This is a genomic window from Streptomyces sp. (genome assembly GCF_031178505.1).
Classification (GTDB): Bacteria; Actinomycetota; Actinomycetes; order Streptomycetales; family Streptomycetaceae; genus Streptomyces; species Streptomyces gulbargensis.
On the sequence record NZ_JAPSIW010000007.1, the window covers coordinates 1 to 41,738 of the forward strand.

Here is a 41,738-nt window from a genome sequence, read left to right on the forward strand (position 1 = left end):
GTCCCCGCTCGGGTCGAGCGAGCGCGTCAGGGCCGCCTTGACGTTGGTGCTGAAGGTGATGCCGTCGGGGGTGCCGCCGCTGGGCGGCAGGCCGATCCCCTCCCGCACTTTGCGGACCTCGCTCACGCCCTGGTCGACGGTTTCGGGGGAGTCGGAGGCCGCAATGGCGTTCCACTGCTTCTCGGCGATCACGTCGTCCAGGAGGTCGAGGTCTTCCCAGTAGGAGACGGCCGCTGACGTCGCGCCCAGCGCCGAGTGCTCGAAGCCCGTACCGATGCCGTCGGTGGTCGAGGTGGCCTTCAGCAAGGGGATGCGGGCGGCAGTGGCAGGCGTGAACTCCTCGACCGAGGCCGTCGGTGACGGCGAGCTGCTGGCGGAGGGCCCCGCAGGCGACTTCGCCTCCGGCTTGCCCGGCTCCTCCTCTCCTCCGCTGAGTGTCGTGATGGCGAGGGTGCCGACGAGGGCCAGGGCCGCAACGGCCGAGACTCCCACCGCGGCGAGCCGCAGCCGGGCCCTGCGGGCCTTGCTGTCGTAGGAGCCCATCAGTTGCCCTGTGTCATCGAGTAGAAGCCCATCACCAGACCGCTCGTGACGCCGATACCGACCGCCGCGATGACCGACCACACAATGGCCGACTTTCCGCGTGAGGCGAGCTGGGCCCGCTCCGTGTTGTGGCCGATGGCGACGCACGCCCAGCCGGCGAGACCACCCAGCACCGCCAGGGACAGACCGCCGCCCGCGGTCCAGCCCAGGATCTTGCCAGTCGGGGTTTGCAAGGTGCCGGGCAGTTCCGGCTTGAAGCCGGGCACGACCGGCTCGGCGGCCAGAGTGGAGACGTCGTGGATGGCCTGGAGCATCATGCTCATGTCGTGTGTACCCCTTCAGGAGCAGGTTGGTCGGGTCGAGCAGTGTCAAGAGGGAGCCCGGCGGCGGGCAGGGCCGCCGGGTGGGGAGCCGGGGGAAGCGGATCGCCCCAGGTGCGGTGAGCCGAGTCGAGTACCGCCTGCATCAGGGCGGCCGCCGTCTCCCCCGTCCGGCGACCCAGCTTCATGGGCTCCGCAAGGCCGTGCGTACGGATGAGTGGATCGAAGGGCACAGTGATCACGGCCGACACCTGAGATTGGAGCATGGTCGCCGCAGCCTTGACCGACGGCGGCAACCGGCCCTCGCCCGGTGAAATCAGGGCGACAACTGAGCGGTGAAGCGGGAGGCCTTCCGCCGATGCCGCCTTGACGGCTGTCTGGAGGGCAGCCACCCCGGGGCCGGTAGCCAGCGCACACAGCACGGGCACCGCGAACGGCAACGCGCACCAGGCGGCCGTCCGGCCGGCGTGACGGCCCTCCGTCCGTGCGCTGACGATGTCGTGCGCTATCGGATGAGTGGTGTCAGCTACCACAGCCTGCCAGCCGCCCCCTGCGGCGAGCTGGTACCAGGCGCCCGGGTCCGACGGCAGCCGCAGCTGTCCGTGGTGCCAATCCCGGTGGTCGGTCAGCACGTCCCACCCTCCTCCAGGTCCTGGCATCGTTGAGGCGGCAGCCCTCGCCTGGGCCTGAGTGAACGGCTCGTCAGGAGACAGCGAGGCAAGCCCGGCACCCGGCTCCACTGGCCAGGTAGGCCATGGAGAAGCCAGGCGAGGCGCCAGGTCGAGCACCACACTGCTGCCTGCTGTGGTCAATGACCGGGCCAGCAGCCCCGCGGTCGTCGAGCGACCGCAGCCTCCGCTGGCGCCCAACACCGGTATGACCAAACGTGCTTGGCCGGGCAACGTCACGGCCGGTTGGGATTTCTTAGCCAACGCTCCCCCGCATTGCAACTGTAATCACCATGGCGGTCACTCCATGTGAACACGCGTCCGAAAGTCTATGTCGCGCGGAGGACACCCCAGTGGTGCCCCTGGGTCGGGTGATGTGTCAATTCCTTTATGCTGCACGCCAGTTATGGCCGTTCGTCACCTTTAACGACAGTTTGAGCGCTTCTGTTGCGCCTCGTGTGGGTGATGTGGCCGCGATCCGCGTTACCTGCTTTGGGGGCGGAAACGGCGTGTGGCAATGTGACGTTCAGCCGTCAGGGGGCGGTGCTGATAGGGGTGAGGCGCGACCGGCCCCTCACGCGGGCTCACGCATGGAGATCGCCGGGACACGGCGTACAGCAGGGGGAGGCGGCCGTGAAGGCCAAGCGGGGGATCGCTCTAGCGGCAGCAGCCTTCGTCCTCAGCCCGTTGGCGCTGGGGCTCGGTGTCGTCGTCCTCATCGCCATCGACGACGACAGTGGGGGCGGCGCGGACTTCTCCCTCGCCGCCGGATCGCTGCGCGTAGGCAAGGGCTTCGTTCCCGCCGAGTACGCCGCTCTCATCGAGCAGGCCGCTGCTGACTGCGATGCCGGATTGCCGGCGGCAGTGCTGGCAGCTCAGATCATGCAGGAGAGCGGATTCAACCCCAAGGCCCAGTCAAAAGACCCCGCCACGGGCAAGCCGATCGCCGATGGCATCGCTCAAATCATCCCCAGCACTTGGGCGAAGGATGGTGTCGACGGAAACGGCGACGGCAAGAGGGACGTCTGGGACCCCGAGGACGCCATTCTGACGCAGGGGCAGATCATGTGCAAACTGCTCAAGTCCGCCAAGAAACACCCGGAGTACAACGGGTCGCCCATCGAGCTCGCACTGGCTGGCTACAACGCGGGATGGGGCCGGGTCCAGCAGTACAAAGGCGTCCCGCCTCAATCATTTGCCAAGGGGCAGACCTACAACTACGTCAAGGCCATCATGGCCAACGTTGAAAAGCTCACCGCGCCGGACACCTCGGGCACTCCGGTCACCTCGGGCGGCTGGGGCCGACCAGTGAAGGGAAAGGTGGGCACGCCGTACCACCAGCAAGGCGGCGCCTGGTCCAGCGGCTACCACACGGGCATCGACTTCGTGGTCCCCACCGGGACCTCCGTCCATTCCATCGGTCCGGGCAAGGTCGTCGCGGCTGGGTCCGGGGGAGCGTACGGGAACCAGATTGTCATCCGTCACCCCGACGGCATGTACAGCCAGTACGCCCACCTCAGCAAGGTCCGAGTCTCCATAGGGGACGTAGTCAGCGGCGGACAGGCCATCGGGCTTTCCGGTTCCACCGGCAACTCATTCGGCCCGCACCTGCACTTCGAGATCCGCACCGGACCGGACTACGGCACCGACGTCAGTCCCCTGCCATACCTTCGCAAGAAGGGGATCGACATCTGATCCCGTCCGAGCCAGACAGCGCCACACCGCCAGCAAGGAACCACACCACCGTGCACCAGCACTTCCGCCCCTGGGGGACCGTGAGTCCCGAATTCTGGGCCCTCACAGAATCGGCCCGGCCCGAGGCCGGGCCGGCGGCGGACCCGGCCACCCCGCAGCAGACGAGTGCCGCAACCAATCCTCCAGACGTGACTCAGAAAGCAGAATCTGTGCAGCACAGCCCCGCTGCCGAGCCCGCCTCGCAGGACAGTGCCCCCGCCAGGCCGGCCGAAGCGGACACCGAGGGGCAGACGCCGCCCGGCTTGCACGACCGCATCGCCTCGGTCACCTCCGCCCTCCACAACCCGGATGACCGCCACGCTCTCGGCCTCGCGGGCGTCGAAGCGGAGAAGCTGGACCAGGAACTCACACAGCAGTACGGCCAGCACCACCCGTTCACGGTCAACATCCGAGAGCTCCGCGGGTGGATCGCCCACCTGGCCGGAGACTCGGGAACCGCCGCCCGCTGGTACCTGCACACCACAGGCCTTCAGATCAGCGTGCACGGCCCCACCCACGAGCAGACCCAAGGATCGGCTCGCCGCGCCGTGCACACCTGGCAGCAGGTCACTGATCCCGTCGCGATCGTCCAGATCGGCATTGATCTGGCCAACGTTGTGGCTGCTGTCCTCGGCCCGGACAGTGACGCTGCCCGCTTCGTACAGGCCCGCGTAGCCAGTAGCCAGGCGCCTGAACAGTAGAGACTCCCCACATCACGAGAGCCCCTGGCCGGAGCCGGGGGCTCTCGTGCTCCCTGTCCGAATCTGTCCGCCTTCCGTTTCAGGCCTTGCTCCTCGTCGGGATTCCCCGCCAGTATGTCGGGGAACCCCGACAAGATTGGAGAGGGCTGTGACGTCGTACCGCTCTAGCTGCACCAGCGACCAACTGAGGATCGCCAAGGAGCCTCAGCAGCCCGGGGCGAACCTCATGGAGCCGACGAGGGTTGTCGGCCCGACCGTCTACTGGCCCGACGGCACCACTTCCTACGTCCTGAGTTTCACGCGCGGCCATGAGTCGTGGACCGTAGCGGACGAAGCCGAGACGGCCGTGAGCGCCCTGGAGGCGATTCGCGGGGGCGGCGAGATCGAGCGGAGTCTTCTTCAGGCCTACCTGCGTGGTGTACGGCAGCTGGAGATGCGTATGACCGCTCTGAAGGAGGAACTGCTCCTATACGCACGGGAGTCTGGCGAGAACGGCAGATCGCGCCTCACCTTCCGAGAGCTGGGAGACGAGTTGAGGCAGCACCACAGCACGGTCGCCGAGCGGCACCAGCGCATCCTCGACGGCGACACCGCTGCCTGGCGGCACTGGGTCACCGGGGGCACCGGCCGCGCAACTCTATACAGCAACGGCGGAATCCTCCCGCGCGAGGACAAGCCGCTGCGTGAGCACGGGAAGGAAGGAACGGCATGAACACCGCCGGACGAGACTTGGCTCTGATCACGACGGCCGGGGCCGAGTGAGTCGTCCGCCCGCGCCTGGGCCCAAGGCCTGGACGCCTCCCTACACCGGAATCATCGGTGTCGGTGCCGCAGCCGTCACGGCCTGGCTCGCAACACGTAAAGAGGCCGCACGTGAGGCAAGCCCTCCATGCTCTCACCACCCGGCTCCCCCTCCACTCGGCGAAGAAGGGACACAGACGATGAGCGACCTGCTCTGGGGCCTCCTCAAGGACACCGCACGAGTACAGGGCATGATCGACGAATTGCGCGTCACCGACGCGGCCGGCACCACCACGCCTGAGAAGGAACGCGAGTACCGGCTTCATCGCGCCGCCCTCGCACAGCGCCACCTCAAGGCCGCCGCGGACACCGGTAGTGATCCCGTGCAGGCGCAGGAAGACGCCGTGCGCACAGCGCAGCTGTTGTGGCAGCACGACGTGCAGCACGACAGCTACCTCGGTCCGATCCCGCCGGGCAGCCCGGTATGGGACGCCAGAGGCCTGGATGAGTACGTGAGACAGGAAGCTGCCGTAGCCGGACTCGCTACCAGCTGACCAGAAACGAAGGACGCCCCCGCTCAGCGGGGGCGTCCTTCGTCGCGTCAGGCGCTACACCTCTCGACCGTTCTACGTCCCGTCACCGGGACGAAGAAATTCCCGGGCACCGCGCAGGGGTGTGCGCAAGGACTGCCGGGTCGTCTGACTGTCGAGGCGTACGTCGAGGGGTCCGGGAATCGTGCTCTCGGCTCGCAGTCCTCTGGGGAGACGGGAAGCGTCGAGTCCATCGCGCCGCGCGATCAGGACGCCGAGTTCGTGGCGGCTCAGGGCATCGGCTCCTGCGGCGTGTTGGATGCCCGCAGCGTCGCTCAACGCCAGTTCCAGCAGGACGCCGGCCAGGTCCGAGACGTGGGCCGGGCACCGGATGTCGTCGGTCCACAGGGCTCCGTCGCGGGTGCCGGCGGCGAGTTGGTGGACCAGGCGCTCGTGCTCAGAACGACCATGGCCGATGATCAGCGACGTGCGGACGACGGCGGCCTTCGGGTGCACCGCGAGGACTCCGGTCTCCGCTGCGGCCTTGGCTGCGCCGTACGGGGTGACGGGGTCCGGGGGACAGGACTCGTTGTAGTGGACGCGGCCTTGGCCGGAGAACACTGCGTCGGTGGACATGTGCAGCATGCGGATTCCGCGTTTCGACGCGACTATCGCGAGCTGTATCGGGCCTTCTGCTGTGACTGCCCATTCGGCCCCGCCGCTTGAAGCGTTGATAATGACGCGCGGGTTCACCTCTGCCATGACGGCGTCCAGACTTCCCGCGTCGCGCAGATCGAGGTGGTGCCAGGCGCTTGGGGAGGCGGTGGTCGGCTTGGTCGCGTACGTGGCGACTGTCGTGTGCCCCGCTGCTCTCGCCTGCCGGACCAGCTCGGACCCCAGGAAGCCAGACCCGCCAACGATCAGAATTGTCATGTGCGTAACCGTAGCCCCGTGGGACGGACGATGACGGCGGTCACCCTGGTGTTCGGGTGACCGCCGTCATCATCCGTCCGGGTCGGGGAGGAGCTACGTACGTGGCTTCCAGAGGTAGCGGATGTCGGGCTCGCGCTCGTCGTTGCGCTGTCCGTCGGTGCGCTCGGCCTCGGTGAAGCCATGCCGCTCGTAGAAGCGCCGGGCTGGGCCGTTGACCTGGAACGTCCACAGCGACAGGCCGCCCGGCTGTCGCTGCTTGGCCAGGGACATGAACCGGTCACCGAGGCCCTGCCCGTACCACTCTGGTGCGAGGTAGAGCTGCTTCAGCTCCTCGCCCTTGAGCACCATCAGCCCCACCACTCTGTCCCCAGTGACGGCGACCCAGGTCTCGTAGTGCGGCACGAGTACGCGGTCGAACCAGTCCCGGACGTCGGCCTCGTCGTGTGCGCAGCGCACGGTCGGTAGCGCCGCGGCGTAGGAGCGCAGCCACACGTCGGCCGCGGCGCGTGCGTCGGCGGAGCGGGCCCTGCGGAGGATCACGTCGTCGCTGCTCATGGCGTGGCCCGGTTCTACTTCCCCGGACGCCCGAGCTGGCGAACGGTCCATCCCGCTGCGTGCCAGGGCTGGGGGTCGAGGGCGGTACGACAGTCGACGAGCAGGGGGTTGGCCGGGCGGTCCACCAAGGTGTGGGGGAGGGCATGCCGGTACTCGGGCCATTCGGTGGCCAGGACGACGAGGTCCGCGCCGTCGAGGGAGGCGGCCAGGTCGTCGGTGTAGTCCAGCTCCGGGTTGCGGACCATGGCCGTGGTGACGGCCTGCGGGTCGTGGACGGTGACGACGCCGCCGGCCTGCTGGAGCGCCTGGGAGAGGGCGAGGGCGGGCGACTCGCGCACGTCGTTGGTGCCGGGCTTAAACGCGGCGCCCCACACGGTGATTCGGGCGCCGTTGATGGGCCGGTCGCCCAGGGCGCGGGTGATGAGTCCGAGCGCGACGTCGGTGCGGTGCTCGTTGATCTCCTCGGCGGCTCGCAGGAGAGCCGCTGCCTGTGCGGCGCCGAGCTGCCGGGCGGAAGCGGTGAAGGCGCGGACGTCCTTGGGAAGGCAGCCGCCGCCGTAGCCGATGCCGGGCTGCATGCCGCCGGAGCCGATGCGGGGGTCGATGCCGAGGATGTCCACGATCTGCGAGACGTCGCCGCCTGCGGCCTCGCACATGTCGGCGACGGCGTTGATGTAGCTGATCTTCAGGCCGAGGAAGGTGTTCGCAGCGCCCTTGGCCAGCTCCGCGGTCTGCGGGTCGGTGACGAAGATCGGCACCCCCGCGTCGATGATCCCGGCGTATACCGCGCGGATCGCCTTCTCACCCTCCAGAGTGGTGACGCCGGCGATGAGCCGGTCCGGGCGAAGGGTGTCCTCGACGGCGTGTCCTTCGCGCAGGAACTCCGGGTTCCATACGACGTCGACCTCATCGCCCGCGGGCGCCAGGCGCTGCGCGAGAGCGGTGACCTTGGCGGTGGTGCCGACGGTGACGGTGGACTTCCCGACGATCGTGGACGCACGGTCGAGGTGGGGAGCGAGCTGACGGACGGCGCCGAAAACCTGTGCGGTGTCGTAGGAGCGGCCGTCAGCGTCGATCGGGGTGCCGACGCCGATGAAGTGCAGCTCGGCGAAGCCGGCGGCCTCGCGGATGTCGGTGGTGAAGCGCAGACGTCCGCTCTGGGTGTGGCGGGCGAGCAGTTCCGGCAGGCCCATCTCGTAGATGGGACATTCGCCGGCGTTGAGACGATCGACCTTGGCCTGGTCGACGTCCACGCCGATGACCTCGTGGCCGAGTTCGGCCATCGCCGCAGCGTGCGGGATGCCGAGGTGACCGCAGCCGATCACGGAAACACGCATTGCAGGTCGTCCTTGTCTAATCGGGGGCACACCGACTTCGGTGTGCTGCCAGACGCTATCGGTTGGCGAGCAGGGCCCAAGTCGGGTAGCACGTAGGTTCGTTGAGGTGTTCGATCGGGTGACCTGGCTTCGGTTGAGGCGTCGGCCTCGGAGTGGGCCGAGGGGTCAGCTCAAGGCGCCCAGCGCGTTGGACAGGGCGGCGGTCAGGAAAGCGATGTCCTCGTCCGTCGACGTCAGCGGCGGAGCGACGACGAACCCCTCGCTCCTGGGCTCCCCGGCGCCGGTGAACGGGTAGAAGAACACCCCCCTTTCCTCCGCGGCCTCCATCACCGGCCAGAGCTGCCCGGGGGTGACTTCCACCCCGTAGAGGAAACCCCGCCCACGGACGTCTCGCACCGGCCCGTTGCCGTTCAGCGATGCCAGAGCCTGGCCGAGCCGTTCGCCGCGCGCTGCGAAGGCGGTGAAATCCATCTCCTCCAGCTCGTCCAGGACGCCCAGGCACGCAGCGGCCATCAGGGGGTGGGCGGCCATGGTGCCCATCGCGGGGAGCGGGTCAGCGTCCTCGTGCCGGAGCCACCTGGCCATCTCGGGGGCCACCAGGACCGCGCCGACGCTCGTGTATCCGGCGCCCAGTCCCTTGGAGAGGATCACCATGTCGGGCTCACAACCGTCCCAGTGGTGGCTGGCGAGCGGTGTTCCAGTGCGCCACATCCCGGTCAGCACCTCGTCGTGGATCACGAGGACGTCCCGCTCCCGGCATATCTCCGAAACCCGCCGAAGGTAGCCGTCGGGCGGCACGAAGGCGCCGCCCGTGGTCCCGTTGATGGGCTCGATCAGTACCGCGGCGACGTTCTCGGCACCGCGGCGGTCGATCTCCCTTCCGATCTCGTCGGCGCACGAGGCATCGCACTCGCGGTCCTTGTGGGCGTGCGTCGGCGGGTAGGGAGCGGGGAAGCCGGGGTCGAGGTTGAGCGCGTCCTCCGGGCGAGGACGGCGGGCGTGGTTGCCGGCCAGAGCGAGGGTCAGCGCTGACATCCCGTGGTAACTCAACGTGGAGGTCAGGATGTCCCCGCGCTGTTTCCCGTCGCGAACCCGGGTGATGTTCCGCGCCAGGCCCACGGCCACCTCGACGCCGAGTGTCCCGCAGGTGGTCAGCGCTACGAAATCGTCGGGGCGGTCCACGGCGCGGCACAGGCGCTCCATCAGTTCCATCTGAACGTGGGGCTGGACGACGGCGGCACCGCCGAAGGAGTAGCGGAAGAACTGCTTCTCGATGCGGGCGTGGACCTTGGTACTGCTCTGGCCCACATTGGTGCACAGCAGTCCGCTCGACCCGTCGAAGATCCGTTTTCCTCCCTCACGGAGCAGCCAGGGGCCGTGTGTCCCCACGACCTCGAAGTCCGGCAGGGGCCTGGAGGAGGTCAGCAGCCGCTCACGGTTCTGCGCGTACGAGTCCACTTCGGTCAATCCCTTCTCGGGTGTGCTGACGGAGTGGGGCCGCGCACGAGCGTCGCGCGCGGCCCCGGGGGGCGTGCTGATCAGGCGGCAGCCTGGGCGACGGAGACGCACACGCCGAGCTGGCGGCACAGCTCGACGAGCGTGGGGATGGCCGCGGCCTTCACGATCACGTCGCCGTCCTGCGGCCCCTCCAGCGGGTAGGGCATGTACTTGCCGAACTCCTCCAGGCCCTCGGTGTCGATGTAGAACACCTTCATGCCGCGATCGCGGGCCCGCTTCTGGACTGAACGCCGGTCGGCGTGCAGGCCGACGACCAGGAGCGCCTTCGCCTCGGGCTGGAACGGCACGGGCGGGATCTTCTGGTCGTAGCGGCGCACGAAGCACTCTTCGAGTCCGGCCCGCGCGGCGAGCAGGTCGAAGTTGTGCTGGATCACCGGGCCGACGAAGTGCCCGGCATCGTGCAAAGCCTTGAGGGCGTGATGGGCGGCCGTCGGCTCGGCGAGGAAGCTGACGCGGAACATCGTGACCAGTTCCTCCGCCTTCGCCGTGGCGTCGAGCAGCATCTCCCGAACGAGGGTGTCCTTCTGCGGGCTCAGGACGAACGGGTGGGTCTGCTTCATGACGTTGTCGGTCCGCTCGGTGACCCGATACGCCTGGTGCAGGAAGTGCAGCGGCGGCACGCCGGCTTCGACGCTCGTGCCGCACCCGATCTCGACCTGGAACGGCAGGAAGTTCTTCAGCTCGCTCAGGTCGTCGGCGTAGGTCGGGTTGCCCCGCTCGTCCTTGATGCGGATGCCACCCATCAGGACGTTCCACGGCATCTGTCGCACGTTGCGGGTCACTGTGAAGTCCTCGGAGAGGAACACAACGTCGAGCGAGTAGAACCCGGCCGGCGTCTCTCGTGATGCTCGCTCGTCCTGCGGGTGCGTGTCGTACGGGGTGACGGTGACCCGCAGGTCGCCCTTCGACCACATGGCGTCGTCCACCTGCCGCCAACCGCCCTCGATGAGCCAGTACCGCACGTTGCTGCGGTACTCGTCGATCTCGGCTTTCGGGCCGAGCACCGACGTGTACAGGTACAGGTCCGCGAGCACGAGTCGCGGCACCGGGAACGTGTAGTCGAGGTCGTACCGGTAGCGGTAGTGCACGATGCGGCGGCGGCCCTGCTCGTCCTCGGACCAGCCGGACTGGACGGCGTTCGCCGGGTCCTGCGTGCGGCGCCAAATGCCTTCCTCGATCGCCCGGGGCCGTTCGTGCCCGGCGCCGGCGAAGTGCTTCTCCCAGGTGGCCACCTGAGCGTCATCGAGCTGTTCGATCACGGGATAGGGAAGGAACATCTCTTCCTCCTAGTGTGAACCGCGTTGGAGTGGCGCGTGCTTCCCGGACAGGCGCGGCTGCCATTCGTTGCAGCACGGAAAGGCTGCTGCGGACGCCGGGGGTGGTGACTCCGCGGCACCCGCTCCACTCGGGGGAGGGTGGTGCAGGTGCCGCGGTAGCTGCTCGGCGGTCCGCGGCGTGGCATTGCGGGACTGCCGAGCAGCCGTCTGTAGGCCCGGCGCGGGGAAGGGTTCCTGCCGTGGGAGAGTCAGCAGAGTCGGGTTTTGCTCCCCCGCGCCGGGGGTTGTGCCTGCCGGGGTGGCGGGCCGCATCGGCAGCCGTGCCCCGACAGAAGTCAGGCGACAGCGTCCGCGGTCGCTGCGCGGTACACGAGCACGTCTACCGTCTCTACGGCGTCAGGCAGGGCGCGTTCCTGAGTCCGGAGTCGGTAACCGGTGTCCCACATGGTCATGGCCATCTCGCGAAGGCCGCCGTTGACGGCTTCCGCACTGTCTTGAGCTGGCCACCAGCGCACGAGCCCGCAGCGGTCGGCTTCTGGCGGCCACAGGGCAGTCGCGACGTCCCGCACCATGAGCCGGGTACCGCGAGCCGCCTTGGTCTGCTTCAGCCATCCCTCCATCAGCTCCAGAGGGCTCTTCTCTGGCCACGTGTATGTGCGCGGTGCCGGGATGTATGCCCACGCGTCGCTAGGGCGGCGCGGCGGATTCTTGCCCACTTCCATGCGGTAGACGAGCAGGTTGGCGTGCAGGTCCTTCTCCGGGTCGATGGGGCGGCCCGCCCACTCCACGACGTAGTCCAGCGATCGTAGGCCGGCCGTCACGGTCTTCAGCCGGGCAGCCCAATCCGATCCGACCTTCCGGTCCGGGAACCACTCGACCAGGACGCACAGATCGGCGCCTCGCGGCCAAGCGCACTCCGGCGCATAGAGGGCGCGGCACCATCCGTCGCCCGGGGCGATGTCCCGGTCGTAGAGGTCGTAACCGTCCTTGCGGCCCACCACGACGCGGTTCTCACCGACCTTGAGCTGGTCCAGGTCGTAGTTGACCACCGAGGGCGCCGTGCGACTCGGATTGTTCCGGTCGTAGACGGGTTGTTGCTTCCAGGCGCTGCGCACGCTGTCCTCTCAGATTCAGGGTGTTCACGGTTCTCGTCTGCCGGAGCCAGTGGATTCACACGTCCACGGGCCCGGGGGCGAGGACAGCTCGGACGGTCTTGCCGCGGCCTTCGTGCGGCAGGAATCGGGTGACCTTGGCGCCGAGGGAAGCGACCTGCCACAGGCCACGTCCCCTCTCCCCGCGCACCGCGGCGTCGAAGTCGGGGAACGCCGGGTCCAGGTCGGCGACGTCGATGACCAGCGAGCCGGTCTCGTCGGTGGCGATGCTGAGGGTGAGCTGCACTTCGGAAGAGGGCACGCTGCTGGGAATCCCGTGCCTCACACCGTTGTCCACGAGCCGGGCGACGGCTTCCACGGCCGCCAGGACGTTGCCGTGCCAACACAGGACGGTGACGATGCGCCGTGTCCACACGCGCGACAGGTACAGGGCACGGGTGTCGCCGGGGAGGTGCGTGGTGAAGCTCCGCACGAGGGGGGAACCAGGCGGAGCCCCGGCGCAAGGCGGCAGTGCCAGGAGCGGTGTCTCGGCGGTCACCCGGTCCTCTCCGGGGGAAGGGCGTCGCGGAGCCGGTGAGGTCATGGCGTGCCGCCCTCCTTCAACGAGTCCGGACCCTTGACGGCTTCCAGCTCGGTCAGCAGGTCGTGTAACTCGTTCACGGCCCAGCCCATCCTGCGCAGGTGAAGCACGGACTTGAGGTAGTCGCCGGGCAGCTCCTCCTCACGCACCTCACGGGCGCGTGCGATGAGCCGCGTGGCTCGCCCGTCCTGCTTCTCCACCTCGCTGGTGACGGCATAGCTGACGAGCTGCATCAGGTACCCGCGCAGACGCTGCGCGAGTTCGTCGACGAGGTCTTCGGGCGGGGGGACTGTGTCGAGGGCGTCGGCCACGTCGTCCAGCCACGCGTCACCGTCGTAGGGGCGCCAGGCGCGCACCGCAGCCAGGGCCGCCTCCACCTTGGCGCGGTCCGGCAGACGGGCGGGTTCCACGGGGTGCACCCAGCGCGGTCCGTCGGTGCTGGCGTCGCGACGGGGGAGGGTCACGGAGGTCACTGGTCGTCTCCCTTCGCTGGGAGGAGACACCAGACGGTGGCGCCGTCGTCGCTGACACCCCAGATGCCATCGAGGGCTACGACTACGTACTCCACGAGCTGGAGACCGCGGCCGTGCTCAGCGTCGTTGCCCGCCTCGCGAACGGTCGGCTTCCCCGACGCGCCGCTCTCGACCGCCAGGTAGAGGAGGTCTTCCTGGAGCTGCATCCTGAAGGCGACCTGAGTTCCGCCGCTGTGCTGGATGGCGTTGGTGACCAGCTCCGAGACGATGAGGGCCGCAGAATCGCACATGCTGGACAGGCCGCAGTGGTTCAGGCGGGCCCGGGTGAGTCTCCGCATGCCCTGAACGCGGCGAGCGTCCCGATCAGGTATCGGCTCTCCGGGGCCGCGCCGGGCGATCCCGAAGTTCGCTTCCATCGCATCCGCTTTGCGAACCCGCACCAACGCGTGGAACGGGCCCTGCTTGTGGCCGGCTAAGACGCTTCTGGTGGGAAGGGTCGTGCTCGGCGCCGTAGCCGTCCCCATTGACTCCTCCTCGTCGCGATTCGAGCACTTAGCGTTGTGGGACGGGGGGAGTTGTGACTATGTCGTCGTTATGACTTCTGACGGACCGTTCGGATGACACGATGACGCCGCTATGACTTCTTCCCGCCTTCTGGCGAGGGGCAGTTCCAAAGGGAAGCCACCGCGGTATCCCATGGAGGGGAACCGATTCCGTGGAGGGGACATGGACCAGGGTCAGCGCACAGTGTTGTTCCTGCTGGCCACCAGACGGGGTATCCGCTCCCATCCGGCATTCAGCGACGAATACACCCGCGTCGCTGACCAGATGAGGGCAGAGGGCCACACCGTTGCCCCCGCACCAGTGGCGCGGCATTACGAGCGCTTCCTGAAGTACGGGGCGGTGAAAACGGCGCCCCACGCTCCCACTGCTCGGGTGCTGGAGCGCATGTTCCAGCGGCCCGTGGGAGACCTGCTTCGCTCAGCCTCCGACATCCAGGAGCTAGAGCAAGACTGCTCGCCTCGGGCCCCATCCCCGCCCGTGCTTGACGAAAGTGATCTGCTGATGACCGCTCGGGACGCCGCCTCGCACGCCAGTGAAGCCGCCTCGCTCCACCTGGACGAGCTGACCCTCGACCAACTGCACGACGACCTTGTCCAGCTTGCACGCCGATATGGCGGCACGGCCCCGGCTGTGGTCTACCAGGAGGCGACCGGCCTACTGAACCAGGCGCAGGTGCTGCTCGAACGCACCCGGTCCCCGGAGCAGCACACCCGCCTCTACTACGCGGCGGCACAGGCCAGCGCGCTGCTCGCAGCGGTCTCCTTCGACCTGGGCGCCCTCACGCCGGCCGTCTCCTTCGCGCGTTCGTCAGCGCAGTACGGCAAGACCATCGGCAACGGCCCTGTGCAGGCGTACGCCTACGGCATGATGGCCTTCATGGCGTTCTGGGACGGGCGCCCCGGCGAGGCCGTACGGCTCGCCAAGACCGCCCAGACGTTCGGTGGCCTGGGAGACACTGCCCGCCGCCGCCTGTACTCCATCGAGGCCCGTGCGCACGGCCACCTGCGCAACACCGATCAGGCTGAGCGGGCCATACGCGAAGCGCTGGAACAGAGCAGTGGCCGCCGCGACGAGCTGCACGACGACATCGGCGGCGAGTTCGCGTTCGACGCCGCTCGCACGGCCATGAGCAACGCGACAACGTGCCTGCTGCTGCGCGATGCCCAGTCGGCGGAGGAGTTCGCCACGAGGGCACTCACCCTGTTGCGCGCGTGCCCGGAAGGCGAGCAGCCCATCATGGTGTCGGGCCCGGCAGCCGTCGACTTGGCGCGTGCCAGGCTGCTCCGCAATGAGGTGGAAGGCGCCCAGGAGGCATTGACGCCGGTCTTCCAGGTGCCGCCGAGTTGGCGCGGGTCAGGGATGATGGAGCGGCTGACGGCAGCCCGGATTGAGTTGACCCGTCCTGACTTCCGCAGCGCGCCCGCGGCGCTCGCTCTGGCTGAGCAGATCGAGGACTTCAGTGCCCTCTCCCCGGCCCGCCGGCTCGGCGCCGCGAACCCGCTCGCGATCGAAGCCTGACGGCTACCGGCCGAGCGCGGCCAGGATCACGGCCTCCTTCTCCGGTGTGATCCCGTGCTCGGCCCAGCGCGGATGTTCCACCGGCATGCCGCCGTCCCGGAGCCACGTCCAGGTGTCGGCGACGGTGTCCGCCAGCGGTCGGCACACCAGCCCGGCCACCTGCGCCCGCGTGGACTCGATCTTCCATACGCCGGCGTGCGTGCGCCACAGCGGCAGCTCGGTCCACTGCTTCACGCCCTGGTCCAGGAGCAACTTGTCCGGGGCCCAGGCCAGTTGAGCATCTCCGCCGGTGACGAGCACGCAGGCCGTGAGGAGGTCGCTCATCGTGTCACGGCCGATCGGCGCCACGCAGTTGTACGCCCCGCCCGTGTCGGCGGTGGCCTGGTGGAGCGCGAACGAGGCCACGTCCCGCACGTCAATGGGCTGGATGGGCTTGTCCGGGGCGCCCGGGGCGAGCATCCTGCCCCCACGGGCGGCGCGGTTGAGCCACCACGGGAGCCGGCCGACGTACTCGCCGGGCCCGAGGATGACGCCTGGCCGGAGGATGACGGCCCGGTCCTCACCGAACGCCGCGGTGGTCGCTCGCTCGGCGCCCGCCTTCTGCCTGCCGTAGTACCAGTCCGGCCCGTCCCAGTCGTCCGGGAGTCGGCCGTAGTCCACGTCGGCGTCCGGCGGCCCGTCCAGGACTTCCGAGTCCTCGGTCAGCGGATCGTTCGGCCAGCCGCGGTAGGCGTTCACCGTGGAGACGTAGACGTACCGGCCGGCGACCGGCTCCAGTGCGCGGGCGCCAGCGAGGACGTCGCGCGGCGCCATCTCGGACGCGGAGGTGTCCACCACGGCGTCCCACGGCCCTTCACTGGCCAACCGCGCCAGGTCGGCGGCGACAGTGCGATCGCCTCGCACCGTTTGGGCTCCCTCTGGTGTGGAGCCCGAACGGCCACGGTTGAAGATCGTCACCTCCCATCCTCGGTCAAGCGCGAGTTGAGCGACCGCCCGGCCCAGAAACCACGTCCCGCCAAGTACAAGAATCCTCATGGCGGCGATCCTGCCGTGTGGTGGTGGTCCTACGGAAGGTGGTCAGTCGTGCGCAACCTCTTCGCGGGCCTTGGCGACTGCGGCGTGGGCTGGGCCGCCGTACATCGGGACCGCGTCCAAGTGGGTCGCCGGGCCCGACGCCGTGGCGTCGGCAGTAGCCGGTGTCGGCCGTGTGGCACACGCCGCACACGGAAGGGCCCGACGGTCGTCACCGTCGGGCCCTTTCTGTCACGCCGAGCTGTTCTGTCTACGCGAGCGCAGCCTCCCGCTCCGCGCTGCTTGCGTCGACTCCCGCTCCGCGCTGGTGCCCGATGCCGGGTACCTCTGGCTCCCGGCGCTCCCGGAATTCACCTCCCCTACTCGCTCCGCCGTCCGCAGGCCCTTGATGGTCCGGCGCGGGCTCAGGAGCCTGCTGTGACGCGGCAGCCACGGCGCGCCGGGCTCTCTCCTCCTCGGCGATCTTCCTCAGCTCCGGGAGGATCTGCTTCACTGCGGTACGGACCGCTCCATCGGCCAGGATGCCCTCCTGCTTTCCGTTCTTGAAGCCCTTCCCGGCCGCCTTCCCCAGCTCCATGTTCGCCCGGTAAGCGGCCCCGTTGCTGACCTGTGGACTGCCGTCCAGCACGCGGAGGTCACCGGCCCGGATCTGCTCCACCAGGGCGTCGCGCAGCTGGTCCTTCTTCGGCTTGTTTGAGGGCGTCAGGGGCGATGGCACAGGCGCCTGCTGGGCGGCGGCCTGCGGAGTCGGAGCGGGTGGCGTCAGCTGCGCGGCGGCCGCGGTGCCTATCGGGTCGGTTGCGGCGGCTGTTGCGGGGACGGTCACTGCGGGCGGCTGCTGAACGGCGACAGGACTGGGCGCCGTCGCCGCCTGCGTCACGGGTGCTGACGGTTCTGTGGACGCGACCTGTCGCTGGACCGCGGGAACGCCCTCCCGCGCCTGTGGCGGCTCCGCTGGCTGCGGCGCCGGCGCGGCGTGCTCCACCTCGGGGAAGGGCTTCCTCGAGCCCGGGGCGCGGACGTACTGCAAGGTACTGTGCAGATCCTTGCGCCACATCTTCCACATCTGCCAGGGATACCCGACGAACGGCACCCACAAGAGCAAGCTGTAACCACGCTCGACGTTCTTCTTGACCTTCCGCTTCGGATACTTGCCGAGGACCAGCTGCTCGACCTTCTTGAGCAGGGTCTCCAGGAACACCGCGTACACCAGCGGCGGGATGACCGCGACGAGCCGACCGCCGAGCGAGGCCGACGGAGCGTGCAGCAGGTTCATCGTCGCGGAGGCCGCGATAAACGCCACCAGGTAGAAGCGGGTCAGCTGGCTGGACCGGGCCGTCAGTGCCTCGAACAGCCGCAGCAGCGACAAACCGAGCGCACCCGCGTCCAGGAGGAGGGCGAAGCCTGTCGCCGCAGACCAGGAGCCCCCGTTGCGGTCGAAGGCGTACGCCTTCTGAGCCGCGAAGGACAACCAGGCCGCGATGCCGGCGATGCAGAAGATGATGACGAACGCGATCGCGAGGCTGATCACGGCCAGACGCCGACGCCAAGCTTTCCGTCGGTGGTCGGCAAGCTGGTCACGTTCTTCTGCCGACATCTTGTCCTGCTCGCGGCTGCGGCGTGAACGCAGTACGAGCGCCAGCGCCGCCAACACGCAGAGCGCGGCAAACCCGATGCCAGCAGGCAGTACGACCGTTTCGATCGTCACTGATACGCCCCCTCTCTCCAGTGCGCAGCCGCGCCCTCGGGACCGCGCGGCCTGCTACTGACGGCCGCCCCCTGGTGACGCATGGACTCTCCGATCATCGACACGGGCACTGGGCCCCATAACCCTAGAACGAGGCACCCACAGTCCCGACAGTCACAGCATCCTCGGGCTCGGCACCCATCCGAGACAGCCCTTGCCGAAGGTGCTGAAACGCCGGTGGACCTGTATCGCGCGATACAGGTCCACCGGCGTGAGGTTGTATCGCGCGATACAGGTTCCAGAGTTGTATCGCGCGATACAGGTCCGTCAGCGGCTACGAAGCAGGGGGGTCGCCGAGTTCGGCCAGGATCGTACGGGCAACCAGGAGCGCCACCTCCGGCTGAGCCCTTGCGGCCTCTCGTACCTTGGCCTCATCGAACGTGCCCGGGTTGGCCTGGAAGCGCAGAACCGGCGTGCTGGTGGCCGTGGTGGGAGGTTCGTCCTCATCAACCTCCTTGGCGGTGGTGAATCCCAGCTGATCCCGAACGGCCTCTAGCGCTTTCGCGCTGGTGTCTCCCGAAGCGGCCGCCGTCGTCCAGACCAGGCGCACGCTGTCCTTTCCGTAATTGTTCAGAACTGGAGACAGAACGTCGATCTGGCGCACTCCGAGGGCCCCAACGCCCTCCAGTCCAGCCAGCGCTTCGAGGAGGGGTTCCTCTTTGACCATACGAAACGCATGCTGGCGGGAGACATTCACTGTCCTCAACCACGCTGACCACGAGCGGCAGGGCTTCCCGGTCGTCGGGTCGATGATGTGACGCCAGGAGCCCTTGTGAGCCAACCGCACAGCGGGGCCCGCGTAGTGGAAGTACGCGGTCAGCGTCCGCTGCTCCATCGCGTCGCGCAGTAGCTGAGCGGCGTGCAGACGCTTCTCGCAGGCGGTGATGATGTCGCCAGGTTCACCGTCCTCCGGTAGCGCCTCCACGAGTGCGGCCTGAATGGCCTCCGGCAGTTCCTCCGATACCGCGGTAGGGATCGCCGGCTCCGCCCGCAAGTTCAGCCCGGTGCTCGTGAGGTTCCGCCCGGCGTCACTTCCTGTCGCCTGCTCAGGCAGTGCTGCCCCGCCGCCTTCGGTCTTCCCCTCTGTTTCGCGGGTGACGTGGGGCGGGAACTCGGTCAGCGGTGGCAGTACCCGACGGCCACGGCCCTTCCCCTCTGCCTCAAGCTGGTCCTCCGCGGCCGGACCGGTAGGAATCGAGGCGCCCTTGGCCATCAGAGCGACACCCTCTCAAGCTCGCGCTGCACGATCAGTCCCGTCCCCAGTGCTTGGTCCCTGGTGATGATCTCGGACTCGACGAGCAGGGGAATGAAGTTGACGAGATCCTTCCAGCGAGGCCGTTCCTTGTCCTGACTCGTCAGCTCTCGGTTCTCGAACGTAGTCGTTGCCGGGCCGGGAATCCGTCCGTAGACCCGCTTGTAGGCAACCAGCATGGGGATCTCGGTGTCCAGGAGCGGGTAGGGCCCCCCTTCCTGCTCCTCGTCCAGTAGCCGCTCGCGGGCGTCGATCCTGTCGTTGCTCACCTCGCAGCGACTGAGTACGAAGTTCATCGACAGGGGCTTGCCCGTGTTGTTGAGCGCAGCACCCATGAGGACGGCCTGTCGAGTCTGGTACGCCTGCTCGGTATCGCCTTCGTCCGGGCACAGCGGCACCAGGAGGATGTTCACCCGACGGACCGCCGCCAGGAAACAGTCGTAGTTGCCGCCGCCGACATCCACCACGATGTCGTCGACATCGCCGCGGGCTTTGACCTCGTCGATGGCCTGGTCGAGGTCGTCGAACGGGTGCCGGATGACTTCGAAGGGCCACGGGAAGTATCCGCGCAGCCGGGCCTTCTCTGGCCACTTGCTGCTCGTCTGACTCGCACTGTCCGCGTCGAACATCACGACCTTTCGGCCGAGAACGACCGCGAGGAAGAGTGCGATCAGCTTGGCCAGCCTGGTCTTCCCGGTTCCGCCCTTCAAGGCGCCGACCGCGATGACACGGGTCTCTCGCCGGTTGGCCTTTCTGGCCTCCAAGGGAAGGCTAGGCTCTGGGATAGGTGTCGTCACGTTCTTCCTCACAGGGTGGGTGCTGGCGGTTGGCCTGGAGGTGCCCGTCTCGGCCAGGAGGCGGGCACCGAGTGCTTTCGGGGCGAGCGTATCCGCGCTGTGGCCCCGCGAAGGGAAAGACCCCGGGTTCGCCGGCGTTCTCACCTTGTGAGCGGACAATCTGACGAACCTGATGCGGAACGCCCGGGTGGCCCCATGGCGGCGTGCGCACGAGTAACGTCATAGGTAGCGACCCCCAGAGGAGGAAATCGTGACTGCGCAGCCCGATCACAGCGCGACATCGTTCGTACCGCCGATGCGCACGCTTGCTCAGCTACGCGAGGCCCTCTCCGTATGGGGATTTCCGGGCGACCGGCAGAACTTCGATGAGGAACTCAATGCGGCCGACCTGGACGACCTGGCCAAGGTGCGCCAGATCACCCAGGCCTACCGTCACCGCATCCTCATGCGGTGCACCCCTCAAGCCGTGGCCGCACTGGCACGGCCCACCGGCGACATCGAGGACGAGCTCCGCCGCAAGCTGGGCGAGGCCGGGATCGCCCGGTGACCCACGCCTTCCTCAGTGACGCAGCAGACAAGATCCTTACCGAGCTCACCCCGTCAGAACGCGCTGCTGTCGAATCCGTAAGGCGGACTCTTGAGGCGGACCCGGCGCCAGAAGGCGCACGCGGCCTTCCGGACGCCGACCCTCAATCAGAGTCCTATGCCATTGAGTTGCTGCCTGAACAGACAGGCGGTCGGGGTATCTCCGTCGTCTACCGGCACAGCCAGGACTTGGATGCCTGCCTCATTCTTTGGCTGATCGCTGGCCCGTAGGCGCGCGATCTCCTCTGTTGGGCAGAGCCGCAGAACGAGGCGATGGGGTGAATCTGTTGGCTGAAGCCAACAGTCTCCCGATACGATTCCTTCGCCGTTGGCTACAACCAACAGGGGGTTCCGGTGCGTCACGACGTTGACATGTTGGCCGACCAGGTCGAGCGGCTTGTGGCAGACGCCGACCAGGTGGCTGGCGCTGAGCGGGTCGAGCTCTTGGCCCGCGCGGCCAGCTTCGCCATAGACCCTCTTCGACGGATCGAGCTGCTGATGCTCGTCGCGGATGCCGCCGGCCGAGCCGCCCATCTTGAGGCCGGTGCGGCTCGGCAGGGGAAGAACCGTCCTGGCGGCGCTCCCGCGACGTATGAGCTGATTGGCGCCGCGGCCGGCCTCAGCCGGGACGTTGCCTATCGACAGCACATGTACGGTGCCGCTCTTGCGTGGCCAGCGAAGCGTCGCGGAGTGCGCACCGGGCGGACGTCAGCCCGACGCGAAGAGCCACAGGGCGGCGGCGCATCATCGACGAGAGCGGAGGGGGTGAAGTGAAGGAAGACGAGATTGCAAGAGGGGTGGCTCGCGGACTGCGAGAGTACGAACGGTGCAGGGCTGAGGGAGGCGCGCGTTCGCTTCTCGCGGGCGTGACCGTCCTGGCTTTGGGGATGATCTTCTTCATCTGGCTCGTGACATACGCCTGACCTGCCGGAGGCCCGGACCGTGCTGACGGTCCGGGCCTCCGGTGATTCCTGGGGCGGGAGGGTCAGCTTGCGTCGGCAAGCTCCACAAGCCTGATGGCCGTCTCCAGGGCCTCCCGGGCCTGTTCGGTAGTTGCTGAGGGCCTTCCCTGCCGCTTCGCGTATGCCTGCGTCACGCGTACGGCGCCGCGTACGTAGGTAACCAAGTTGGCCCGCTCCCGTGCGTCCCGTCGGTCATTGACCGCCTCGGCGAGTTCGCCCCACCAGAAGCCGTCATCGTCGGGGTCTTCCGGGATTTCCCCAGCCTCGTGGTACCTGAGAAGTGCTCGCGCGACAGTGTCCAGCTCCGCGTAGACGGCTTCTCCAGCCGCGATCCGCTGTTGCTCCGCAATTCGTGCCTCTGCGGCTCGTTGATCAACGAGGTGTGCGACCTGCGGCTGCCTCCGGTCGCCCGGCTTGCCGTTGACGACGACGTGCAGTCGCTTGCGCAGGTTCATCGCGCTGCCGGGGTTCGGCTGGCCGTGGCGGCTCACGTACCCCAGCGCGAGGGCCACCTCCCCCCAGGAGATGCCGCCGGCGCGCGCATCGTCGATGGCGGAGAGCTGGAAGGGATCGGCGGCGAGACGCAGCCACTCAGCCAGCTGCACCCGCAGCATTGCCGCTTGCTGGTACGCATCGCCCGTGAGGCGGTGAGCGTGCTCCTGGGCGAAAGTCAGGACACCGAACAGTTCGCCGTCGCCGGGCCAGTACTCCAGGTATGCCTGGTCCCTGCCGTTCGCGCAATGAAGCTCGTACAGCTGCGCAGCGAGCGTATGCGGAGAGGCCTTGGGAGCCTGTCGGGCGGGCCGTGCTTCGCGGGCTGTCGGGGGTGCGGTTTTACGTGTACGTCGCACTCCCCATCACCCTGCTGTGACAATCCGCAGGGTATGACCTGTAGGGAGCAGAGCAGTTCCCTCGGGGCCGACACCAATGTCTTGCAGCTCGCTAGGCAAAGCGCTCACTGCGAGTTCAGCGAGCCCGCGGAAGCGATCGACGGCGAGAGCCGCATCGAACGTACTGCCCGTGTCGTACAGTCCAAGCCACAGCATCTGCTCCCACTGCACGGTTTCCGCCCACGGTGCGAGGCCGCGAACGAATGCCGCCATCTCGGCGGTACTGGTGCTGCGGCTGCGGTCACGGGTGGGATCGAGTGGTGCTTCGGGAGTAGCAGGTGAAGCCTCCACGGTCACGGAGACTTCGTTGATTGCGCCTTGAACCTTGTGGATGACTGGACGGCCGGGCGTCAGGAATTGAACGCCGAGGGCCTTCGCTGCGGCCGGGACGAGAGCGGAAGGGTGCTCTTGAGGGAAGATCGGTCCGCGGATGCGGACAGAACCGCTGGGTCGGCACGTGATGCTGAGTCGCTCCACTTCTCCGAGCAGACCCAGCAAGTCGGACGTTGTGGTCAGGATGCCCGCCATCCTGATGTCCGGGCTGACCATGCGATCACTCTCCTGCGAGTGGGTGTTCGAAGGGGCTGAGGGCAGAGTCTTAGCAGGTCAGGGTGTATGTGGGCGATTCATGTGTCAGCTCGAAAGCGCTCCCCCCTGGTCCACAGTGGAACGCAGCCTACCCGACAGATCGCGCTCTTTTCCTATTAGGAAAAGGTGCGGTCGCCAGGGGAGTTGGTCCTTCCCTCATCGCGCATAACCAGAATTATGCGCGGCTCAAACGATCTTGTTTGAACGGCGCCTTGGCGTCGATGTCATCAATATGATGACGCCATGACTCAAGATCCCAACTCGTACGCGCGGGAGGCGGCGGCCTTGGAGCGACTCACCCGCCGCCACGGCGGCGAGCGCTACCGCCGGCTCAACTCCCACGGTGGCCCCTACCTCGCAGCCACCCCTCTGGAGGCGGTGCTGCTGGTCGTCAATGCTTTGGACCGCGATGGCGAGGGCCGCGTCACCGGCCAGGACACGGAGGACGCGATCCTGCTCCTAGACCGTGCCCGTGGCGAACTCGACCTCCACGAACTGGAGCTGGTCGACCACGCTCGCCTTCACCACGGCCGTACCTGGGGGCAAGTCGCCGAGGCGGCAGGAGGGGGACGAGACCGCCGCATCGCCCAAACCCGCTATAGCCGCCTGCGGGAACGCACGCCCGGCTACACGCCGCCGGCCGCCCCCCAGGAAGCCACCCGCGTATGAACGGCGACTACGAACACACTCGGGACCACATCCGGGCCACCCGTGGCCCATTCACCGACGAGGAACAGCGTGCAGCGGAGCTGGAGCTGGCGATGCTCCATGCCGACGGGCACCTTCTGCACCTGCGGGCGTCCGAGGGCGATCCGCCGACGCTGGAGGAGTGGGGGACGCACTACCGCCGCACCGCCCCGCTGCTGGTGCGTCTGGCACTGTCGAACCCGGGACGCTATGAGGAGATGGCCCGCGTGGCAGTGCGGAAGTGGAGCGAGGCCGAGCAGCTCGAAGTGGCCGCCATCGCCGCGGTGGGCACGGGCGAGGACGCCGAACGCTGGCTCGCGGGTAAGGAGGGCGACGCATGAGGGCCCAGAACACCCCCTTCTCCGACGCAGGCTCGCAGGACGAGGACCCAGTGCCGCCGGTGGCGGACCCGACGACGGGGGAGATCCGGCTCCTGGAAGACCGCTGCACGACCTGTGTCCTGAACCCCGCCGTGTCGGCCGCTCCGCTTCGCCCGGGGCGGCGGCAGCAGTTCATCCGCGAGGTCCGGGACTGCGGCGGACAGATCGTGTGCCACTCGACGGTGCCGCCCGTCGTGCCGGAGGACTTCCCCGCCGCGATGTGCAGGGGTTTCGTCGATGCCTACGGGCTTCCCCAGGCGGCCCGGGAAGCCATCGTGCTCGGGATCGCGCACATCGTGGAAGTCCCCGACCCCACGTGGACCAGCGCCAGTGCGCACGGAGGGCTTCAGCAGTGAACGGACCGAAGTCCGGCCAGGTCCAGATCCCGACCAACCTGGTCGTCATGCGGAGACAGGAAGACGGAAGCGCCCTGCTTCCCGCCCATCAGGTGACGGAGCTACTGCGCACTCTGTCCACGGCCTTCCGGGATCACCCGGAGATGGACCCTGCGGAAGGACTTGCCTCCCTGGCGGACCAGCTCGACCTCATCGTCATCACTGCACTCGGCAGCGACACTGAAGGAGGCACGTGATCACACCCCCCATGCTGCGGCGTCCGGCGCCGCGCCCCCTCGGCACCGACCCGGCCCACGCGGAGCACGGCGCACCGGTCGCACGCCGGGGAGAACTCGTTATGGCGCCCAGGGACGCCAGTTTCCTCCGCAGCCCCAGCATCGGCGGCGACACCCAGCTGCACGTCGCCGTCTTCACACAGCAGTACGCCGTCGGGAGCGGCATGGTCGGCATCGCCGCGGCGTGCGACCCCGTGCGCATCCTCCTGGACGAGGGCCTGCTTTTCATGGGGCCTACGAACTCCCCAAGTCTCGCTGTCGTCGCCCCGGCTGCCGAGCGCTGTTCGAGGCGGCCGACCGGCAGCACGACGACCTGGAGCGCATGAGGGCGTACTACGGTCTCCAGGAGCGCCACGGCGTTCGCTTCGGCCTGGCCGTCCGCGTACGGCACGACGGCCGCCCCGGGATCGTCGTCGACACCTCTGGCCGGTACCTCCTCGTTCGCCTGGACGACGATCCTCGGCACGTGACACACGCGATGGAGTACGAGACCAGGCCGGGGGAGTGGGCTGCCGCCACCTCACGGCCGGGGGAGCCCTCTCGCTCAGGAATCAGATGACCGTGCGTTCCGCGCGAAGGAGCCCTTACACCGATTCACCGCGGTACGAGGGCCCCTTCAGCGTGTATCAGTCGGTGCCAGGTCCGTTCCCCGACGTCAGAGGAAGAGGCTGCTGAGCAACCACACGGCCCACAGCAGGGGGACGAGGGCCACGTACGCCAGTGGGCGCTGAAGAACTGGCTTTCCGGGGACGGCTTGAGGACGGCCAGGTACGGGTGTGGGAGCCGGGAGTTGCTTCAGCTGACGATAGGCGTCGAAGTTCGAGAGCAGGGCAAATGGAGTGCCGGCCAAGAAGGAAAGTGGCCCCCACCAGCCTTGCCACAGTGTTCGCGTGGTCATTTCACGCACGAGCGCGGTTCCGCAGGTAGCGCAGAACGGGCCGTCCAGCGTCTGCCACCTCATAAGAAGGATCAGGCCCTGATGCGAGCGCACTTGAACAGGTGCAACGGGGCCCGCCCCACAGATGCGGCAGCCGACCGGGGGAGCTTCGGGAGGTCCCGCGGGCGAGACCGAATGCCACGGCACGTGGTCGCCGGTCCGGCCCTCGTTCAGGTACCACGCCGGTGGCTGATACTCGGGTACGAACGTCGAGGCCGGGTCCGGGTCGGGGCTGCTTGGGGTGTGTGTCGTCATCGGGAGTCCACCATCCGGTACTCGATGCCGGTCACCCGCGGCTTGGCCTTCGGGCTCAGAATCGCCAGTGCCTGGCCCTCGAACTCGTCAGTGACCACATCGCGCCGCGTGTCGTCGTAGACCGATTCCGTGGGGCCGGGGGTGATGTCGAAGCCGCTCATGTAGCGCGGCTTGAGCATCACCTCGCTGGTGTGAGCGGTCGGGAAAAGGGCGACCACCCCGCCGCCTTCCAGCTTCAGCGCGTACACCTTCGGGTGCGCCGGCTCCTTGGCGAAGAACTTCTCGGTCGCGTATCCCTCCAGGTCCTCGTCGACGCCTTCCTTGTAGACATCGGTCGAGCCCTTCGAGCTCTCGGTCGTGGCGAAGGTGTTTCCGGCCGTCTTGCCGCCTGTCTCGAAGAAGTCCTCGTAGCTCTCGCTGAGCTGGTCGGGGGCGAGCGCGCCTACCTTCTGGGACGGGTCGGCGGGCGACACGTAGCCGTGCTTGTCAACAGCGATCTTCGGGATCGGCTCGTCGGCGTAGACCGTCATCACGACCTTGTAGGTTGCGCCGTCGACCTTGTCGAAGACCACCAGGACACTCCCGGCCTTGGGGTCGGCGCTGGAGTGAGCCTTGATCGCGAACCAGGTTGCCCCGCTGTCGGCAGCAGGGATCAGGTACTCCCGGTCCCGGTAGAAGAAGTCGGTCTCGTAGTACTTCTGGTCCTTCTCGGACCAGGTCTCCCACTGCTCGAAGTCGGCCGTGGACTGCTCATGAATCTGCCCGGCCTCAACGGTGCCCAGGAGCTTGGCGTCCTGGCTGGCGTTTGCGCGGTTGTTGACCTTCTCGTAGTTGTCGACGACCTTCTTGGCCTCTTCCTTCGTGAGGAGGCCCGGCGGGGCGGAGGTGGGGCTCGCGCTCCGGGTGGGCGTGTCGGCGCCACCGTTGTCTGCCCCTGTTGCGCAGGCGGTGAGAGTGAGGGCGGTGGTCACGCCGATGGCGAGCACCGGCAGACGGCGCAGGCGACGTGGGGGCAGGGCGGCAAGTCGGGACATGAGTGGTGTTCCTCCTCCTGGAACGGTGATGTGTGGGGGGAAGTGGTCTGAAGGTCAGGCCGCCGGCCGATGCGCGCGGCGAATACCTGCGGCGAAGTCGCGTGCGGCCGCTGCTGCGGCCGCGGCAGGGTCGCCGGTGGCGGCCTGCATGCGACGGATGACGGCGGAGCCCACCACCACGGCGTCGGCGTAGGCGGATGCCTGCGCGGCACGGGCTGGGGTGCTGATGCCGATTCCGACGGCCACCGGCAGACGGGTAGCGTCACGAAGGCGTCGGACGAGGCGGGGCAGGTACGGGCTGAGAGGCCCGGCCGTGCCGGTCCGGCCGGGCGCCGCGGGCGCGTATGTCATGCCACTGCTGCTGGTGCCGATGGCGGTGAGTTTGGCGTCCGATGCGTGGGCCGGGATGAGGGGGATGCTGTGGAGGCCCGCCGCCCTGGTTGCGCGGTGCCAGTCGGCGGCCGCACTGTCGGGCAGGTCGGGCACCAGCACGCCCGCACCGCCGGCTGCGGAGAAAGTTTCAGCGAAGAGCCCAGGCCCGTACTCCTCGACCGGGGCCCAGTAGGTCATGACCACCAGTGCGGCCGTAGTGGACGACGCGAGGTCGGCCGTCGTGGTGAAGAGATCCCGCATGCGATAGCCGTTGTCCAGGGCCTGGGCCGCCGCGTGCTGGATGGTCGGGCCGTCGAGATGGGCACGCCGGTGGGGCACTCCCAGCTCGAGCACGTCGCAGTGGGGCGCCATGGCATGTAGCGCTTCGAGACTGCCGGAGTGGGTGGGGTAGCCGACCGGGAGGTAGAGGCCGAGCGCGGCGCGGTGCTGGCACCTGCTCCTGGCCAGGGCCTGGTCGAGTGCGGAGGCGGGCCAGGACGGCGGCGTGGAGGTGAGCATGAAGGCCTCTCGATGAACAGGTGGATTGGCGTGCGGTGGGGACGGCGGCGCCGTGTTCACGGCCGGGGTACTCGGTAGAGGCCCTCGCGCTCCAGAGCCCTGATGACGCGGTAGTCCGCCTCCACGGCCTCCGGCTCGGTGCTGCTGAGAACGACCTCCGGTTGGCCGGTCGTGGAGGGGCCGTTCGTGCTGGCCCGAAGGGCATCGCTGACGGCGACCACCGTGGGCAGCTGGCGCACGATTCGGCCCAGCCAGGGGTCGATGCTGTCGCCGGCCCGCGCTTGAAGGTGGACGCGTACGACTCGGCGGGGAGGTGCCGGCGCTGAACTCAGCTCAGTACGTGGCGCCGGCAGCCATGCCTCCAGTGCTCGCGCGACGCGGTCCTCACCGGTGGCGGCCCGCAGTGCCTCATCGGCCAGGGAAGCGGTGGGAGGCGCCGCGAGAGCAGAGATCAGCAGAGGGCCGCGTCCCTCGCTGTAGGCGACACGGCTGGTCACCGGGCCGCAGACCACCCCAAGGGCGTCCAGGGCCCGCAGCAGGTACATCGACAAGGCGCGGGGGAGGAGCTGGTGACGGTCGAGCAGGTCGGTCCGGTCCAGCATCCCGTCCCGACCCCGGGACTCTGCCCAGACGTCGGTGATGCAGTGCTCCGGAAAGCCGTCGGGGCCGGGACGGGACACGCTGTTGATCACGTACTCGCGGGGGGAAAGCTGCTCGGTCAGGACCAGGTGCGCCGAACCGGAGTATCGCGCCGCCGCTCGCCGCAGGGCCGGCCAGGCCGCCCTGATGTCCAAGTCGGTGGCGCAGGTCACGGCGGGCACGGGCGTTCCGGCTGCCGCAGGCGCCAGGGTGTATCCGTCCAGCCTTTCGACATCCGCCCACCGGAGCGCTTCAGCGAGACTGCTGGAACGGATGGTCCGGGCTGCCGGGACGCCCGCCCGTTCCAGCGCCGTGGCCTGTGCGCCCCGGTCGTAGCGGAGCGCCGATGCTTCGGGGTCCCCGGCCGGAAGGCCGAGATGCCACGAGATCCGCTCGGCGAGCTCGATACCGGCGGCGCTGCCCGGCAGGAGGGCGGTGACTCCCGCGGCCCGCAGGGCCTTCACGGTGGGACGAAGGGAACCACGGTGCTCGACAGTTCCCGCGTACGGGCTGGCTGCGTCGGCTGGCAGATCCAGCGGCCGCAGTCGGGACGCGAGGGTGACGGCGATGGTCCGGACGCCCCGGCGTGCGAGGGCTCCGGCGTATGGGCAGCCGGGGAGAGGAGCGACCACCGCGGCGGTGCTGGTGGCGGCGCGGGGCCGCGCGGCGAGCACGAGCGCGGCGGACGGTATGGCCATGGGACTGTCTCCAAGGAGAGGGGGCTTCAGCGTGTGCAGCTGGCGGTGTAGGCGGCGGTGGCGATCGAGATGTCGAGGTGGCTGGCCACCTCGTCCAGGAGCTCCCGGCAGGTGGCTTCCGACTCGCCCGTCACGACCCAGTGCGCGAGCCGGTCGGAGAGCGTGGCGTGCGGCGGTGCGGAAACACGAGTGCCGGCCTGCTGGCTGATCACCGCCCGCTCGACGAACGGCAGGGCGTGCAGGCCCGGCGGGAAGGCGGCGCGCTCCAGCACGCCGGACGTCTCGGGGTAGGCGAAGCGGATAGCGGCGGCGCCTCCCGCGGTGGGCTCCAGCTGCGGGGGCATTCCGGTGGCGAGGGCAGCGGCCACTTGGGCGAGGTCGATGCCTAGGGCGTGCTGCACCAGCAGGGGCAGCAGATCACCGCCCAGCCGGCCGTTCACCTCTACGATGCGCGGCCCCGATGCCGTGAGCATCACCTCGACGCACAGGACGGCACAGGTCAGGCCCAACGCGTCAACGGCGCCCTGGATGACGCGGGCGAGGGCGGCATCGGTCAGCAGGGGGTCCGACGCGGCGACGACGTGTCCGTATTCCTGTGTGGTGCCGGCCGGTGCGGGGAGCTTGCGGGTGACGGCCAGGATGCGGGCCTCTCCCGAGCCGAGGACCGCTGTCTCGACGCTGATCTCCGGTCCGTCGAGCCATTCCTCGACCAGGACGCCGGCCGGACCGTACTGATCGAGGCCCAGCACGGTCTCGTGGCTGGCCCGCTCGTAGGCAACGCGGACCTCGGATGCGGTGTCGGCGCGGACGACGCCGGCGCTGCCCGCCATGGCGCGCGGTTTGACCACGACCGGGTAGCCGATCGTGTCGGCATGCGCGACGGCCTGGGACGCGTCATCGGCCTCCAACGCGCGGGCAGACGGGACCTGGTGTCGGTCGAGGAGCCGTCTGGTGACGCCCTTGTCCCGGCAGGCGGCCATGGCCTGTGGGCTGCTGCCCGGTAGCCCCAGCTGTTGCGCGAGTTCGGCGCTGGTCACGACGTGGTGCTCCATGTACGTCATGACCCCGCAGACGTCACGGTCCGCGGTGAACGTCTTCACGGCGGCGGCCACGTCGTGAGCGTCGGTCAGGTCGGCCTCGATGTGACCGGCCAGGTAGCGCGTCGCCCAGTCGGGTGCCGCGGCGTCGACGAGGACGACGGAGTGCGCGGCCGCGATGCGGGCGAGGACGGACTCGCGGTAGGGGGCGCCGTCGCGGCCGCCCGCCCCGAGCAGGAGCAGGAAGGGTGCAGGCACGGAGGTCTCCTGAAAGTGGTCGATTGCTCGTGAGGAGGTGGTGACGCTGCGGGGCGCCGGAGTCGGCCGCCGGACCCCCCCCAGGCGATGAAGGGGGGGGCCGAACGTGGGGAAGGCGGCCGGCATGGTCAGGCCGTGAACCGGTGAGCGCGGCAGTCCAGGGGGCGGCCGCCGTTCTTCACCACGCACACCTCGATCTGGTAGGTCGCGCCCTCCTGGAGGTTGAAGTAGCTGGCGTCCTTGGAGGTGCACTTGCCGTCGTTGTAGTTGTCGACGACGCGGTAGAGCAGGCTGTCGTTGATGGTCAGGATCTGGACGAGGGCCTTGTAGCCGTCGGTGTTGATGTCGCAGGCGGTGGTCTTGTCCCCGTACGAGGTGAAGTAGCCCTTGCTCTTGTTAAGGCTGCTGTACCACCAGCCGCTGTTGGCGGCTGCCGGGGTTGTGCTCAGGGCCAGCGCGGCGACTGCACCGAGGGCGGCGGTGGGCAGCAGGCGGGTGAAGACGCGGGTGATACGCATGAAGGACCTCTCGGGTGCTGGTTACTTGACGGGCAAGGCTTGGTGGGTGCGCGGGTGGTGCATCAGGACGGCGAGCGGCAGGCAGGCTGCGGCGCCGATGAGGCCGCACAGGGCGGTGGTGACCGCGACGAGCTGTGGACCGCCCTGGGTCAGGGACCAGCCCGCGAGGGCGGGGGCGCAGATCACGGCGGCCGCTAGCGTGGAGCCCCAGATCCCCGCGTAGAGTCCCCGGGCCTGCGGCGGGGTGATCTGGTCGAGGAGCGCGGTTGCGGCAACGAAGACCACGATTTCGCCGGGGATGCCGATGCACGCGGCGATGACGTACTGCGGTGTGGAGTCGGCGAGGCCGGCGGAGCCAAGACCGGCTCCCAGGACCAGGGAGCTCACGGCCAGGAGCGGGACCATGGACGCTCCGCGTGAGGCTCTGCGGGCCAGCCACCGGTTGAGGGGAACGGACAGGACGAGGACCGTGCAGGCACTGGCTACCTGCGTCCAGCCGTAGGCCGATGCGGGCAGTCCGGCGTCGTCCATCAGCAGGGGCAGGATGGAGAAGAGGCCGGCTACGGGAATGAGTGCGCCGAGGCTGACCAGCCACAGCAGCCACAGCCGGGCGTCCGTGACGGCCGTGCGGTAGGCGTCACGGCCGCCGACGGCGGCTGCACCACGGGGCGTGGGGCGGTCCTGCTGCATGCAGGCCAGAGCCGTCAGCGCGAAAGCGGCGCAGGCAACAGCGTTGATCCAGTACAGCGCGGTCAGGCCGGTGGTCTCCGACAGCAGGCCGCCGGCGGCTCCCGTGGTGGCGGCGCCGACGTTGATTCCGAAGTGTCTCCAGCCGTTGATGGAGGCGCGGGCTGCATCGTCGGAGACGGTGTCTGCCACCACGGCGGTGATGACGGGCCGCGGTGCGTCGTAGACGGCGCCGACCACGGCCGAGGCCAGGGCGACGGCGACGGGGTGGGACAGTCCGCCCAGTAGGGGCAGTGTGACCGCCGCGAGCAGCATGGAGCCCACGAGTGCGGCCCGTCGGCCGACGATGTCCGCCAGTCGTCCCAGAGCGATCTGGCCGACGAGCCAGCCGACGCCGAAGGCCGCCAGGATCGTGCTGATGCCGGTGGTCGAAAGAGCGAGCTCGCTGAGGCGGTAGGAGAGAAATGGGTAGGCGAAGCCGGCCGCGCGGACGACGCTGGCTCCGATCACCAGGACCCAGACGATGGGGACCCGTCCGGTCCGCGAGGCAGGTGTAGGGGCAGGCTCCTGGGCAGTCGGTCTTGCAGCAGGCAGGTCTGTGGTGGGCACAGGTGCTCCAAGAGGCACGGAAGGGCGGCGAAAGGTCGATCGCCGGGGGCTTCGGGTAGGCGTAAAGGCCTGACGTTGAGTGGGAGTGGGGCGCCGTCAGGGGGCGACGGCGCCCCACTGGCCGGAGAGTTCGCGGCGTGGAGGAAACGCGCGGTGCCGTGACGATGCCGTACGGCAGCTCTCTCGGCCGAGCCCGGTCAGGACGGGGAAGACCCGACCGGGGGACTCGTGAAGCCGGCGCGCCGGGGCGCCGGTGAACGCCCGGACGAAGACCGATCCGGGGACGTCAGGCGGCAGTGCCGGTGAGGGCGCCAGCCGCGGGTGCGCTGGCACTGCCCGGACTGGTGACCGTCGAGACGGCGACGGGCGCGGCGTCGGCAGCTGCCGGCTGTAGGGCGCGCACGGCCGTTGGGGCCGGACACGCAGCGCGACGAGCGCCCGAGGCACGGAGAGTGAAGGGGCAAGACACAGCATCCTCCTGTCAGAAGGCGTGCTGAGGGTGCTGCAAAGGCTGTGTGGGAGCGCTTGCTGAGTTGCCGCAGCGGGGCCCTATCCTGTGCACGGCGTGCTGCAACACGCCTGGCACCCCCAGAGGTTGAACGGCTGTCTGGTGGGTGTGTGGGATGACTCGTGAGAGTCATCAAGTGGTGGCCGTGCCCTGCGCCAACAGGTCGCGGCCACCACTCTCTATGTCATGCGCATGCCATCCGGCGATCGGGGTGCGCGACGAGAGGGGTGGGGCTACCGGCCGTGGGCGGCGAGCGGTCGAGGCCGATGGAACGCGCTCCGCGCGCTGGTGGCGGGGGCATAGCCGACGGCCGAAGACCTGGCCGGTGAGGTGACCACGGAGTACTCCTGAGTCGTGCAAGGTGCTCAGCTCAGTGGCGCCGGCCAGCCGCCCGATCGAGCGAGACCGTGGCGGCTTGTGGGCCGATGTGACTGCCGATACTGCGTGACGCACCACGCAGGGCTGGAGCACCTCGGGCTTGGGTTCGGATTTTCGCTTCGTGTTGCGGGATAGTGCGGCATTCGGCAGCCCTCGCGCCAACAAGGGCAACCACGTTTTCGGCTGCGGCGTCGCGTTGTGCGACGGAGTAGCCACACGTGATCCTGGTGTAACACCGCGCACGCTGTCAACATTTGGATACAGCGACACCCGGCGAAGCGGCAGCTACTCTCCGCGCTCTGCCTTGGACGGGCGACTCTGGGACATCAGGTCATCCAGGGTGTCCAGAAGGGTTTCCAGTGAGGGGGCCTGGTCTCCGGAATGACGCAGAGCGGCCCGTTCCCCGCCCAAAGTCAGCAGTCGGTCATGCAGGGCGGCGGCGATGAGACCGTCCTTGATCTTCGTCAGCTGCTCGGCCAGAGCCAGCCCTTCCGGCTTGGACAGAAAGCCGTGACCGACCCCGTAAAGCTCCTCCAGTGGGCTGCTGTAGTCGACCTGGGCGGAACGCGTGCCGTTCACGAGATTGCCGATCATCGCGTGGGACAGGTCGACTGCGTCCCCGATCTTCCTGTAGCTCTGGCCCGCGCGAAGACGGTTCAGTCGCTGCTTGAGCAGCTGGCGGTAGTAGCTCTCACGTTCCTTCTTCGCGCGCGGCGGCACCTCGGGCTCTGCGCCGTCGAGGAGCTCACGCACGCGCTCCGGTGTGATCCCGGTCGCCGTTGAGATGTCCTCGATGTCGAGCACGTCCGCACGGCCGTAGCCGATGCGCTCCGCTGCTTCGTCGATGCGCTGAAGCAGCTGGGCGATGTCGGCCGCGGTCACCTCGCGGGGCAGTTCGGTCACGAGAGGGTCTCCAGAAGGCGTGACTGAGGGGACGGGCAGGCGCAGCGTATCCAGCCCGTATCACTTCGACCAGAACTGTATCCATTTGTTGACAGTCTAACTGTCAGTCCTCCAGGATCACCACGATCCAGGCCTGAGCCGAACCCGAGCATCAGGACCTCCCCCTACCGGCGATTCGGAATCCGGTGCAATGACTTTCCACCCTGAACAGCGGCCGTCTGCCAGTGTTCCGTTACAGGCAGGCTGCCCCTTCTCTCACAGCAATGGCGCCGTCCCCCTGTCCAGCACGCAGATGGTCGACGATCCGGACAGCTTTTACGCAGGCCTGCGCGAGCACGGTCCGGTCGTTGCCGTCCACCTTGATGGTGACGTGCCAGCCTGGCTCGTCACCGGATACGACGCCTGCAACCAAGTCCTGCGGGACGGACTTCTCTTCACCCGCGACCTCAGTCAGTGGCGTATCCCAAAGGAGGGCCGCCTTCCGGAGGGGTGGCCACTGGCCCCTCACGTTCACCCCATGCGCAACATGCTCTTCGCTCACGGCGAGGAGCACGTACGCCTGCGAGGCGCCTTCAAAACCAGCCTCGCCAAGATCGGGCAACGGCGGCTACGCGCCACCATCACCCGGGTAGCTGACGGCCTCATCGACAGCTTCGTCGGCGATGGCCAGGCCGACATCGTCAGCCAGTACGCCATCCCCCTTCCCGGCGCCGTACTGGCTGTACTCTTCGGCTTCCCGGCCCAGGAGTGCGAGCGGCTCCAGCAGGCGATCCTCACCCTTCTAGCCGGAGGCGAAGAGGCACTCGACGCCAACGCCGCACTCCACGGCCTCATCAACGCTCACGTGGACCGCCGCCGCCAGGAACCCCGCGCGGATCTTGTTACCTGGCTGCTCGAAGAGGGCCTGAGCTTCGACGAGACCCGCGAGACCGTGTGGCTCGCCATCAACGCCGGCGTCGGAAGCAGCACCGCCTGGACCGCGAACACCTGCGCCCTGCTGGCCCGGACAGAGGACACCCGGATCGATCTGCGCAGCGGCCTTCGCCACATCCCCGGAGTGATGCGTGAGGTGCTGTGGGACCACACACCCGTACAGCAGGTCATCGGCCGAGTGGCCACCGCGGACGCGGACCTCTACGGGACCATCGTCCGCCGCGGCGACCTCCTCGTTGTCAGCCCGGCCGGCGCCAACCTCGACCACGCCCGGATCGGCGGGGACAGCCACCGGTCCACCTACGCCGAGGACAACTCCAGTCACCTCAGCTGGGGCAACGGAGCCCACGAGTGCCCCGCCCAGGGACTGGCCTCCGCACTCGTCCAAGGCGGTGTCGAGCGCCTATGGACCCGCCTTGACGACCTCCATCTGACCGACCCCGACCAGCCCACCCGCTGGAATCCCTCGATCATCGTGCGCATCCCGGCCCGCCTGCCCGTCTCCTGGGACGCCAGACGGGCCCGTACGCGCGCGGAAACTCTCGCTCCCCTTGGAGACCGCTGATGGACCTGGCCACCTGCCCCGACGACGAGCTGTTCCTCCTCGATCCCCACGCCGCCAACGTCCTTGACGAAGGGCGCCGCCTGCGCGCACGGGGACCGCTCGTGCCAACCCTCCTCGACGGCGGGGTCCGCGCCTGGGCGACCGGCGACCGCGCCGTAGCCGAAGCAGTGCTGGGCGGCCGGCAGTTCCGCAAGAACCCCCTGCACTGGAGCGCCCTGCGGGCCGGAAACGTCCCCAGAGACTGGGGCATCCTGGAGTTCATCACCATGCCCGGCCTCCTCAACGAAGACGGCGACCGTCACCGGGAACTACGAAGCCTGGTGAGCAAGGCCTTCACGCCGAGCCGTGTCGAAGGCCTGCGCCCGCAGGTCACCGACATCGTGGAAGCCCTTCTCGGCGATCTCCGCACGGTGTCGGACCAGCACATCGACCTACGTCGCAGGTTCGCCTTCGAAGTCCCCATGCGGATCATCTGCGCGCTGTTCGGTCTGGACCTCAGCGCCAGCGAGGCACTCGCCCGCGACTACACCGCCATCCACGACAGCCGCAGCACACCCGAACAGGTCACCGCCGGGAAAATGGGCGTCGCCACCGTGATCAGTGCCCTGATCGCCGAGAAGCGCCAGAACCCCAGCGACGACCTGACGTCCGCCCTGATCACTGCCACGGACAGCGAGAACGCCGTCCTGGACGAAGGGCTGCTGATAGCCACCCTGATGCTCTTCCTGTTCGCCGGCCACGAGACAACCGCGAACCTCATCACCAACGCCGTCAAGGCCCTGACCGACCATCCCGAGCAGATCGACGCCATGCGATCGGGCACCGTCACCGTCGACCAGGTCGTGGAGGAGACCTTGCGGTGGAACGGCCCGATCAACACGGTGATGTTCCGCTATGCCGCAGAGGACACCACCATTCGGGGAACCGACGTCACGGTGCTGGCCGGTGAACCAGTCGTCATCTGCGTCGCCGCAACCGGCCGCGACGCCACGGCCTTCGGCCCGATGGCAGACACCTACGACCCCGGCCGAAGCGTCATCGCCCAGCACCTGGCCTTCGGGCACGGCGCCCACTACTGCATCGGCGCGCCCCTGGCCCGCATGATGGCCCGTACAGCGCTCACGCGGCTCGTCGAGGACTTCGACCTCGACAGGTCCCAGGCGCCGGAGGCAGGCCCGATCAGCTCCTACTCCTCCAACAGCGACACGGCGCTCTGGGTCCGGCTGTCCCCCTGCACCACGTCGCCAGCCGCAGCGTAAACGGCTTGCCGGGGCACGCTGCGGCGTGCCCCGGCCCCTTCCGCCCAGGTTATGACTGGCTGGTAATGTCTCTGCGCAGGTCAACGGGCACAGCCTGTCACGTATAGGGGAGCGGGGAACGTGCGAGGACCTAGGGGAAATCATCGTTGGACGCTTGACCGGCCTCCGCGGACTGACGCAGCGTGGACTCATTCCACATCCGGGAACACCACCGCGCGGTCGGAGGACTGATCCGCCCCATGTCCCTCACCGGCGCACATCCCCCACGGCGCGTCGGCCTCGCCCGCATCACCGAGGCCACGAGCCGTGCCAGGCAGACACTCCGTGAATCCCGTGCGATGAGCCGAGAGCGCCGAGACGCCTTCGGCTACTTCCACAACGACCTCGGCCTGCGTCCGGGAGCCAGCGTGCAGGACGTCCTGGACGCCATCGCCGGACTCCGCGGCCGCAGGGTCCAGCCGATCCAGCTGTCCTCACTGCCGCCCACCGTCAGCGGCATCGCGGTCCTGGGAAGCGACGAGCACGGGGTGGACTACATCGGCATCACCGACAGGATCAGCAGGCGGCACCAGGCACACGTCCTGCTGCACGAGGTGCGTCACCTGCGTCCTGGCGACGAGTGCGGCACGCAGCCCGGGAGTTCCATCGCCGTACACGATGACTTCGACGGTGTGACGCTGGCGAGCCTGCACGAGCAGATGTCGGTTCTTCCCGAAAGCGTCAGGCAGGAGATCCTCAGCCGACCCGCGAAGCTCCGCGCCGGCTACGGTGCTGACGAGGAACGCACGTGCGAGGTTTTCGCCCGTGTCGTGCTGCCGCTGCTCGACCTGGACGACACCAGCCAGCGCACAGGCTCCCTCGCCTCGGCCTTCAGTAATCGTCGATACCTCTGATGGAAGCCTTCGTCACACCCATCAACCTGGTCATCGCGGCCCTCACGCTCGGACTCGGCGTCGTGAAGGCACTCGCCGTTCGACAGCAGCGCGAATGGACGCTCCGGCTCACCGCTTCCGTGCTCATCATCGCCGGGTTGATCTTCCTGCTGGCCACCCCGGTCGTATACCGCGCCCTCGGCGCCGCCGTGGGCTCCCCCAACATTTGCGCCCTGCTGGTGCCGGCGGCCACGCTGACCTGCGTCGGCCAGGCCCACCTTCTCACCCAGCTCTGGCACGAGGACCGCCGCCGTCCAGCAGTCCTGCGGCGCACGGCCGCCCGCTGGGCCCCCGTGTACGTCGGCGCCATCACTGCCATGACCGCTCTGTATTTCCATGCCCCGCTCGGCCCGGCCGCCCCACTGCGATTCGCCGCCACCTACGCACATGTCCCGGAAGTCGTCGCCTTTCACTTCGTCTACTGGACAGCCCTCATCACCACCGTCGTCGTCACAGTCCGCGAGTGCAGACAACTGTCACTGCCTGTCCGGCCTGGTCTCGTCGGCGAGTTGCGGCGGGCGATCGGCTGGTTCGCTGTAGCTCTGGGCTTCGACCTGGTCAACGTCGGTCTTACTGCCGTTGCCCTGCTGGGCTCGAAAGCCGGCCCCAAGCGCCTGGAGATGGTGGCAGAGAGCGCATGGCTGGCAACCAGCGCCAGCTGCATCGCCGCCAACGTCGCGCTCGCCTCCATGGTCCTGCGGTCGCGCCGCGCCGAACGCCGAGACCGGCGGACACTGCTGGCCCTTCACGACCTGGTCGTGAAGAAGGACCCAGCGGTCGAGGCGGACCCGCACATCGTCCTCGCTCCCCGATGGTCACTGTGGACCGGATTCGACACCAGCCTCGAACTGAACTCGCTGATGGCAGAGATTCACGACGGGTGCGGAAGACTCAGCCCCTGGTGGAGTCCCGTCCCGGCCGCGGCCGTCACACGTCTGGCCACGGAGCAACCAGGTGGCGCCCCGGCAGACGGGAGCTGGGATCTCACAGCGGCGCAGGATGCCGCCACCGTGCTGTACGCAGCTCAAGCGCGTGACGCAGCGCAGCCCGCAGCGGACAACAGACTCGCCAAGCTGCCCGGCGCCGATGTCGAGCCCCACGCCGATCGACAGCACCTCGTACAGACCGCCCGCCTCCTCAACCACCGAATCGTCCAGGAGGCAGCCGAACTCGCCCACCAGGTCCAAGCGGTTGCTCGCGCGTCGTCGAGTTGAGGGACCGGCCGCCGGACGTGTTCCGCGATCTTGCTCGGGGAAGGGTCTCAGATGACCACCCACACGAGAGGACGCACACATGCCGGTGCCGAACATCTGGGCCATGCGAGCCGTTGTGGTCGGTGAATGGCTGCGCAAGGTCGCAGCTCCGTTCACTGCCACGCGCCGCTCCCGATAGATCGAGCGTTTCTAGTAGGGCCGCGGCCTTCAGAGAAGGCCGCGGCCCTACCGCTGTGCGCGCTGCCAGGCCTGACCGGACCGGGCGGCCAGCGATCATAGAGCGGGCACGCATGCCGGGCACCGGCTGACCTCGTACGGTGGCGGCATGACCGAAGCCGACCCGCCCCCAGCCCCGATCAAGGTCAGCTTGCCCGATGGCCAGGTCCTCCAGGGCCGACTCTATCGACGCCAGCAGTTCGAGCGGGCGGGGTGGCTGTACTGGGTTGGCCTACCGCTATGGGCAAATGACCCCGAGACCGAGACCGTCGCGCCCTCGGAGTACCGCGTCTTCCTGACGGCCGACCAGGCGAAGCCCATCGAAGGCGTCTCCTACGATCAGGTACCGACCGTCCATCTGCGCCCCCCGGAGCCCTCGCCGCCCGCCCAGGCCGAGGGCCGGTGGGCATTCAAAGTACGGCGAGAACGCACGCGGGGCGGCGGTCGTGACTCGGCCGTGGTGCACGTCTGGGATTGCCCCGACGCGGGCGACAGTGACGAGATCGACGTGCACGAAGCGCTGGACGCGTTGCGCCTGCCTGGCGCCCAGGCGTGCAAGCAGTGCGATGCCGCCGCGGCGCTGACCCCGCTGGTCTGAGCCGCGTATCTCCCGGCAGGCCCAGCGTACCCAGGCCGTGTGCGCCCCGATATCTTGAGAACTGCGACGAAGGAGAGGTAGATGACCGGCGCGCAGGCAGCTCTGACGCTCACGCAGGACGACACCATGAGGGAGTGCTGCCACGCACTGGCAGCCCTCTCCGAGGTTGTCGAGGACGTCAAGCCGTGACGCCGCGTCCGGAAGTCGCTCAGCGTCCAGCCGGCGAGGTCGTTCGGCCGCCCACCCGGGCAGAGGAAGCCTTCACCAAGATCCGCGAAGACCTGGGGCAGGTCGCACCGCGAGACCCGGCGGACGGACGTCTGGGCCCGCGCCGCTACCGCATGGACATTCTGCGGGATATCTGCACCGCAGAGACCTTCACCACGGTAATGAGCTGGCTTGCCTCCTCCACGATCCCGAGCATCAACAGCAAACGGAATTACGCCGACGACCTGCGGTTCTGGCACCAGTTCGCGCAGGAGCTCGGCCACGACCGCTTCTCGATCGGCTGCATCGCCCGTGGCGACATCACCACCTGGCGGCTCAGCGAGGAGAAACGCAACAGGGCAGACCGCAGCATCGCCCGGAGACTGTCCGCCCTCTCCTCTCTTATGACCTTCGCTGCCGAGGAGTCCCAGACCTACATCCCCAACCCGGTCACCCGCAGACACCGCCGGAGGATCGATCGGCACGATGAAACAACCGCCACGCCCATGATCGAAGTCGAGGACCTCAACGCCTTGCTCGAATGGGCGGAGTGCCTCCGCGACTTCCTGGTCATCTCCATCGTCTACACCTTCGCCGGACGCGTCTCCGAGTGGTGCAAGGCCGACGTCGAGGACCTCCACAGCGGTCGGACACCCATGATCGACCTGACCCGCAAGGGCGGCCAGGGCCGGCAATGGCAGCTCCCTCCCGACCTCCCAGACCTCCGCGACCTTCACGAACTGCTGCTCCGTCTCGTCGACGGCCGCACGGAGGGGCCGCTGCTGCTGGACTCCGAAGGGCGGCGCCTGGACCGGCACGACGTGGACCGCATCCTGACCCGGGTGGGGAAACGAGCCGGTGTCCTCCCCGGCCGGGACCTCACCCCCCACGTCCTGCGCGTAAGTCGCTTGACCCACATGAACGACGACCGCGTACCGCTGCCCGAAATTCAGGAATTCGCCGGGCACCGAGACCCGGCAACGACGATGTCTTACATCCGTCGCCGCGGCGATCAGGAACGCCGGGCCCGCCATGCGGCCGCCGGCGTGGCGAAGTTCCGCAGCCACCTGGACCGGTGGCTCGACATGACCGCTTAGCGCCGGGCAGCCGGGGCCCCAACCTCACGCACCCCTTTCGGGGAAGGTCTGCTCAAAGGAGCGTGATGGCGGACGGCCCCCTCGCCGCGGCCGCCGTGCGTTCCGGCAGTGGTATAGGAGAAGTCGACAGGCCACTACGGTGCCGACATGCGTATTTCCCGAAAGGTGACCAAGCGGCTCTCCGAGGAAGTTAAGTGGGTGGACGCCGGGCTGACCGTGGCAGCCCAAATGATCGACGACAACGCGCGCCGTAGTGTGCATGACGGCCGCCTGCCGGACGCTGTCGCCGACCTCGTACAGGCCAGCCGCTCAGTACAACGCTCCCTGTACGAAGCCATCAAGCTCGCGCTCTCCCAGGGGCACACCTTTGAGGACCTGGCCAACGAGTCGCACCTGTCGGCGGAATATTTGCAAGAAGCCTACGAGAGCTTCGACCCCAGCAGGGATGCCCGGCCGGGCCCCGACGAGGACGGGCGCGAGCCCTGGCGGGTGCTTGGGTGACCTGAGCCGTTCAGACCCCGGCACTCAGGCCCGGTGTCGCCCAACTCGGATCACTGTCACCACGGCGTGCCCTTTCTAGCCGGCTGCGCCGTTGACATCAGGTGCGGAACCAAGAAGAGCAGGCCATTCTTAGGACCCCCCTTGCTTAAATACTTAGGGGGGTGCTAACTTTCTGATGTCGGGAGGGAACGGCCCGCCCGGAGAAGGGG

At 68.4% G+C, this 41,738-nt stretch carries 44 protein-coding genes; 18 read left to right on the forward strand and 26 right to left on the reverse strand.

Annotation, left to right across the window (positions count from 1 at the left end; genetic code table 11):
- The 3 genes from RIF68_RS01760 to RIF68_RS01770 all read right to left on the reverse strand — a co-directional run.
- The coding region (locus tag RIF68_RS01760) for a hypothetical protein (RefSeq protein ID WP_309049294.1) at window positions 1-543 on the reverse strand (543 nt) is incomplete at its 3' end.
- Window positions 543-866, reverse strand: coding sequence for a hypothetical protein (locus tag RIF68_RS01765; protein ID WP_309049295.1), 324 nt, complete (start codon window positions 864-866; stop codon window positions 543-545). The genes RIF68_RS01760 and RIF68_RS01765, both read right to left, overlap by 1 nt.
- Window positions 863-1,495, reverse strand: coding sequence for a hypothetical protein (locus tag RIF68_RS01770; protein WP_309049296.1), 633 nt, complete (start codon window positions 1,493-1,495; stop codon window positions 863-865). Before RIF68_RS01770 ends, RIF68_RS01765 begins: the two co-directional genes overlap by 4 nt.
- A gap of 669 nt (window positions 1,496-2,164) precedes the next feature.
- Between RIF68_RS01770 and RIF68_RS01775 the strand changes: the two genes are divergently transcribed.
- The 4 genes from RIF68_RS01775 to RIF68_RS01790 all read left to right on the forward strand — a co-directional run bounded on the left by RIF68_RS01775 (window position 2,165) and on the right by RIF68_RS01790 (window position 5,261).
- Window positions 2,165-3,226 (forward strand): peptidoglycan DD-metalloendopeptidase family protein, encoded by a 1,062-nt coding sequence (locus tag RIF68_RS01775; RefSeq protein WP_309049297.1) that lies wholly within the window; start codon window positions 2,165-2,167, stop codon window positions 3,224-3,226.
- Window positions 3,227-3,276: 50 nt separating this feature from the next.
- Window positions 3,277-3,966 (forward strand): hypothetical protein, encoded by a 690-nt coding sequence (locus RIF68_RS01780; protein ID WP_309049298.1) that lies wholly within the window; start codon window positions 3,277-3,279, stop codon window positions 3,964-3,966.
- A 148-nt stretch (window positions 3,967-4,114) separates the two neighbouring features.
- The gene (locus tag RIF68_RS01785) at window positions 4,115-4,678 is read left to right on the forward strand and encodes a hypothetical protein (RefSeq protein ID WP_309049299.1); all 564 of its coding nucleotides are present in this window, start codon (window positions 4,115-4,117) and stop codon (window positions 4,676-4,678) included.
- Window positions 4,679-4,907: 229 nt separating this feature from the next.
- A complete protein-coding gene (locus RIF68_RS01790; protein ID WP_309049300.1) occupies window positions 4,908-5,261 on the forward strand; it encodes a hypothetical protein in 354 nt (117 codons plus the stop codon).
- A gap of 72 nt (window positions 5,262-5,333) precedes the next feature.
- On the opposite strand, the gene RIF68_RS01795 is transcribed toward RIF68_RS01790, so the two are convergent.
- From RIF68_RS01795 to RIF68_RS01835, 9 genes are all read right to left on the reverse strand, one after another.
- Window positions 5,334-6,170, reverse strand: a complete 837-nt coding sequence (locus RIF68_RS01795) for a sugar nucleotide-binding protein (RefSeq protein ID WP_309049301.1) — start codon at window positions 6,168-6,170, stop codon at window positions 5,334-5,336.
- Between the two features lie 93 nt (window positions 6,171-6,263).
- Window positions 6,264-6,725, reverse strand: a complete 462-nt coding sequence (locus RIF68_RS01800; RefSeq protein ID WP_309049302.1) for a GNAT family N-acetyltransferase — start codon at window positions 6,723-6,725, stop codon at window positions 6,264-6,266.
- 14 nt (window positions 6,726-6,739) lie between these two features.
- A complete protein-coding gene (locus RIF68_RS01805) occupies window positions 6,740-8,062 on the reverse strand; it encodes a UDP-glucose/GDP-mannose dehydrogenase family protein (protein ID WP_309049303.1) in 1,323 nt (440 codons plus the stop codon).
- A gap of 165 nt (window positions 8,063-8,227) precedes the next feature.
- The gene (locus RIF68_RS01810) at window positions 8,228-9,520 is read right to left on the reverse strand and encodes an aspartate aminotransferase family protein (RefSeq protein ID WP_309049337.1); all 1,293 of its coding nucleotides are present in this window, start codon (window positions 9,518-9,520) and stop codon (window positions 8,228-8,230) included.
- A gap of 80 nt (window positions 9,521-9,600) precedes the next feature.
- Window positions 9,601-10,857, reverse strand: a complete 1,257-nt coding sequence (locus RIF68_RS01815) for a hypothetical protein (RefSeq protein WP_309049304.1) — start codon at window positions 10,855-10,857, stop codon at window positions 9,601-9,603.
- Window positions 10,858-11,192: 335 nt separating this feature from the next.
- Window positions 11,193-11,972: a hypothetical protein gene (locus RIF68_RS01820; protein ID WP_309049305.1), complete on the reverse strand. Its 780-nt coding sequence runs from the start codon at window positions 11,970-11,972 to the stop codon at window positions 11,193-11,195.
- Between the two features lie 55 nt (window positions 11,973-12,027).
- Window positions 12,028-12,441: a hypothetical protein gene (locus tag RIF68_RS01825; protein ID WP_309049306.1), complete on the reverse strand. Its 414-nt coding sequence runs from the start codon at window positions 12,439-12,441 to the stop codon at window positions 12,028-12,030.
- 107 nt (window positions 12,442-12,548) lie between these two features.
- A complete protein-coding gene (locus RIF68_RS01830) occupies window positions 12,549-13,022 on the reverse strand; it encodes a DUF6415 family natural product biosynthesis protein (protein WP_309049307.1) in 474 nt (157 codons plus the stop codon).
- Window positions 13,019-13,438: an ATP-binding protein gene (locus RIF68_RS01835; protein WP_309049308.1), complete on the reverse strand. Its 420-nt coding sequence runs from the start codon at window positions 13,436-13,438 to the stop codon at window positions 13,019-13,021. Before RIF68_RS01835 ends, RIF68_RS01830 begins: the two co-directional genes overlap by 4 nt.
- Before the next feature lie 310 nt (window positions 13,439-13,748).
- On the opposite strand from RIF68_RS01835, the gene RIF68_RS01840 reads away from it, so the two are divergent.
- Entirely contained in the window at window positions 13,749-15,104 is a 1,356-nt protein-coding gene (locus tag RIF68_RS01840; protein ID WP_309049309.1) for a hypothetical protein, read from the forward strand.
- A 3-nt stretch (window positions 15,105-15,107) separates the two neighbouring features.
- Here the strand turns inward: RIF68_RS01840 and RIF68_RS01845 are convergent, their stop codons facing one another.
- The 4 genes from RIF68_RS01845 to RIF68_RS01860 all read right to left on the reverse strand — a co-directional run bounded on the left by RIF68_RS01845 (window position 15,108) and on the right by RIF68_RS01860 (window position 19,932).
- Window positions 15,108-16,139: an NAD-dependent epimerase/dehydratase family protein gene (locus RIF68_RS01845; RefSeq protein WP_309049310.1), complete on the reverse strand. Its 1,032-nt coding sequence runs from the start codon at window positions 16,137-16,139 to the stop codon at window positions 15,108-15,110.
- 247 nt (window positions 16,140-16,386) lie between these two features.
- A complete protein-coding gene (locus RIF68_RS01850; protein ID WP_309049311.1) occupies window positions 16,387-17,844 on the reverse strand; it encodes a DUF2637 domain-containing protein in 1,458 nt (485 codons plus the stop codon).
- A 313-nt stretch (window positions 17,845-18,157) separates the two neighbouring features.
- The gene (locus tag RIF68_RS01855; RefSeq protein WP_309049312.1) at window positions 18,158-19,096 is read right to left on the reverse strand and encodes a hypothetical protein; all 939 of its coding nucleotides are present in this window, start codon (window positions 19,094-19,096) and stop codon (window positions 18,158-18,160) included.
- Window positions 19,096-19,932, reverse strand: coding sequence for an AAA family ATPase (locus RIF68_RS01860; RefSeq protein ID WP_309049313.1), 837 nt, complete (start codon window positions 19,930-19,932; stop codon window positions 19,096-19,098). The genes RIF68_RS01855 and RIF68_RS01860 overlap by 1 nt, the downstream gene beginning before the upstream one ends.
- A 250-nt stretch (window positions 19,933-20,182) precedes the next feature.
- Between RIF68_RS01860 and RIF68_RS01865 the strand changes: the two genes are divergently transcribed.
- Window positions 20,183-20,479, forward strand: a complete 297-nt coding sequence (locus tag RIF68_RS01865; protein ID WP_309049314.1) for a hypothetical protein — start codon at window positions 20,183-20,185, stop codon at window positions 20,477-20,479.
- 146 nt (window positions 20,480-20,625) lie between these two features.
- Here the strand turns inward: RIF68_RS01865 and RIF68_RS01870 are convergent, their stop codons facing one another.
- From RIF68_RS01870 to RIF68_RS01880, 3 genes are all read right to left on the reverse strand, one after another.
- Window positions 20,626-21,165, reverse strand: a complete 540-nt coding sequence (locus tag RIF68_RS01870) for a hypothetical protein (protein WP_309049315.1) — start codon at window positions 21,163-21,165, stop codon at window positions 20,626-20,628.
- 337 nt (window positions 21,166-21,502) lie between these two features.
- Entirely contained in the window at window positions 21,503-22,330 is an 828-nt protein-coding gene (locus RIF68_RS01875) for a hypothetical protein (protein ID WP_309049316.1), read from the reverse strand.
- Window positions 22,331-22,336: 6 nt separating this feature from the next.
- Complete coding sequence (locus RIF68_RS01880) at window positions 22,337-22,918, reverse strand: hypothetical protein (protein ID WP_309049317.1); 582 nt, start codon at window positions 22,916-22,918, stop codon at window positions 22,337-22,339.
- 282 nt (window positions 22,919-23,200) lie between these two features.
- Between RIF68_RS01880 and RIF68_RS01885 the strand changes: the two genes are divergently transcribed.
- The 5 genes from RIF68_RS01885 to RIF68_RS01905 are packed head-to-tail and all read left to right on the forward strand — an operon-like array spanning window position 23,201 to window position 24,981.
- Window positions 23,201-23,626, forward strand: a complete 426-nt coding sequence (locus RIF68_RS01885) for a hypothetical protein (protein WP_309049318.1) — start codon at window positions 23,201-23,203, stop codon at window positions 23,624-23,626.
- Window positions 23,623-23,985 (forward strand): hypothetical protein, encoded by a 363-nt coding sequence (locus RIF68_RS01890; protein ID WP_309049319.1) that lies wholly within the window; start codon window positions 23,623-23,625, stop codon window positions 23,983-23,985. The genes RIF68_RS01885 and RIF68_RS01890 overlap by 4 nt, the downstream gene beginning before the upstream one ends.
- Window positions 23,982-24,380, forward strand: a complete 399-nt coding sequence (locus tag RIF68_RS01895) for a hypothetical protein (protein WP_309049320.1) — start codon at window positions 23,982-23,984, stop codon at window positions 24,378-24,380. The genes RIF68_RS01890 and RIF68_RS01895 overlap by 4 nt, the downstream gene beginning before the upstream one ends.
- On the forward strand, window positions 24,377-24,616 hold the full coding sequence (locus RIF68_RS01900) for a hypothetical protein (RefSeq protein WP_309049321.1): 240 nt from the start codon (window positions 24,377-24,379) through the stop codon (window positions 24,614-24,616). Before RIF68_RS01895 ends, RIF68_RS01900 begins: the two co-directional genes overlap by 4 nt.
- The gene (locus RIF68_RS01905) at window positions 24,613-24,981 is read left to right on the forward strand and encodes a hypothetical protein (RefSeq protein ID WP_309049322.1); all 369 of its coding nucleotides are present in this window, start codon (window positions 24,613-24,615) and stop codon (window positions 24,979-24,981) included. The genes RIF68_RS01900 and RIF68_RS01905 overlap by 4 nt, the downstream gene beginning before the upstream one ends.
- A gap of 862 nt (window positions 24,982-25,843) precedes the next feature.
- On the opposite strand, the gene RIF68_RS01910 is transcribed toward RIF68_RS01905, so the two are convergent.
- From RIF68_RS01910 to RIF68_RS01940, 7 genes are all read right to left on the reverse strand, one after another.
- Window positions 25,844-26,881 (reverse strand): hypothetical protein, encoded by a 1,038-nt coding sequence (locus tag RIF68_RS01910; protein WP_309049323.1) that lies wholly within the window; start codon window positions 26,879-26,881, stop codon window positions 25,844-25,846.
- A 54-nt stretch (window positions 26,882-26,935) separates the two neighbouring features.
- The gene (gene trpA, locus RIF68_RS01915; protein ID WP_309049324.1) at window positions 26,936-27,772 is read right to left on the reverse strand and encodes a tryptophan synthase subunit alpha; all 837 of its coding nucleotides are present in this window, start codon (window positions 27,770-27,772) and stop codon (window positions 26,936-26,938) included.
- A gap of 56 nt (window positions 27,773-27,828) precedes the next feature.
- Window positions 27,829-29,109, reverse strand: coding sequence for a hypothetical protein (locus tag RIF68_RS01920; protein WP_309049325.1), 1,281 nt, complete (start codon window positions 29,107-29,109; stop codon window positions 27,829-27,831).
- Window positions 29,110-29,135: 26 nt separating this feature from the next.
- Window positions 29,136-30,404: an ATP-grasp domain-containing protein gene (locus tag RIF68_RS01925; protein WP_309049326.1), complete on the reverse strand. Its 1,269-nt coding sequence runs from the start codon at window positions 30,402-30,404 to the stop codon at window positions 29,136-29,138.
- A gap of 128 nt (window positions 30,405-30,532) precedes the next feature.
- Window positions 30,533-30,922: a hypothetical protein gene (locus tag RIF68_RS01930; RefSeq protein WP_309049327.1), complete on the reverse strand. Its 390-nt coding sequence runs from the start codon at window positions 30,920-30,922 to the stop codon at window positions 30,533-30,535.
- A gap of 21 nt (window positions 30,923-30,943) precedes the next feature.
- The gene (locus RIF68_RS01935; protein WP_309049328.1) at window positions 30,944-32,119 is read right to left on the reverse strand and encodes an MFS transporter; all 1,176 of its coding nucleotides are present in this window, start codon (window positions 32,117-32,119) and stop codon (window positions 30,944-30,946) included.
- A 1,270-nt stretch (window positions 32,120-33,389) separates the two neighbouring features.
- Complete coding sequence (locus RIF68_RS01940) at window positions 33,390-34,007, reverse strand: hypothetical protein (protein ID WP_309049329.1); 618 nt, start codon at window positions 34,005-34,007, stop codon at window positions 33,390-33,392.
- Between the two features lie 517 nt (window positions 34,008-34,524).
- Between RIF68_RS01940 and RIF68_RS01945 the strand changes: the two genes are divergently transcribed.
- The 7 genes from RIF68_RS01945 (at window position 34,525) to RIF68_RS01975 (ending at window position 41,529) form a co-directional block, all read left to right on the forward strand.
- Window positions 34,525-35,505 carry a hypothetical protein gene (locus RIF68_RS01945; protein WP_309049330.1) on the forward strand — a complete coding sequence of 327 codons (981 nt, stop codon included), beginning with the start codon at window positions 34,525-34,527 and terminating at the stop codon, window positions 35,503-35,505.
- Window positions 35,505-36,764: a cytochrome P450 gene (locus RIF68_RS01950; protein WP_309049331.1), complete on the forward strand. Its 1,260-nt coding sequence runs from the start codon at window positions 35,505-35,507 to the stop codon at window positions 36,762-36,764. The genes RIF68_RS01945 and RIF68_RS01950 overlap by 1 nt, the downstream gene beginning before the upstream one ends.
- Before the next feature lie 338 nt (window positions 36,765-37,102).
- Entirely contained in the window at window positions 37,103-37,657 is a 555-nt protein-coding gene (locus tag RIF68_RS01955; protein WP_309049332.1) for a hypothetical protein, read from the forward strand.
- Window positions 37,657-38,910 (forward strand): DUF6545 domain-containing protein, encoded by a 1,254-nt coding sequence (locus RIF68_RS01960; protein ID WP_309049333.1) that lies wholly within the window; start codon window positions 37,657-37,659, stop codon window positions 38,908-38,910. The genes RIF68_RS01955 and RIF68_RS01960 overlap by 1 nt, the downstream gene beginning before the upstream one ends.
- A 325-nt stretch (window positions 38,911-39,235) precedes the next feature.
- Window positions 39,236-39,724 (forward strand): DUF6233 domain-containing protein, encoded by a 489-nt coding sequence (locus RIF68_RS01965; RefSeq protein ID WP_309049334.1) that lies wholly within the window; start codon window positions 39,236-39,238, stop codon window positions 39,722-39,724.
- A gap of 185 nt (window positions 39,725-39,909) precedes the next feature.
- Window positions 39,910-41,028, forward strand: a complete 1,119-nt coding sequence (locus RIF68_RS01970) for a site-specific integrase (protein WP_309049335.1) — start codon at window positions 39,910-39,912, stop codon at window positions 41,026-41,028.
- A gap of 147 nt (window positions 41,029-41,175) precedes the next feature.
- Window positions 41,176-41,529 carry a hypothetical protein gene (locus RIF68_RS01975; RefSeq protein ID WP_309049336.1) on the forward strand — a complete coding sequence of 118 codons (354 nt, stop codon included), beginning with the start codon at window positions 41,176-41,178 and terminating at the stop codon, window positions 41,527-41,529.
- The last annotated feature ends 209 nt before the right edge of the window (window positions 41,530-41,738 follow it).

Excerpts from the sequence above, each read along its gene's own strand:
- RIF68_RS01795 (WP_309049301.1), bottom strand. The coding sequence starts at position 6,170 with ATGACAATTCTGATCGTTGGCGGGTCTGGCTTCCTGGGGTCCGAGCTG.
- RIF68_RS01960 (WP_309049333.1), top strand. The coding sequence starts at position 37,657 with ATGGAAGCCTTCGTCACACCCATCAACCTGGTCATCGCGGCCCTCACG.
- RIF68_RS01765 (WP_309049295.1), bottom strand. The coding sequence starts at position 866 with ATGAGCATGATGCTCCAGGCCATCCACGACGTCTCCACTCTGGCCGCC.
- RIF68_RS01885 (WP_309049318.1), top strand. The coding sequence starts at position 23,201 with ATGACTCAAGATCCCAACTCGTACGCGCGGGAGGCGGCGGCCTTGGAG.
- RIF68_RS01855 (WP_309049312.1), bottom strand. The coding sequence starts at position 19,096 with ATGGCCAAGGGCGCCTCGATTCCTACCGGTCCGGCCGCGGAGGACCAG.
- RIF68_RS01835 (WP_309049308.1), bottom strand. The coding sequence starts at position 13,438 with ATGGAAGCGAACTTCGGGATCGCCCGGCGCGGCCCCGGAGAGCCGATA.
- RIF68_RS01845 (WP_309049310.1), bottom strand. The coding sequence starts at position 16,139 with ATGAGGATTCTTGTACTTGGCGGGACGTGGTTTCTGGGCCGGGCGGTC.
- RIF68_RS01930 (WP_309049327.1), bottom strand. The coding sequence starts at position 30,922 with ATGCGTATCACCCGCGTCTTCACCCGCCTGCTGCCCACCGCCGCCCTC.
- RIF68_RS01840 (WP_309049309.1), top strand. The coding sequence starts at position 13,749 with ATGGACCAGGGTCAGCGCACAGTGTTGTTCCTGCTGGCCACCAGACGG.
- RIF68_RS01805 (WP_309049303.1), bottom strand. The coding sequence starts at position 8,062 with ATGCGTGTTTCCGTGATCGGCTGCGGTCACCTCGGCATCCCGCACGCT.
- RIF68_RS01800 (WP_309049302.1), bottom strand. The coding sequence starts at position 6,725 with ATGAGCAGCGACGACGTGATCCTCCGCAGGGCCCGCTCCGCCGACGCA.
- RIF68_RS01880 (WP_309049317.1), bottom strand. The coding sequence starts at position 22,918 with ATGGTCAGCCCGGACATCAGGATGGCGGGCATCCTGACCACAACGTCC.
- RIF68_RS01895 (WP_309049320.1), top strand. The coding sequence starts at position 23,982 with ATGAGGGCCCAGAACACCCCCTTCTCCGACGCAGGCTCGCAGGACGAG.
- RIF68_RS01890 (WP_309049319.1), top strand. The coding sequence starts at position 23,623 with ATGAACGGCGACTACGAACACACTCGGGACCACATCCGGGCCACCCGT.
- RIF68_RS01965 (WP_309049334.1), top strand. The coding sequence starts at position 39,236 with ATGACCGAAGCCGACCCGCCCCCAGCCCCGATCAAGGTCAGCTTGCCC.
- RIF68_RS01815 (WP_309049304.1), bottom strand. The coding sequence starts at position 10,857 with ATGTTCCTTCCCTATCCCGTGATCGAACAGCTCGATGACGCTCAGGTG.
- trpA (WP_309049324.1), bottom strand. The coding sequence starts at position 27,772 with ATGCTCACCTCCACGCCGCCGTCCTGGCCCGCCTCCGCACTCGACCAG.
- RIF68_RS01910 (WP_309049323.1), bottom strand. The coding sequence starts at position 26,881 with ATGTCCCGACTTGCCGCCCTGCCCCCACGTCGCCTGCGCCGTCTGCCG.
- RIF68_RS01920 (WP_309049325.1), bottom strand. The coding sequence starts at position 29,109 with ATGGCCATACCGTCCGCCGCGCTCGTGCTCGCCGCGCGGCCCCGCGCC.
- RIF68_RS01945 (WP_309049330.1), top strand. The coding sequence starts at position 34,525 with ATGCGCAACATGCTCTTCGCTCACGGCGAGGAGCACGTACGCCTGCGA.
- RIF68_RS01955 (WP_309049332.1), top strand. The coding sequence starts at position 37,103 with ATGAGCCGAGAGCGCCGAGACGCCTTCGGCTACTTCCACAACGACCTC.
- RIF68_RS01790 (WP_309049300.1), top strand. The coding sequence starts at position 4,908 with ATGAGCGACCTGCTCTGGGGCCTCCTCAAGGACACCGCACGAGTACAG.
- RIF68_RS01950 (WP_309049331.1), top strand. The coding sequence starts at position 35,505 with ATGGACCTGGCCACCTGCCCCGACGACGAGCTGTTCCTCCTCGATCCC.
- RIF68_RS01975 (WP_309049336.1), top strand. The coding sequence starts at position 41,176 with ATGCGTATTTCCCGAAAGGTGACCAAGCGGCTCTCCGAGGAAGTTAAG.